The sequence below is a fragment of the Haladaptatus pallidirubidus genome (genome assembly GCF_020700235.1).
Lineage (GTDB): Archaea > Halobacteriota > Halobacteria > Halobacteriales > Haladaptataceae > Haladaptatus > Haladaptatus pallidirubidus.
On record NZ_CP085301.1, the window covers coordinates 3,123,895 to 3,180,760 of the forward strand.

General features: G+C 61.3%; 55 protein-coding genes (1 of these 55 cut by a window edge). 26 read left to right on the forward strand and 29 right to left on the reverse strand.

Annotated features, from left to right (window positions below):
- Positions 1–243: 243 nt before the first annotated feature.
- On the forward strand, positions 244–600 hold the full coding sequence (locus LIX15_RS16815; RefSeq protein ID WP_227774364.1) for a hypothetical protein: 357 nt from the start codon (positions 244–246) through the stop codon (positions 598–600).
- 149 nt (positions 601–749) lie between these two features.
- Here LIX15_RS16815 and ftsZ read toward each other — a convergent pair whose 3' ends face one another.
- From ftsZ to LIX15_RS16835, 4 genes are all read right to left on the reverse strand, one after another.
- Positions 750–1,907 carry a cell division protein FtsZ gene (gene ftsZ / locus LIX15_RS16820; RefSeq protein WP_227774365.1) on the reverse strand — a complete coding sequence of 386 codons (1,158 nt, stop codon included), beginning with the start codon at positions 1,905–1,907 and terminating at the stop codon, positions 750–752.
- 135 nt (positions 1,908–2,042) lie between these two features.
- A complete protein-coding gene (locus tag LIX15_RS16825; protein ID WP_227774367.1) occupies positions 2,043–3,371 on the reverse strand; it encodes a D-aminoacyl-tRNA deacylase in 1,329 nt (442 codons plus the stop codon).
- Between the two features lie 82 nt (positions 3,372–3,453).
- Positions 3,454–4,743 (reverse strand): calcium:cation antiporter family protein, encoded by a 1,290-nt coding sequence (locus LIX15_RS16830; protein WP_227774368.1) that lies wholly within the window; start codon positions 4,741–4,743, stop codon positions 3,454–3,456.
- 46 nt (positions 4,744–4,789) lie between these two features.
- Complete coding sequence (locus LIX15_RS16835) at positions 4,790–5,755, reverse strand: calcium/sodium antiporter (RefSeq protein WP_227774370.1); 966 nt, start codon at positions 5,753–5,755, stop codon at positions 4,790–4,792.
- Positions 5,756–5,834: 79 nt separating this feature from the next.
- On the opposite strand from LIX15_RS16835, the gene LIX15_RS16840 reads away from it, so the two are divergent.
- From LIX15_RS16840 to LIX15_RS16865, 6 genes are all read left to right on the forward strand, one after another.
- The gene (locus LIX15_RS16840; protein ID WP_227774371.1) at positions 5,835–6,653 is read left to right on the forward strand and encodes a shikimate dehydrogenase; all 819 of its coding nucleotides are present in this window, start codon (positions 5,835–5,837) and stop codon (positions 6,651–6,653) included.
- A gap of 26 nt (positions 6,654–6,679) precedes the next feature.
- Positions 6,680–7,357: a helix-hairpin-helix domain-containing protein gene (locus LIX15_RS16845; protein ID WP_227774373.1), complete on the forward strand. Its 678-nt coding sequence runs from the start codon at positions 6,680–6,682 to the stop codon at positions 7,355–7,357.
- Positions 7,341–8,852, forward strand: a complete 1,512-nt coding sequence (locus tag LIX15_RS16850) for an anthranilate synthase component I family protein (RefSeq protein WP_227774375.1) — start codon at positions 7,341–7,343, stop codon at positions 8,850–8,852. The genes LIX15_RS16845 and LIX15_RS16850 overlap by 17 nt, the downstream gene beginning before the upstream one ends.
- A 637-nt stretch (positions 8,853–9,489) precedes the next feature.
- On the forward strand, positions 9,490–10,119 hold the full coding sequence (locus LIX15_RS16855; protein WP_227774377.1) for an anthranilate synthase component II: 630 nt from the start codon (positions 9,490–9,492) through the stop codon (positions 10,117–10,119).
- Positions 10,120–10,126: 7 nt separating this feature from the next.
- Positions 10,127–10,975, forward strand: a complete 849-nt coding sequence (locus LIX15_RS16860) for an aminotransferase class IV (RefSeq protein WP_227774379.1) — start codon at positions 10,127–10,129, stop codon at positions 10,973–10,975.
- A gap of 36 nt (positions 10,976–11,011) precedes the next feature.
- Positions 11,012–11,422: a Rieske (2Fe-2S) protein gene (locus LIX15_RS16865; protein ID WP_227774380.1), complete on the forward strand. Its 411-nt coding sequence runs from the start codon at positions 11,012–11,014 to the stop codon at positions 11,420–11,422.
- A 347-nt stretch (positions 11,423–11,769) separates the two neighbouring features.
- On the opposite strand, the gene LIX15_RS16870 is transcribed toward LIX15_RS16865, so the two are convergent.
- The gene (locus tag LIX15_RS16870; protein ID WP_227774382.1) at positions 11,770–12,066 is read right to left on the reverse strand and encodes a transcriptional regulator; all 297 of its coding nucleotides are present in this window, start codon (positions 12,064–12,066) and stop codon (positions 11,770–11,772) included.
- Positions 12,067–12,191: 125 nt separating this feature from the next.
- On the opposite strand from LIX15_RS16870, the gene LIX15_RS16875 reads away from it, so the two are divergent.
- The 3 genes from LIX15_RS16875 (at position 12,192) to LIX15_RS16890 (ending at position 16,992) form a co-directional block, all read left to right on the forward strand.
- The gene (locus LIX15_RS16875) at positions 12,192–14,150 is read left to right on the forward strand and encodes a bacterio-opsin activator domain-containing protein (protein ID WP_227774384.1); all 1,959 of its coding nucleotides are present in this window, start codon (positions 12,192–12,194) and stop codon (positions 14,148–14,150) included.
- Between the two features lie 241 nt (positions 14,151–14,391).
- Positions 14,392–15,666: a bifunctional metallophosphatase/5'-nucleotidase gene (locus LIX15_RS16885; RefSeq protein WP_345411684.1), complete on the forward strand. Its 1,275-nt coding sequence runs from the start codon at positions 14,392–14,394 to the stop codon at positions 15,664–15,666.
- Between the two features lie 348 nt (positions 15,667–16,014).
- A complete protein-coding gene (locus LIX15_RS16890) occupies positions 16,015–16,992 on the forward strand; it encodes a nucleotidyltransferase family protein (RefSeq protein WP_227774391.1) in 978 nt (325 codons plus the stop codon).
- Between the two features lie 494 nt (positions 16,993–17,486).
- On the opposite strand, the gene LIX15_RS16895 is transcribed toward LIX15_RS16890, so the two are convergent.
- From LIX15_RS16895 to LIX15_RS16955, 13 genes are all read right to left on the reverse strand, one after another.
- The gene (locus LIX15_RS16895; protein WP_227774392.1) at positions 17,487–18,191 is read right to left on the reverse strand and encodes a diphthine--ammonia ligase; all 705 of its coding nucleotides are present in this window, start codon (positions 18,189–18,191) and stop codon (positions 17,487–17,489) included.
- Positions 18,192–18,228: 37 nt separating this feature from the next.
- A complete protein-coding gene (locus LIX15_RS16900; RefSeq protein ID WP_227774394.1) occupies positions 18,229–19,368 on the reverse strand; it encodes a DUF373 family protein in 1,140 nt (379 codons plus the stop codon).
- A 66-nt stretch (positions 19,369–19,434) separates the two neighbouring features.
- Positions 19,435–20,616 carry a DHH family phosphoesterase gene (locus LIX15_RS16905; RefSeq protein ID WP_227774396.1) on the reverse strand — a complete coding sequence of 394 codons (1,182 nt, stop codon included), beginning with the start codon at positions 20,614–20,616 and terminating at the stop codon, positions 19,435–19,437.
- Positions 20,617–20,669: 53 nt separating this feature from the next.
- Positions 20,670–21,524 (reverse strand): SDR family oxidoreductase, encoded by an 855-nt coding sequence (locus tag LIX15_RS16910; RefSeq protein ID WP_227774400.1) that lies wholly within the window; start codon positions 21,522–21,524, stop codon positions 20,670–20,672.
- 48 nt (positions 21,525–21,572) lie between these two features.
- Entirely contained in the window at positions 21,573–22,004 is a 432-nt protein-coding gene (locus tag LIX15_RS16915; protein WP_227774402.1) for a DUF5791 family protein, read from the reverse strand.
- Entirely contained in the window at positions 21,994–25,179 is a 3,186-nt protein-coding gene (locus LIX15_RS16920; RefSeq protein WP_227774404.1) for a DUF7286 family protein, read from the reverse strand. Before LIX15_RS16920 ends, LIX15_RS16915 begins: the two co-directional genes overlap by 11 nt.
- Complete coding sequence (locus LIX15_RS16925) at positions 25,167–26,033, reverse strand: DUF7284 family protein (protein WP_227774406.1); 867 nt, start codon at positions 26,031–26,033, stop codon at positions 25,167–25,169. The genes LIX15_RS16920 and LIX15_RS16925 overlap by 13 nt, the downstream gene beginning before the upstream one ends.
- The gene (locus tag LIX15_RS16930) at positions 26,033–26,437 is read right to left on the reverse strand and encodes a DUF7285 family protein (RefSeq protein ID WP_227774408.1); all 405 of its coding nucleotides are present in this window, start codon (positions 26,435–26,437) and stop codon (positions 26,033–26,035) included. The genes LIX15_RS16925 and LIX15_RS16930 overlap by 1 nt, the downstream gene beginning before the upstream one ends.
- Entirely contained in the window at positions 26,418–26,903 is a 486-nt protein-coding gene (locus tag LIX15_RS16935) for a DUF7283 family protein (protein ID WP_227774410.1), read from the reverse strand. Before LIX15_RS16935 ends, LIX15_RS16930 begins: the two co-directional genes overlap by 20 nt.
- Positions 26,904–26,941: 38 nt before the next feature.
- The gene (locus LIX15_RS16940; RefSeq protein ID WP_227774412.1) at positions 26,942–28,648 is read right to left on the reverse strand and encodes a type II secretion system protein; all 1,707 of its coding nucleotides are present in this window, start codon (positions 28,646–28,648) and stop codon (positions 26,942–26,944) included.
- Positions 28,645–30,633, reverse strand: a complete 1,989-nt coding sequence (locus tag LIX15_RS16945) for an ATPase, T2SS/T4P/T4SS family (RefSeq protein WP_227774414.1) — start codon at positions 30,631–30,633, stop codon at positions 28,645–28,647. The genes LIX15_RS16940 and LIX15_RS16945 overlap by 4 nt, the downstream gene beginning before the upstream one ends.
- Before the next feature lie 33 nt (positions 30,634–30,666).
- The gene (locus LIX15_RS16950; protein WP_227774416.1) at positions 30,667–31,203 is read right to left on the reverse strand and encodes a DUF7311 family protein; all 537 of its coding nucleotides are present in this window, start codon (positions 31,201–31,203) and stop codon (positions 30,667–30,669) included.
- A complete protein-coding gene (locus LIX15_RS16955; protein ID WP_227774418.1) occupies positions 31,200–31,688 on the reverse strand; it encodes a DUF7310 family coiled-coil domain-containing protein in 489 nt (162 codons plus the stop codon). The genes LIX15_RS16950 and LIX15_RS16955 overlap by 4 nt, the downstream gene beginning before the upstream one ends.
- A gap of 85 nt (positions 31,689–31,773) precedes the next feature.
- Here LIX15_RS16955 and LIX15_RS16960 point away from each other — a divergent pair, with 85 nt between their 5' ends.
- The gene (locus LIX15_RS16960) at positions 31,774–32,850 is read left to right on the forward strand and encodes a tubulin/FtsZ family protein (protein ID WP_227774420.1); all 1,077 of its coding nucleotides are present in this window, start codon (positions 31,774–31,776) and stop codon (positions 32,848–32,850) included.
- An 11-nt stretch (positions 32,851–32,861) separates the two neighbouring features.
- On the opposite strand, the gene LIX15_RS16965 is transcribed toward LIX15_RS16960, so the two are convergent.
- Positions 32,862–34,028, reverse strand: coding sequence for a pyridoxal phosphate-dependent aminotransferase (locus LIX15_RS16965; protein WP_227774422.1), 1,167 nt, complete (start codon positions 34,026–34,028; stop codon positions 32,862–32,864).
- A gap of 145 nt (positions 34,029–34,173) precedes the next feature.
- Between LIX15_RS16965 and LIX15_RS16970 the strand changes: the two genes are divergently transcribed.
- The 5 genes from LIX15_RS16970 to menE all read left to right on the forward strand — a co-directional run bounded on the left by LIX15_RS16970 (position 34,174) and on the right by menE (position 40,082).
- The gene (locus LIX15_RS16970) at positions 34,174–35,070 is read left to right on the forward strand and encodes a 1,4-dihydroxy-2-naphthoyl-CoA synthase (RefSeq protein ID WP_227774424.1); all 897 of its coding nucleotides are present in this window, start codon (positions 34,174–34,176) and stop codon (positions 35,068–35,070) included.
- A gap of 555 nt (positions 35,071–35,625) precedes the next feature.
- Entirely contained in the window at positions 35,626–36,384 is a 759-nt protein-coding gene (locus LIX15_RS16975; protein ID WP_227774426.1) for a DNA-directed RNA polymerase subunit epsilon, read from the forward strand.
- Positions 36,385–36,588: 204 nt separating this feature from the next.
- Positions 36,589–37,530 carry a 1,4-dihydroxy-2-naphthoate polyprenyltransferase gene (locus LIX15_RS16980; RefSeq protein ID WP_227774428.1) on the forward strand — a complete coding sequence of 314 codons (942 nt, stop codon included), beginning with the start codon at positions 36,589–36,591 and terminating at the stop codon, positions 37,528–37,530.
- The gene (locus LIX15_RS16985) at positions 37,531–38,574 is read left to right on the forward strand and encodes a mandelate racemase/muconate lactonizing enzyme family protein (RefSeq protein WP_227774430.1); all 1,044 of its coding nucleotides are present in this window, start codon (positions 37,531–37,533) and stop codon (positions 38,572–38,574) included.
- Complete coding sequence (gene menE, locus LIX15_RS16990) at positions 38,571–40,082, forward strand: o-succinylbenzoate--CoA ligase (RefSeq protein WP_227774432.1); 1,512 nt, start codon at positions 38,571–38,573, stop codon at positions 40,080–40,082. The genes LIX15_RS16985 and menE overlap by 4 nt, the downstream gene beginning before the upstream one ends.
- Here menE and LIX15_RS16995 read toward each other — a convergent pair.
- Positions 40,079–40,675: a CHRD domain-containing protein gene (locus LIX15_RS16995; RefSeq protein WP_227774434.1), complete on the reverse strand. Its 597-nt coding sequence runs from the start codon at positions 40,673–40,675 to the stop codon at positions 40,079–40,081. The genes menE and LIX15_RS16995 overlap by 4 nt on opposite strands.
- Positions 40,676–40,776: 101 nt before the next feature.
- On the opposite strand from LIX15_RS16995, the gene LIX15_RS17000 reads away from it, so the two are divergent.
- The 3 genes from LIX15_RS17000 to LIX15_RS17010 all read left to right on the forward strand — a co-directional run bounded on the left by LIX15_RS17000 (position 40,777) and on the right by LIX15_RS17010 (position 42,692).
- Positions 40,777–41,478, forward strand: coding sequence for an NRDE family protein (locus LIX15_RS17000; protein ID WP_227774436.1), 702 nt, complete (start codon positions 40,777–40,779; stop codon positions 41,476–41,478).
- Between the two features lie 25 nt (positions 41,479–41,503).
- Positions 41,504–41,854 carry a helix-turn-helix transcriptional regulator gene (locus LIX15_RS17005; RefSeq protein WP_227774438.1) on the forward strand — a complete coding sequence of 117 codons (351 nt, stop codon included), beginning with the start codon at positions 41,504–41,506 and terminating at the stop codon, positions 41,852–41,854.
- 217 nt (positions 41,855–42,071) lie between these two features.
- Positions 42,072–42,692, forward strand: a complete 621-nt coding sequence (locus tag LIX15_RS17010; protein ID WP_227774439.1) for an N-acetylmuramoyl-L-alanine amidase — start codon at positions 42,072–42,074, stop codon at positions 42,690–42,692.
- Between the two features lie 235 nt (positions 42,693–42,927).
- Here LIX15_RS17010 and gatA read toward each other — a convergent pair whose 3' ends face one another.
- The gene (gene gatA / locus LIX15_RS17015) at positions 42,928–44,202 is read right to left on the reverse strand and encodes an Asp-tRNA(Asn)/Glu-tRNA(Gln) amidotransferase subunit GatA (protein ID WP_227774441.1); all 1,275 of its coding nucleotides are present in this window, start codon (positions 44,200–44,202) and stop codon (positions 42,928–42,930) included.
- A complete protein-coding gene (gene gatC, locus LIX15_RS17020; protein WP_227774442.1) occupies positions 44,199–44,477 on the reverse strand; it encodes an Asp-tRNA(Asn)/Glu-tRNA(Gln) amidotransferase subunit GatC in 279 nt (92 codons plus the stop codon). Before gatC ends, gatA begins: the two co-directional genes overlap by 4 nt.
- A 276-nt stretch (positions 44,478–44,753) precedes the next feature.
- Between gatC and LIX15_RS17025 the strand changes: the two genes are divergently transcribed.
- From LIX15_RS17025 to LIX15_RS17040, 4 genes are all read left to right on the forward strand, one after another.
- Positions 44,754–45,773, forward strand: a complete 1,020-nt coding sequence (locus tag LIX15_RS17025; protein WP_227774444.1) for a transcription initiation factor IIB — start codon at positions 44,754–44,756, stop codon at positions 45,771–45,773.
- Positions 45,774–45,841: 68 nt separating this feature from the next.
- A complete protein-coding gene (locus LIX15_RS17030; protein WP_227774446.1) occupies positions 45,842–46,312 on the forward strand; it encodes an NUDIX hydrolase in 471 nt (156 codons plus the stop codon).
- A gap of 75 nt (positions 46,313–46,387) precedes the next feature.
- On the forward strand, positions 46,388–46,531 hold the full coding sequence (locus LIX15_RS17035; RefSeq protein ID WP_227774449.1) for a hypothetical protein: 144 nt from the start codon (positions 46,388–46,390) through the stop codon (positions 46,529–46,531).
- A gap of 144 nt (positions 46,532–46,675) precedes the next feature.
- A complete protein-coding gene (locus LIX15_RS17040) occupies positions 46,676–46,870 on the forward strand; it encodes a hypothetical protein (RefSeq protein WP_227774451.1) in 195 nt (64 codons plus the stop codon).
- Here LIX15_RS17040 and LIX15_RS17045 read toward each other — a convergent pair.
- The 3 genes from LIX15_RS17045 to LIX15_RS17055 form a co-directional block, all read right to left on the reverse strand.
- Positions 46,867–47,967: an asparagine synthase C-terminal domain-containing protein gene (locus LIX15_RS17045; RefSeq protein ID WP_227776920.1), complete on the reverse strand. Its 1,101-nt coding sequence runs from the start codon at positions 47,965–47,967 to the stop codon at positions 46,867–46,869. The genes LIX15_RS17040 and LIX15_RS17045 overlap by 4 nt on opposite strands.
- Positions 47,967–48,653, reverse strand: a complete 687-nt coding sequence (locus LIX15_RS17050; protein ID WP_227774452.1) for a PHP domain-containing protein — start codon at positions 48,651–48,653, stop codon at positions 47,967–47,969. Before LIX15_RS17050 ends, LIX15_RS17045 begins: the two co-directional genes overlap by 1 nt.
- 103 nt (positions 48,654–48,756) lie before the next feature.
- Complete coding sequence (locus tag LIX15_RS17055) at positions 48,757–48,918, reverse strand: hypothetical protein (RefSeq protein WP_227774454.1); 162 nt, start codon at positions 48,916–48,918, stop codon at positions 48,757–48,759.
- A 1,542-nt stretch (positions 48,919–50,460) separates the two neighbouring features.
- On the opposite strand from LIX15_RS17055, the gene purL reads away from it, so the two are divergent.
- Complete coding sequence (gene purL / locus LIX15_RS17060) at positions 50,461–52,614, forward strand: phosphoribosylformylglycinamidine synthase subunit PurL (protein ID WP_227774456.1); 2,154 nt, start codon at positions 50,461–50,463, stop codon at positions 52,612–52,614.
- Positions 52,615–52,657: 43 nt separating this feature from the next.
- Here purL and LIX15_RS17065 read toward each other — a convergent pair whose 3' ends face one another.
- Positions 52,658–52,810 (reverse strand): DUF7550 family protein, encoded by a 153-nt coding sequence (locus tag LIX15_RS17065; protein ID WP_227774458.1) that lies wholly within the window; start codon positions 52,808–52,810, stop codon positions 52,658–52,660.
- A gap of 193 nt (positions 52,811–53,003) precedes the next feature.
- Between LIX15_RS17065 and hisF the strand changes: the two genes are divergently transcribed.
- Complete coding sequence (gene hisF / locus LIX15_RS17070; protein WP_227776921.1) at positions 53,004–53,819, forward strand: imidazole glycerol phosphate synthase subunit HisF; 816 nt, start codon at positions 53,004–53,006, stop codon at positions 53,817–53,819.
- A gap of 99 nt (positions 53,820–53,918) precedes the next feature.
- Here hisF and LIX15_RS17075 read toward each other — a convergent pair whose 3' ends face one another.
- The 3 genes from LIX15_RS17075 to coxB all read right to left on the reverse strand — a co-directional run bounded on the left by LIX15_RS17075 (position 53,919) and on the right by coxB (position 56,376).
- Positions 53,919–54,203 carry a DNA-directed RNA polymerase subunit L gene (locus LIX15_RS17075; protein ID WP_227774459.1) on the reverse strand — a complete coding sequence of 95 codons (285 nt, stop codon included), beginning with the start codon at positions 54,201–54,203 and terminating at the stop codon, positions 53,919–53,921.
- Between the two features lie 389 nt (positions 54,204–54,592).
- Entirely contained in the window at positions 54,593–55,456 is an 864-nt protein-coding gene (locus LIX15_RS17080; RefSeq protein WP_227774461.1) for a cytochrome c oxidase subunit 3, read from the reverse strand.
- A 134-nt stretch (positions 55,457–55,590) separates the two neighbouring features.
- On the reverse strand, positions 55,591–56,376 hold the full coding sequence (coxB, locus tag LIX15_RS17085) for a cytochrome c oxidase subunit II (protein ID WP_227774463.1): 786 nt from the start codon (positions 56,374–56,376) through the stop codon (positions 55,591–55,593).
- A gap of 106 nt (positions 56,377–56,482) precedes the next feature.
- Here coxB and LIX15_RS17090 point away from each other — a divergent pair, with 106 nt between their 5' ends.
- Positions 56,483–56,866 carry the beginning of a heme o synthase gene (locus tag LIX15_RS17090; RefSeq protein WP_227776922.1) on the forward strand. The gene runs 996 nt beyond the window's last position, so 384 of the gene's 1,380 nt are visible here — the first part of the coding sequence; its start codon is at positions 56,483–56,485; its stop codon lies off the right edge, out of view.

A 56,866-nucleotide genomic window follows, 5' to 3' on the forward strand; every position in this document is an offset into this window, starting at 1 on the left:
TTTCCAAGGTCAGCCGAGAGTGTTGTTCCGAGGAGGGAGGACAAAATAGACAACGATCCGTCACAACCGCGCCGAATTATAGACTTCCGCTCGCCGCGGAGTCGGGCGGAAATTCGAGTCGGTCGGTGCTTCGAATTCTAATCTCGACCCAATAACGCTCCCCGAGCGATTTTCGCGTCGGGATTCGCTATCGAATCTTCACTTCGGAGATATTTTCACTCGTGATAGCTAACGTGACGGATAATGACCGAGGGTGACCGTTCGAACTTCGGCGGGCTGTGGAACGGTCTCTCGTATATCACTGTTGGACTGTTAGCAATGGCGATATTCGTATTCTCCGGGAGCTCGGTCGATACTGGTCGAGTTGTAGCGAGTATCGCATTAGTAGCGATTGGTGTTGCGGCCTTCCTCGCTCAGCGGATTTCGCCGTGGTTTGCAGACTTACACCGCTACTGGACGGGACTGTTCTGGGCGCTCTGTGGGCTTGGTATCCTCGGTATTGGCGTGGTGAGTTCGAGTACCGCCAACAGATGGATTGGCGGTGGTGTCATCGGTGGTGGACTTGTAATCTACGGTATTCTCGTCGCCTCGGGGGGTTAGGCCACGTTCCGTATCTAACGACTGCGGTCGGAGCCCGAATATCGCATCACTTCGCTTTCGTACTACCGCTGTCCGGTGTACGGGTAGAAAATAGCCGCGGAAATTACTACTAAGTTCGCCGGTTGTGCTTGTTTGAGCAGTCGTCGGAATTACTCGACGTAGTCGATCTCTTCGGTTCGACTTTTTGCCTGCGCCTGTTCTTCGTCACTGCGACCGTAGATTTGCGGCGACTGGACGCCGGTGACCACAATCATGGTGCGCATGGTACCCTCCAAACTCTCGTCGATGGAGGTTCCCCAGATGATGCGCGCGTCGGGGTCGATGCGGTCGTAAATCTGTTCGACAACGCCCTCCGCCTCCTCGATGGACATGTCGTTGCCACCGGTGACATTGACCAGCGCGGATTTCGCGCCGCTGATGTCCACGTCGAGGAGCGGCGAGCGCAGGGCGCTCTTAACCGAATCCTGTGCCTTGGAATCCGAATCGCTCTCGCCCAGTCCAATCATCGCCACGCCGCCTTTCTCCATGACGGTGCGAACGTCGGCGAAGTCCAGATTGACCAGTCCGGGTTTCGTGATGAGTTCCGTGATCCCTTTCACCGAGCGCATCAGAACCTCGTCGGCCACCTTGAACGCCTGCTTGACGGGCAGTTTGCCCACGGAGTCTAGCAGTCGGTCGTTCGGGACGACGATGACCGTGTCACTCACGTCGCGCAGGCGCTCCAGTCCGGCCTCGGCGTTCGTGCGTCGGACTTCGCCCTCCGCGGTGAACGGCGTCGTGACGATTGCGATGGTGAGCGCGCCCGCTTCGCGCGCGGCCTTGGCGACGACCGGGGCGCTTCCGGTTCCCGTCCCGCCGCCGAGTCCGGCGGTGACGAACACCATGTCCGACCCCTGAATCGCGTCGTAAATGTCTTCCTGACTTTCGAGCGCGGCTTCCTCGCCGACCTGCGGAAGCGACCCCGCGCCGCGTCCGCTGGTCTTTTGCTCGCCCATCAGGATTTTCGTGTCCGCTTCGATTTCCACGAGGTGCTGTACGTCGGTGTTCGCGGCGACCAGCGACGCGCCGTGGATTCCTTCTTCGGCCATTCGATTGACCGTGTTTCCTCCGCCACCGCCACAGCCGACGACGGTGATGTTCGTCTGGAGATCTTTCAGTACGTCTTCGAGTTGATCGTCGGTCATCGTGCCCGATGGGTTCGTACCCGACGGGGCCGTCTCGTTTCTGGCACCACCGATTTGCGTCTGGGAGGCGTTTTGTTGCTCCCCTTCCGCCTCCTCAATGGCGTCTTCAACAATGGAGTCCATCCTTGAGGTTTGGTTTACCAACGCAGATTAATTATCTTTCCCCTCTGGATGACGCACGTCTGACGCGTGTCCGCATAACGCACATGTAGTAATTCATATGAAATCTACCAATTCGTCACGTAAAACGTCCCAAAATCATACGGAGAAGCGATGTGTACGTTCGGTTCGCACGGCCTCCGGCGGAATCGTCTCGCCTGCGACCGTCACGGCGGTTCCCGCCGAGAGCTTCCCGAACTCCGGCCCCTCTGAGACGCCCAACTTGCGTGCTTTTTCGGGGTCGAAGGCGATTTCCCGCGCGACGACTTCGTCCGGTTTCCGTTCGACTTCGTCGTACTTCCGGTCGAGCAACGCCGCCAACGCGCCGATTATTGCGTCGTAATCCTCCGCTCCGCGAACGGCACACCGGCCCGCAACCCGCGTTCCGCCCTGTTCCGTCTCGAACGCGACGGTGTGTTCGGAAACCGCTTTTCGCGTCTCCTCGCGGTCGATTCCGGTCGCGCTGTCGAGCAAATTGCCGGGGAGCGGGACGATTTCGAACTCGCGCGCGTCGCCCGCGGCCGTTCCGAATCGCAGTCCGGATTCGACCGACGACAGTTCGGTTTCCAGTTCTGTCGCGAGCGAGAGTGGAACACCAGACACCTCCCGAACCCACGTCTCGCTCACGATTCGGTAGCCGAGGTCGGCGACGACCGACGCCAGTTCCGGGTAGTCGCCTTCGCACACCGCGTGCTCCGCGCCGCTTCGCTCGAACGCCCGCCGAATCGTTTCTCGCGCGCCCGGTTCTTCCGGCGAACCCAGCTCCTCCAGATTCCAGTCCGAGGCGATGTGGCCGACCGCCCAGTCCGTTTCGCGGACGATTCGCTCGAAGCGCGGAGCGTAGTGGCCGCCGCCGAACCCGACCAGTTGTCGCTCGCGGGTCGGTTCGACGCCGCGGAGGTCGAGGATAGCGCGCGCGACTGCGCGCGCCGCGTCGGAATCGCCCCACTGTTCGTCGCCACTTCCGAGTTCCGCGAACATCGAGGGGACGCCGACTTCGCTCGGCCCGTGGTGGGTACACTCCATGCCGACCTCGTAGGCGTCCGGCGCGTGTTCGTCGAACGCGGAGAGCAGTTCGGCCTGCGCGTTCGGACAGGTTTCCGCGAGTTTCCCGTCCGCACCGCCGTACTCCGCCGGGCCGAAGTTACCCGTGAAGTGCGCGGTCAGCAGCGGCCCGGTGTCGCCCGAGTGACGAGAGGCGAAGACGAGCATCTCGGGATTCGAGAACGCCTCCGCGACGTTCTCGATGTCGAGATGGAGGGATTCGAACTCGCGGAGTTCGAATCCCTCGCGTCGGTAGTATTTTCCGCCGCCGTCGGCGTCGGGGCGAGAATTGTCTTCTTTTTCCGTCCATTCCGCTTCCGAACGCAGATACTCGCCGATGTGTTCCGAGGCGTAATCGGCGCGGCTGACGACGACGGCAATCATGTACACGTCTCCGCGCTAAAATCGAAAAAGGGCGTCGAATGTCGGTGGACGCTCGTCGATGCTGTTGGAAGCGCCGAGGCGGTCAGACCTGCTCCGCCCGTGTCGGCTCGTTTCCGGAAATACGCCGGTAGACGCGACCGATGAGGAATTGAAGTGCCTCACGACGAGTCGCCAACAGCGCGAGTCCGAGGACGACGTAGACGGCGCTGAACGCGATGAGCGCGTCGTAGTGGTGGAAATCCGGATACAACTGCACGAGGAACAACACGAGCAGTGCGAGTGCTTCGCGGATGCTGATGGTGAAATTGACCAGAATCGCCAACGCGAAGAAGCTCTGTGCGGCGGTGAGCCAGATTTCACCGGCCTGCTTCTGGCCGAGCGGCAGGGTTTCGAGACTGCCGAGCGAGATGCTGTAGACGAGGACGAGCGTGCCGATGAGAAGCGTCCACTGATTGAGTTTCGAGGAGATGAGCGCGTTGAACGCCGCCGTCGAGCGCGCCTTGTTGACGAGGTAGGCGACGACGATGAGTTCCGGACTCTCGCTGGCGAGCGGCGCGACCCACTGAATCATCAGGAACGAGGGAACGCCGATTTGCTCTCCGTAATCTTCCAGGCCGTGCGCGAACGGTTCGACGGCGGTGAAGATGACGAGTCCCGAGAAGACGAACATCCCGAGGTAGATGGGAACGCGAATATTCGTCCTGAACGACTGGAAGTAGGCGGGGACTCCGACCTGTTCTTCGTCGGTGTGCGGCGCGTTCAGCGTGAAGAGGATGTACGTGAAGTACAATCCGACGAGGAACAGCATGTCGGGCCAGCCGATGCCCTCACCCAAGGGGACGAAGAAGGCGTAGATGGTTGCGATGAAGAGGAAGAGGATTTCCGTCGAGATGTCCGGATCGAGTCGCACTCGGTCGGCGAGGAATCCGCTCCGATTTTCGACCGCGGGATCGTTCGTCGATTTCGCTTTGTAGATGGCGAACACGGCGATAGCCGACCAGCCGAGTCCGATGAGGATGCGGTTCGCGCCGGTCATGTTGGCGACGGCGAGACTCGCGTTCTCCGCCCCGCGAGGGGTTCCGGCGAACGCGCCCGCGTTCCACGCGTACAGTGCGTCAACCGCGTATTCGGGCGCGACGGCGAGCACGGCGAGGATTGCGAGTGCGAATGCGCGCGGAACGTCTTCTTCTGCCGTTTCGGCACCCCATGCGAGCAAAAAGGACGCGCCGAGTACTGAAATTCCGGTGATAGCAATCGTTTGAAGTGTCGAAAGAGCGTGGGCGTTTCCCGTCGCCCACAGTCCCATCCACGGCGCCGTCAGAAGCACCGAGAGCAGGACTGCTGTAAGAGGATGGCGTAATCGTCCGGTCATCGAAAATCAGTTGCTGGCCCCCGAAGGTAATCCTTGCGTTCCGGAATCAGGGGAACAGGAGGAACACGAACGCGCCGTATCCCGCGACGAGCAGCAGGCCGTTGAACCGCGACACGCGATGGCGGTGTGCCATCAGCGCCATCGCCCCGACGGTGAACGCGACGAGGAACGGGAACTCGAACGTCTGCGTGGCTACCGGTACGTTCACGGGGACGACCAGCGCCAGCACGCCGATGACCGCGAGGATGTTGTAGATGTTGCTTCCGATGACGTTGCTGATGCTTAGGTCCGCTTCGTCGCGGGCGGAACTAACCATGGAGGTCGCGAGTTCGGGAAGCGAGGTACCGAACGCGACGACGGTGAGACCGATGAACAGGTCGGTGAAGCCGAACCCGCGGAGCAGTTCGACGCTCCCCGTGATGAGTAGGCGCGATCCCGCCAGCAGGACGCCCACAGAGAGGACGAACATGCCGACCGTGCGCGCGTTGGCGGTTCCGTCGTCGCCGACTTCGTCCGTGATGGCGCCCTCGTCGCCGCCGCGTCGCGTGTGCCGAAGGATGTAGACGGTGAAAATGCCGAGGACGGCGAGCAAAAGCGCGCCGTCGGTCGCGCCGAGCGTTCCGTCGCTTCCGAGAACGACGAGCATGACGACCGCGGCGAGCATGAACGACCCGTGTCGCCACAGCAGGTCGCGGTTGACGGCTAACGGTTGGACGAGCGCGGATGCGCCCAACACGAGGCCGATGTTGGCGATGTTCGACCCGACGATGTTGCCGAGACCGATGTCGCCGGAGACGGAGACGGCACCGATGAGGCTGACGAACAGTTCGGGCGCGGTCGTGGCGAAGGCGATGATGGTCACGCCGATGGTCACCGGGGCGATGCCGACCCCGAGCGCGAGCGAGGACGCGCTATCGACGAGCAGCTCTGCACCGAAATAGAGGAGGACGATACCACCAAGCAGTAACAGCAAGTCGGCGGACATTCCCTGCGTGAATTGCGGCGCGTACATAGTCTTCCTGGTTATTTCACTATCAATATATATTACTTCCGACGGATGGGCTTATTCGACAGCGGACCACAGAATGCGTATGGACGTTTACGGACTACTCGGCAATCCCGTCGGTCATTCGCTGTCGCCGCCGATGCACGAATCCGCATACGACGAACTCGGACTGGATGCGAAATACGTCACCTTCGAACCGGACGCGATTGGCCCGGCAATCGAGGGCGCGCGCGCGCTCGGCGTCCGCGGGTTGAACGTCACGATTCCGTTCAAAGAAGGCGCTCTCTCTCACGTCGAAGCCGATTCGCTCGCGAAGCGAATCGGCGCGGTAAACACCGTCGATTTTTCTGGTTCGGGAACCGCGACCGGCGACGACGCGACGCCGACCGGCCACAACACCGACGCGGAGGGCGCGCGTCGCGCGTTCTCCCGCCACGACGTGTCCCTCGACGGAAAATCGGCCGTCGTCGTCGGTGCGGGCGGCGCGGCGCGAGCGATCGCGTTCATGCTGTCCGAGGAGGGCGCGACGGTTCGGGTTGCCAACCGAACTGTCGCGCGCGCTGAATCGTTGGCCGAAGACGTTCCGAGCGCGAGCGCACACGGACTGGACGCGCTCTCCGACATCGTTTCGGAGGCGAACGTGCTGGTCAACGCGACGAGCGTCGGAATGGAGGAGGGCGTTTCCCCGGTTCCGCGCGAGGCCCTTCATTCGGACCTCGCGGTGATGGACGCGGTGTATCGCCCGCTCGAAACGAAACTCCTCCGCGAGGCGGGCGACGCCGGGGCGACGACCATCGACGGTGCGTGGATGCTTCTGTTTCAAGGAGTCGCGGCGTTTGAAATATGGACCGGAAAAAGCGCGCCGGTCGAACGGATGGACGCCGCCTTGCGAAGACGCCTTTAAGTGATGCGACTTTGTACTGTCCTGTAATGGGGCTTATCACACGGCTGAAATCGTTGCTCGGTCTTGGCGATGAGCGTTCGCAAACGCGCCAGCGCGACTCCGGCGTGACGATAGAACGCGAACCGACCGAGACGCGAGAGCAAGTGGACGCGACGAACGAGAAAGCGGTGAAAAAGACAGAGAGCGAGGAGTCCCCCGAATCGAAAACGAGCGTCTCGACCGAAGACCTCGTGGACGAGGGCGAACCGACCGACCACATCGAGGAGGCCGAAGCCGAAGCCGAAGCGGAATCCGAGTCGGGAGCGGACACCGCCGCGGAACCGGCCGAAGCGGTCGGCCCGTCCGCGGAAGCGGGACAACCCGTACAGACCGAGGGCACGGAACCCGAACCCGGCCCGGAAGAAATCGAGGAAGCCGAGATAACGGACGCGAAGTCGGCGGATTCCGAGTCGGCGGCGGACACCGAACCCGCAGACGAATCCGAAACGACGGAGGAGCCGGAAGCGACGGACGCCGATTCCGAAGCCGGTCGGCCGCTCGAAGACGTGAAAGGTATCGGCCCGGCGTACGCCGAGCGCCTTCGCAACGTGGGCGTGGACGACGCGGCGCAGTTGGCGGTCGCCGATTCGGAGGAGCTCGCGAACGAAACCGACCTCTCGACGAAGCGAATCGAAGGCTGGATAGAGCGTGCGAAATCGATGTGAGAAACCGACGGTCGTCACCTCGCGGTCCGCGTACCGCGAGGTAGCCCGCGACGCACCGTGCGGCGCGAGAATTCCCGTCGAAGTTCGCATCGAGGTTGACGACCCGTTTCTCGCCTATCGGCGCGCACGGGACGGTTCCGGCGGCTTTTATTTGGCGACGACGGGTGGACAGTCCGGATGGGGATATTTCGGTATCGAACCGTCGGAGCGACTGCAAGCGCGACGAGAGTCTGAATCGGTATCGGACAGCGGTTCCGGGCCGAGTCTCGGCGCGCTCTCCGGCGTGCTGGACGACGAGGAACTGATTCGCGGAGACTGCGACGTTCCGTATCCCTGCGGCCTGTTCGGGTGGCTCTCCTACGACCTCGTGCGCGAATTGGAGGCGCTTCCGGACCTGGCGACGGACGACCGAACCCTCCCGCGACTCCAGTTCGGACTGTACGACTGCGTCGCGGCGTGGGAAACGCGGAGCGGAACGATAGACGCGCCTAAAACGACCCTCCGGGTGACAGCTTGCCCGCGACTCGGTGACCCCGGTAACCCGGATGCGGACTACGAAAAAGCTCGGGAAATGGCGCGTATCCTCGCCCAATCCGCGACGGATGGCGACGAGGATGTCGGCGACCCGCCGACGGACGAGCAGGGGCCGTTCGTTAGCAGCTGCGGCGAGGGGGCCTTCGCGGAGCGCGTGCAGGCGGTCAAGCGGTACATCCGCGACGGCGAGACGTTTCAGGCGAACGTTTCCCAGCGACTGGAAGCGCCCGCGAGCGTGCATCCCGTCGAGGCCTTCGACGCGCTTCGGCGCGTGAATCCCGCGCCCTACTCCGCGCTGTTGGAATTTCCGGGCGTCGATTTGGTGAGCGCCAGTCCGGAACTCCTGCTCGATGTGAACGGGAAACGCATGCTCACGGAACCCATCGCGGGAACCCGTAAACGGGGGGAAACTGCGGAAGCGGACGCGGAACTCGAAGCCGACCTGCTCGAGGACGAAAAGGAGCGCGCAGAACACGCGATGCTCGTTGATTTGGAGCGAAACGACCTCGGGAAAATCGCCGAGTACGGGAGCGTCGAGGTGACCGATTACCGACGGGTGGACAGCTATTCGGAAGTGATGCACCTCGTCTCGGAAGTCGCCGGACGGCGGCGGCCGGGGGTGAACCTAACCGATGCAATCGCGGCGCTGTTCCCGGGCGGGACGATTACCGGCGCGCCGAAACCCCGGACGATGGAAATCATCGACGAACTGGAATCAACTCGTCGCGGACCCTACACCGGAAGCATCGGGATGCTCGGTTTTGACAACCGGGCGACCCTGAACATCGTCATCCGAACGCTGGTTCGCCATCGGAACGAGTACCATCTGCGCGTCGGGGCCGGAATCGTCCACGATTCGGTTCCGGAACTGGAGTACGAGGAGACGCTGGCGAAAGGGAAGGCGCTGGTCAGAGCGATTGATGAGGCTCTGGAGCGAGGGGACGGATTTTCCGTGGAGTGAGAGTTTCTAAAACGGTGAGTCGTATCTCGTCGTATCTGGACCTGTGTTTTCTCGGTATTGTTAGCTATTGTCGGCTCCAGGAGACCGCTACCACGACGAAATCTGGCGTGCGTTGACTAGTTCCGTGACGGGTTTTTCGACGACAATTCCCGCCTTCAAAATAACCGCCACCGCATCGCAACAGCCACATCCTCCCCAACCGATTCCCGCAACTCGCTATCGCTCGTTTTGATCATCCCTCGCGTGATAATCGGCAGACCCTCGAACGAGATGTCCTCGGGCTCTGCTGACGCACGCGCCTGGGTTTGGATAATTCATGGATCGAAACGAACTACACGGCGCGCGACGACTGCAGAGAATCGGTTAGGGAGGCGTGTGTGCGGTGGCGTGCGGGTATGTGTTGTCGTGACTTGTAATCGGCCTATTCGAAGCTATTCCTTCACTGACTGGTGATCTCATCGTGGTAGCGGTCTCGTTGGAGGCGGAAATTCCTCGCATCACTCTCACAAATCCTTCCGTTGTCTCTCACCACAGTACGTCTGTTCGCCCACTCCCGAAATCCAATCGAACCAACAACGTTTACCCGAAACCCGCGAAACCCACGGTCAAGAACGGAATCCAAACAACTCTCCCGAAAATGATTCTCGTCATCGACAACTACGATTCGTTCGTCTACAACCTCGTCCAGTACGTTGCCGAGGCAGTCGCCTCGGCAGGCTCTGGGACGTCGCCGCAGAACGACGGCGAATTCGCCGACGGGGTGGTCGTCCGGCGAAACGACGCCATCGACGTCGCGGGCATCCGCGAACTCGACCCGGACGGCATCGTCGTCTCGCCCGGCCCGGGAACGCCGGATGACGCGGGGGTTTCGGTTCCCGTCTTCGCGGAGACGACGTATCCCGCGCTCGGCGTCTGTCTGGGCCACCAAGCGCTCTGTTCCGCCAACGGCGCGCCGGTGGTTCACGCCCCCGAAGTCGTCCACGGCAAGCCCTCGACCGTGACCCACGACGGGGAGGGTATCTTCGCTGGACTCCCCGAAACGTTCGAAGTCGGGCGCTATCACTCGTTGGCGGTCGAACGCGGCGACCTACCGGACGCGCTGGTCGAAACCGCCCGGACGGTGGACGACCGCCGAACCGTGATGGGGGTTCGACACGCCGAACTGCCGCACGTCGGGGTACAGTTCCATCCGGAAAGCATCCTGACCGGCGACGGAAAACGGATGATTCGAAACTTCTGTGAGTTGTGCGACGGTATCGAAACCTAAATCGAATATGCAATACCACGTAAACGGAACCCTCGTCCCCGCCGAGGAAGCGTCGGTTAGCGTCCGCGATAGGGGTTTCATGTACGGCGATGCGGGGTTCGAAACCCTGCGCGCCTACGGCGGCACGATTTTCGAGTGGGACGCGCATGCGGATCGACTGCAAGCGACCTGCGAGGCGCTTTCCATCGACCACGGAATCGGCGACGACCTCAAACGCCGGATCGACGAGACGCTGGAAGCAAACGACCTACGGGACGCCTACGTCAAGTGCTCGATTACGCGGGGCGTGCAACCCGGAAAACTGACGCCCGGCCCCGCCGACAATCCGACGGTCGTCGTCGTCGCCTCCGAACTTCCGCGCGGTGGGGAAAATGGCGAATCCGTGTGGAACGCTCCGGCAAGCGCCGAACTTGTCGAAACCCGACGCGTACCTGATCACTCTCTCCCGGCGCACGCGAAGACGCACAACTACCTGAACGGGATTCTCGCCCGCCTCGAAACCGATGCTGACGAGGCGCTCATGCTCGATTCCGAAGGAAGTCTCGCGGAAGGCGCGACGAGCAACCTGTTTTTCGTCCGCGAGGGCGTGCTTCACACGCCCTCGCTTTCCGGCCCGATTCTGCCGGGAATAACCCGCGAGGTCGTCCTCGGGTTGGCGGAGGAAATGCAGATTCCGGTTCGAACCGGTCGCTATCGTCCGGCCGACCTCCGGCGCGCCGACGAGGCGTTCCTGACGAACACGACGTGGGAGGTTCGTCCGGTCGGTCGGCTGGACGATTCGGCGTTCGAAATCGGTACCGTCACCCGCGAACTCGCGGCAGCCTTCGCCGCGCTGGTCGAAGCGCGCCACTATTGAAAAGCCTCAAGCGTCTTCGCTGGCAACCCCCCGCCGATGGACGAGAACCGCCGCATCGCCATGCTGTCCGAAATCCCCGACGACAGCACCTTCCTGTTCACGATTCGGAACGGTTTCGACGAGGAGGAGGCCGTGTTAGTCACGCAGGGAGACGACGTGCTCGCGTGGAAAAACTACTGTCAACACTGGACCGACGTACGCATCGACAGGGGTGACGGGGCCACCATGCGCGACGGCGAACTCGTCTGCGGTAAGCACGGTGCGCTGTTCGAAGCCGATTCCGGCGTCTGTTCCTACGGCCCGTGTGAAGGCGCGGTGCTCGACCCCGTGGGCGTGACTGTCGAAGATGGGGCAGTGTATCTGACCGACCCGGATTACGAGTTCGTTCAGCAGGGCTCATCGATCGAGTACGATTTGTCCTCGAATCGTTCGCTGGGATTCGAGTAGCGAGTTGGGGTTCGGATGTGTGACGATGTGCTTTGAGCAGTTGCTACTTCGAAGCTAGCTACTCCCGGCACCGCTGAAACCGCAACCGACTGCGTTACTCGGTCGCTTTGCGTCTTGGGTGCCTCCTCCACCGGCAGAGCGTGCCTCTGCCGGGCTAGTCGCTCGCACGGGAACAGACACGGTCTCCCCTACTCTTGTTCGCGTCGCTCACGAGAACTCCGTCGTCGCTCACGAAGACTCCCACGCTGGCACAGACTTTCGGAGGTAACTCCTCAGCCCTGTGTCAGCGCGCGCTACCGTGGTTTGTATCGATTCTCACGATCCTATCGCGTACCGATTCTCGGTTTCTATTCCACACTGCGAATCGTAAACGTCGGTTCGTCGATGGCCTCACTCTTGCACTCTGGGCAGCGCGAGGGGCGGTTGGCCGGGTCGTCGAATCGGTCGAATCCACAGTCACGGCATTCGGGCGGCGCGACGAGCAGTCGTTCGTTGCCCGATTCGACCGACCGGGAGATGTGTTTGGCGTGTCGAAGCGCCGACCCGGGCGTGATGTCGAACTCCACCGCGAGGGTGCTCGGCGAGGCGGGAGTTTCCCTGAGAAAGTCTGCAATCTGCTCCCGCGTCGTTTCGTCCTCGGTCATATCTTGCGGGTGGCGTCGCTCGGTCAAATTTCTATCGCGACGAAGCTGACGGCGTAAAGTATTTTCCCACTGTCGCACATGGCTAACCTACGACGGGGGAGCGTACCGAGATATCCGACGAAACCATGTTACGTAACCAAACCGTCCTTTTCGTTGAACACGAGACGGATTTCGCGCAGGCGTTTGCCCGCGCGTGCGACGACCTGACCGTCTACGTCGAATCGTCGCCATCGGAGTGTCTCGCCCGCCTCGAAACCAGCGCGGTGGACTGCATTGTCAGTAACTACGACCTGCCGAAAGACGACGGTCTTTCCCTCCTCGAATCGGTGCGCGACGACTATCCGAACCTTCCGTTCGTCCTGTTCACGGGCGCAGGCAGCGAACACGTCGCCAGCGAGGCGATTTCGGCTGGCGTGAGCGACTACCTCCCCGAAACCGCCGTGGACGGAACGGACGACCTCAGGACGACCATCGAGAATGCTATTGACAACCATCTTGGCGGGCGTGGGGAAAGCCGAATCGAGGCGCTCACAACCGCGTTTCCGGACGTTGCGTTTCTCCTCAACGACAGAGGCCGGTACTGTGAACTGCTCGTTGGTCCGAACACGGAAAGTCTGGCCGCCAGTTCTCCGACGAATCTGGTCGGAAGACGACTTCACGACGTGTTCCCCGAGGAGAAGGCGGACAGATTTTTGGCGCAGATTCATCGGACGCTCGACTCCGGACGCATCGAAACCATGGAGTATCCGCTGACGGTCGAACGGGGAGAACGGTGGTTCGAAGCGCGAACGACGCCGCTCGGAGCGAACATCAACGGGCGGGAAGCCGTCGTCTGGGTCGCCCGCGACGTAACCGACCGTCGAGAGCGCGAACATAAACTGGCCCAACAGCACGAGGAGCTAGAGACGTTAAACCAGATTCACCGTGTGATTCAGGAGGTTATTCACGAACTCGTTCACGCCGCAACCCGGGACGACATCGAGCAGTTAGTCTGCGAGCGACTGGTCGATTCGGGACTGTACGAACTCGCGTGGACCGACGAAAGCGAAGTGAGTCGGAAAGGAGTCACACCCCGAACCCGCGCCGGAGGAATCGACGGTTATCTCGACACGCTCGTCGACTTCGGGACGGCAATCGGCGATGACCCGGCGGACATAGCCATGCGGACCGGCGAACTGCAGGTCATTCGAGATGTCAGTGAGACGGATAAACTTCCGCCTGCGGTCTGTCAAGAAGCACTCGACCGCGGCGTCGAATCCGGCATATCGATTCCGATTTCGTACGGGAATACGGTGTACGGCACGCTGTCTCTCGTTTCGACGCGGTCCGGCGTGCTGGGAAAGCGAGCGCAGGCCGCACTCGAGACCCTCGGCGACACCATTGGATTCGCAATCAACGCCGCGAAAAACAAGAAGATACTGCTGTCGGACAGCGCCGTCGAACTCGAATTTCAGGTGGCAGACCCGAGGGAGGTGTTTTTAATCGTCTCCCGCGAGTTGGACTGTCGCTGTTATCTTCACGGGTTGGTTCCGGCCTCGGACGGAAAACTGCTCCACTACGTTCGAATCGACGACGCTTCGCCGAAGCGCGTCGAGGAGATGATCTCCGACGCGGAGCAGGTCGAGGAGTGCCGACTCATCGACAGCGACGACGCCGGATTCGTCCTCGAAACCATCATGGCCGAATCGACGGTCAAGAAACTGGTCGAGGCCGGTGCCGCCGTCCAGTCCGCGATTGCGGATTCGGGCGAAGTGACCCTCGTTGCGGAAGTGCCACACGACACCGATGTTCGACAGGTCGTGGACACCTTCCAGTCGGCCTACCCGGACTCGCAGTTGGTCGGCAAGCGCACGGTGGGTCGGGGTACGCAAACCGCGCGTGAGTTCCGCCAGTCGTTGACCGAGCGACTCACCGACAGACAGGAGACGGCGCTCCGAACGGCGTACTTCGCGGGATACTACGATTGGCCGCGAGGAAGCACCGCCGAGGAAGTCGCCGGGTCACTCGATATTACGTCGCCGACGCTCCACTACCATCTCCGGAAGGCGCAGAACGAACTCCTCTCGGCGTTCATCGACGGATAGCTTCGTTCTGTCGCTGTTTTGCAGTTGGGGGCTCTGTTGAAAGCCTCAGCGTGTGATAGGAATGGCGTGCTGAAGACAGAGCACGGGTCTATCACCGTACTGAGCGACTCCGGACTGCGACGGATTTTTGATTGGTAATATCTGAATCCGTACGCGACCACTGCGGTCACTGATCGTCCCGGAATACGTGCTCGTCTGAACTCGAACGTTAAAGGCCCCGCGGCCACCACAAAGTGATAGTATGCCGACGCTCCTCCACTACTCTGACGTTGAGAACGCTTTCGACCGCCCTGAGCGGGCCGCAAGGCTCGCGGCCGCCCTCCAGACGCCTGCCGACGCCGTCGTCGTCGGGTCCGGTGATGTTCTCGCCCCCGGTGCCCTCGCGAACGAACACGAGGGGCGCCACGCACTCCCGTTTTTCGAAGCCGTCAGGCCAGCCGCAGAGACGTTCGGCAACCACGACTTTGACTTCGGTACTGACGGCCTCCAAACCATCGTTGAGGGATCGCCCCAGCCGTGGGTGTCAGCGAACGTCACGCTCCCCGACGTTGACGTCCCGCAGTCGGTCGTCGTCGAACGCAACGACGAGCGCATCGGCGTCACCGGTGTCACCGCACCGGACGCTGTCGGCGACTGGCTGGACGGCGTTAGATCCACCGACCCTGTTGACGCAGCACAACGGATGACCGACCGCCTCCAAAGGGACTGCGGCCTCGTGGTTCTCCTCGCGCACGTCGGCGACGAGACGGTAACCGCCCTCGCTCGGGAGACCGCGGCCAACGTAGTGTGTGCCGGCCACGTCCACTCCGAGCGCGTCGACCACGTGGACGACACCTGCATCGTCCGGCCAGGAGCCAACGGTCGGGTTGTCAACGCCGTCGATCTCGATACCATGGAGGTGGCCTCCCGCCACGTCCCTGACTGGGAACCCGACACGACGGTCGGCGACCAGATCCGCACCCTCCGGGAAGGCACCGGCCTCGACGATGTCGTCACCCACGTCGAAACGCCCATCCCACGGTGCAGGAAAACCCGCTACGACGGCACTTCGCGAGTCGCTGGGTTCGTCGCCGCCGCGACCCGGTGGGCGGTCGACGCTGACGTCGGCGTCGTCGATTCTGGCGGCGTCCGTGACGGCCCGCCGCTGACTGGCGATGTCACCGTCGGCGAAGTACGCGGCCTCTATCCCTTTGAGGCACCCGTCACAGTCCTCGAACTCGACGGCTCTCAGCTCTGGGCGTTAGCAGACTCCGCCATCCGCCCCGACGAATACCCCGACAACCCCGTTTGGGCTTATTTCGACGGCCTGACTGTGGACTGGTCCACGGACGGTCTCCAGGAAGTCACAACACAAGACGGCTCACTTGTTGCTGACAAGCAGTACACTGTCGCCACCTCGGCCTACGTCGCCGGCAGCGGGACATTCGAGGGAGTCGCCAATGCTTCGACCAACGACGACGGCCCTCTCCACCCGGACGCCCTCATCGCGTACGCTCGCGAGGAGGGCATCGAATGACGGTTCCACTAACGTGATCCATCAGATAGTTCCGCTGCCCTGATTGATGGCGGAGGACAGAGTAACCCTGAATGGTATGCACTGTTGGTCTACTCACTGACACACGCGTTCCCTATTCAGCATGGCCTCCTCAAATACTCACTTGTTGTCGATTTCAACAGGCCCGGTTGGGGGTGTTCGGCTTTCGCCATCTACGTTCGCTGATTCGAACCTGAATTCCACGGTCAAACTGAGCCAAATCAGTATCGAACCGACTGATTTTCACACCGAACCGATACGGAGGGAAATACATCACTCGTCGGCACTGCAATGAAAAAGGACTTAGGGTGCGGGAGTGACGCTCCACCCATGAAAGCCGTCGTCCTCGCGGGCGGATACGCGACGCGCCTGTGGCCCATCACGAAACATCGGCCGAAAATGTTTCTCCCCATTGGTGAGACAACGGTCATCGACCGCATTTTCGCTGACCTCGAAGCCGACGACCGTATCGACACGGTGTACGTCAGTACGAACGAGCGATTCGCGGACGAGTTCCGCGCGCACCTCGACGAAAGCGAATTCGAAAAGCCGAAACTGAGCGTCGAAGACACCTCCGAAGAAGACGAGAAGTTCGGTGTCGTCGGCGCACTGGCTCAACTGGTCGAACGCGAAGAGGTCGATGACGACATGGTCGTCATCGCCGGAGACAACCTCATCAGTTTCGACGTCGGCGAATTCGTCGATTTCTTCGAGGAGAAGGAATCGCCGATTCTGGCCGCCTACGACGTTGGGAGCAGGGAGCGCGCGAAATCCTACGGTCTCGTGGAACTGGACAATGACCGCGTCGTCGATTTCCAAGAGAAACCCGACGACCCCAACTCGACGTTGGTTTCCATCGCCTGCTACGCCTTCACGCAGGACAACCTTCCGCTCCTTCGGAAGTATCTCAAAGATGGCAACAATCCGGACGAACCCGGCTGGTTCGTCCAGTGGTTGCAGGCCCAAGAACCGGTGTACGCCTTCTCCTTCGAGGAGGCGTGGTTCGACATCGGCACGCCGGAAAGCTACCTCAACGCGGTGTCGTGGTATCTGGACGGGGATTCCTACGTCGCCGACAGCGCGACGCTCGAAAACGCCGAAGTCGGTGAAAACGTGCACGTGATGGACGGCGTGACGCTCGAAAACGCCAGTCTCGACAACGCCATCATCTTCTCGAACGCGACGGTTCGGGACTGCGACGTGCGCGATTCCATCATCGACGAGAAGACGCATATCGAGAACATGGATCTCGCAGGCGCACTCATCGGCGCGCACACCCAGATTACGAACGGGTCGCGCGACGAGTAACGCCGAATTCCGTTGTAGAACTCGCTGGTGAGTCGCATCGACGTTCGTCCAACTGCCCCACCGTCCATACGATTTATTGTCTGCACAGTCATGTGAACGGGAATCCTATCTGAAGCGCATGAGCCAAACCAAGGCTGTCGATCAGACGAGTCAGACGGAGACGGAAGACGATATCGGAACGAAACTCTTCGAACTCGTTGTTGGCCCTCATCGCCGCGGGAATCGAAGCGGTTCGTGAATACCGAACTGCGAAACGAACCGCCGAGTGAACTGACGGCATTGGTCGGTCGTTTCCGAGGTTACTGCTCCACGCTATCGAGCAGGTGGTGTTCGAGGAACGCACCTTCCCTTTCGGCGACCTCTTCGAAGAGGTCGCCGAAGAACGCCCCGAAGTGGTCGGTGTCGTGCTTCGCTCTCCCGAACTTTCGTTCACGCTGTTTACGAAGACATCAAAACCCCCGCTAACTCACGCTGTTCGTTCGCAGAAAGAACACTCACCCCAATTTGGCATCCGAAATACGAATTCGTCCTCGATTGTCGTTCCATTCGATGTCGTACTCCAACTCGATTGGTCGTTCCATGTGTGGAGCGTCGGTCACAAACGTCTCGAACTCGCCGCCCTCCCCCAAAATATGAACGCCGTACTCGTCGTTGAGCTCTTCAAGTTCGTCCAGTGCTTCCTTATCCAGCGTCCGACCGAGCCACGATTCGTCCAAGCCGTAGGCCGCGACTTGGATTATTTTGATTTCGAACCCGGCGTCGATCATCGCGTCGCCGAGTTCGCGGGGGTCTTCCTGCCAAAGGGGGGCGAACAGGTCGATGTCGAGGCGGTCGCAGAGGGCTTGAATCCGGTTAGTCTGGAACTCGCTTTCGACCGCGCCCGCGGTGACGCCCGCCAAATCGAGGTCGAGTTCGCGGAGCGCGATTTCCAGTGTCTCGGTTTCCTTGTCGCCCTGCTCTCCGGCGTCCTTCGCGGATTCGGCGTCGAAGTCGCCGTCGACGTTCACGAGCTGGATGCCGATGCTTTCGGCGACCAGCGTGGCCAATGTGGTCGCCGGAACGTGGTACATGTACGAGTCGCCCGCCGGATGGACGGTGAGCAGTCGCTCGACGTTCAGACCGTCTTCGAGCGCGCGGTAGAGCGCCCACGAGGAATCCTTCCCGCCGGAAAAGAGACTGACCCACGCCTGCTGGTTCATGGTCTGGGTTGCGAGCGCGGGAATAAATGGCCCACGGTTACTCGGCGATTTCTTCCCCGAACGTCGTCCCGCTCACGTAGGACGCCACGCGCACGCCCAGCAGACTGACGAAGACACCGAGGAAGACGTACACCGCCAGTCGCGTGCCGGGGTCGAGAGTGAACTGGGAAACCGTCGTCTGACCGACCGAAATCTCGGGGACGACGACCGGCCCGATTTTGCCGTCTCGCTGGAGGAAGTACGCGGAAAAACCGCGAACGACCAGTCCGACCGCCAGCACGCCGAACGGGAGGTTGAGGTAGGAGTTTCGAAGTCGGTCGTTGCGAATCGCCTCGTCCAGCAGTCGCCCCATGCTCGCGGTGAGGGCGGCGACTGCGAGCCACGGCACGCTCTCGAACGTGAACGCCATGGCGGTGATGAGGATGCTTTCGGTGGGTTCCAACGGCGCGGCGCGGAGCGCTCCGGCGAAGACGCCGATGAGCGACAGCCCCAACGCGACGACGTACGTAACGATAGAAACCCGACCGGAGTACAGCGCATCGCGGGCCTCGGCAGGCAAATCGCGGAAGTAGTCGCCGATGGCGAGGCCCTTGTAGAGGACGAACAGGCCGATAACCGCGGTGATGGTCGAGGTGGCCATGGCGAGTCCCAACCGCAGGAGGAGCACCGGGAACGCGATGAGCGCGATGCCGGTCGGGACGAGGACGGTTTGGCGTAGTTCCTCGTCCGCGAGGAACTGCTTCAACAGGTAGTAGGTGGATTCGATGTCGCGGGCCTGCCGGACGACGACGCGGTCGACCGCATCGACCCGGACGCGACTCTCTACGATGGGAACCAACCGCTCGTCCTCCGCGCTGTCGATGACGATGATGGCCGAGTCTGGGTCGTGTTTCGCCACGAGTTCGTCCATCTGCGCGGCGACGGCGCGGTCTGCGCCCACCCGCGTTTCGGCGGTGCCGGAGATGACCGCGACTATCGTCTCCTCGTTGCCGTCGCGGAGGTCGCGGGCCACGCGGAGGGTTTCGAGTAGACAGTTGACACTCGAATCCTCCGGGTCGGCGAGTCCGACATCGGTGACGAGCGAGCGAACCGCCTCCCACCCGGCGACTGGCATCTCCAGTCCGGTCTTGCGCCCGATGTCGTTGTTTCTATCGACGCACACCACCAGCGTACTCATTCGGTATCTCATCCCAGACGGGCAAGGGATAAAAAGGTCTTCTTTATGCCAACTGGTTGTCGTTCGTCAGACGTTTCCGTTGAGCGCGTCGAAAATCCCGTCCGTAAACTCCCGATTCGTCCACAGACCGACTTCCATCCCGCCAGCGACGGCCGCCGATTCGACGGGTATCTGCCCGCCACCCATGCGTGCGTGCCCGCCGGCGTCCGCTCCTGGAATCTCCGACACGGCGGACTGCAGGGATTTCCCCATGTGGACGCGGTCGTCGTGCGAACGTCCCGAAACGTGGATCGTGTCTTCTTTCTGACCGTAGATGACGACCGCCGTCACCCCTTCGAGATGCATCAGTTCGTCCGCGGCCTGCGGAATGGCGTCCACGTTCGACAGTTTTCCGACGTTACAGACCGCGAACGAGCCGCGAACTTCGCGCTCCGTGATGGCCCGCGATTTAATTTCGAGGACTTCGGCGCTTACCTGTGGATTTGCGATTCTGTCGAGGCGGTGTTCATCCACACCCGGATACAGATACGCGCAGGCGGAAAATTCCGCCTCGGAGCAGCCGTTCGTGAGGTGTTTAGTGTCGGACTGAATTCCGTACAGCAGCCCGGTTGCGACGTCGGTCGGCAGGACGAACCCGTCTTCGGGCGGAATTTCGTCCGGCCCGACGGGGGTCGCGCCGAGTTCGTCGAAATACTCCGCCACGATGGTCGAACACGCGCCGTAGTTCGTCCGCTTGTCGGTGAACACCTCGCCCGTCCCGTTGCCGGGATGGTGGTCGATGACGGCGTACGGTTCGATTCGTTCGGCCCCGTCGAATCCGCGAGGGGTGTTGTGGTCGACGAGGACGATGGTCGAAGAAGCGAGGTCGGTTACGTGTTTGACGCGAGTGAGTTCGAGGTCGAGAATCGTTCGAAACGCACGATTTTCCTGATGTCGTATCTGGCCGGAGTACTGCAATGTCACGTCCGTTTCGACCGTTTCGGCGAGATACGCGACGGCGATTGCACAGGCCATCGCGTCCGGGTCGGGGTTCGGGTGCATCAGGACGACGATTTCGTCCCGTTTCGCCAGCGCCCGCTTGAGTCTGGCCCCCATCGGCCGCCGAATCCAGCGAACGACCAGCCAAAGCGACAGCGCAAGCACGCCTGCCCCCAGCGCCGCACCGACGACGAGCATCGTATTCTCGGAGCTATAGACCTGCGCCGTCCGAAATAGCCCCTGAGCCGACTGGTCGGCCGGAAACTCCATACTCCGAATTGTCGATATGTGGCGACAAGAACTTTTCCCAACGGTAACAGATGTCAGACGTTTCCGGGCTGTCGATATTCAGAAATCGCGTCCCGATACCCTTTTCGATACGTCGGATATCGAAACTCGTAGCCGAACTCTTTCAATTTCTCGTTCGAACACCGTTTGCTCGACCGCGCGCGTTCGGAGGAAGCCTCCCCGTGCTCCGGTGGTTCGACGTCGCACTGCTCCGAGAGCCACTCCGCGAGCGTCGGTTTCCAAATCGGTTCGTCGTCGCACGCCAACACGGTTTCGTTCCGCGCCACATCCGCTTCTAATAGGAACCGAATCGCCCCCGCCGCGTCATCGCGGTGAATCAGATTCAGGTACCGTTCTGACACCGGTCCATCCAGATACCGTTCCAGCCGGTATCGTTTCGGACCGTACAGTCCCGCGAATCGGGCAACCGTCCAATCCATGTCGCTTTCCTCCCGGGCAATTCGCTCGGCCTCAACCAAAATCTCCTCTCGCTCTGTGTTCGGCACCAACGGCGTCGATTCGTCAACCCACGCCCCGTCCCGGTTTCCGTACACGCCGGTACTGGAGGTGTAGACGACTCGCTCCGGTGGAGCATCGCGTTCCGAAAAATGCGACAGTGTCGTTCGAAGTCCGTCCAGGTAGGCGTCCCGCGCCGACTCCGAATCGCGCCCGCCCGCGCTAACCGCGTAGATAAGACTGTCTACATCGGGGATCGCGGAGAGAGAGTCCTCGTCGGTCACGTCCGCTCGCACCCCGTCGAATCCCGCGTCTCCGATGGCCTGCACGCCGTCGGCAGACCGCCGGACGCCGACCACGTCGTGTCCGTTCCCGTCCAACTGCCGACCCAGTTCGAGGCCGACGTAGCCACAGCCAAGGATTGCGACGTTCATACACCTTTTTCGGACGCAACGCGGAAAACCCCGCCGCTTCACCGTCTTTCAGTCGCGGTCGTTTCGGGTTGCGATGAAGTGGTGGACGAGGGCGTACTCTTCCAGCGTCATCGATGCTCGTCCTTCGATTTTCTGCTGAAGTGCGCGCGCGCCGAGGTCGCTGTCGATGCTGGACGCCAGCGTGTCGATATCGAGAACCCCGGTTGTCATCCCCATCAGCAGGTGGTCGCGCACTTCGAGCAGGATGGTGTCCTTCGGCGGCGCATCACCGGTCGCAAGAATGCCGGCGGCATCCTCCAGCGTGAGTTCTGGTTGCCCACCATCCGCGACGGATGTAACCGTTTCCCGGTCGAGTTCCGTCGCCGCAACCACATCCTCGATGCCGACCGACTCGATTGTCGCCGCGAGTTCGGCGACGTACTGCGCGTGAACCTCCTCCGGCGTCGATTCGCCGGGCTTTTCTATCTCATCATAGAGCATGCTCGCCACGAAGGGCGCGCGAGTCAAATGGGTTGTCACTCCGATTCGACCACCCCGGCGACCGTTCGTCCGCATCGCCGTTCACGTCGCCGACGCCCCGTTTCCCCGGCGGAACCGCGATGATGACTGTCGTCCACGTGTCGAACGAAACGGGCGTCGTTCGGCCGAGCAACTCCTCGTTTCCATCGCCGTCGAAATCCAGCCGAACCGCTTGCGATTGCCGAATGTACGCGATCGACGCGCCCGGCGAGACGGGCGACCCTTGCCGCGCCCGAACCGTAAACCGGGCGTAGGTTCCCGACACATCGACCTGCCAGACGTTGACCGTCGCGTACCAATATCCCGGAACGGGCGCGACCGGCAATCCCGCCGCGAGACTCGACATCGTCTCGTTGACCCACTTTTTCTGCGCACCCTCGACACCTCTCTCTATCGATTTCTTCGTTAGTCGCTTCGTTTCGTCCTCGATAATTTTTCGAACCGTTTTGCTCGCCGGTTCGACCGTCGATTCCTTTACACCCTTCGTCTCGGAGCGCGCCGTTTCGAGCCCCATCTGGACCCGGAGCGCAAGCCGGTCGCGTTGCATCTGTGTCCACTGTGCAGTCTCCTCCGATTGGTCGGACTGACCCAACTGTCCCGCGTTCTGCAATCGCTGTTTTTCGATTTCCGACGCGATAGGTTCCGCGGCGGAACCGTTCGACAGCGCGAGCGCGCGGTCTGCCGTCGTCTCCCATTGGGCGAGTCCGCGGCGGATGGTGACCCAACGTTCTCCCCAACTCAAATCGATCGCTTCGAGGGAATTAACGAGCTTTTCTCTGACGTTCGTGTTCACCCGGCGAAGCGACCGATGGAGGTCGTTTCGCTGTCGCCGAAGGCTTTCGTTCTCGCTCGCTGAAAGCGTTCTGTTCGCGGCTTTCAAGGTGAGCCCCCCGTTTCGGAGGTTCATCCGTTTTTCGTCGCGCGCACCCGGTAGTAACGAGACGATTCCGTCCGTCGCGTCGTCGGTGGGAACCGCGAACAGGTTGACGTTTCGTGCGGACATCGGATGGGCTCGTTCACCCCGCGGAACCGCCGAAACGTGGTCGTGCTCGACGGCGGAAAGGGTAAGATACGCCGGTGAACCATCGACGGAAAGGTTCGTCGGCGTGCCGGGACCACTCGTGGGAAGCGGATTCCGAGTCGGTGATTCGACCCGTTTTCGGGAGTCAAGTATCTCCTGCACCTGGTCGAGCGGGACGCCGGTCGCGTCCCGAATCGCCGAATTGAATCCTTTTTGCGTGCGTTCGGTACGTTTCGCCCTGTCATCGAGGCGGGACGAAACCGCGTCGATGTACGCCGCGCGAACTGCGTATCGAGCTCGCTCCGCCGTACTGTTGTACGTCTCCGGTGCATCCACCAACGTATCCCTGTGCGTTCGAAGTTCCTCCGCCAACGTCGCCGTCGGATTCGTTTCTCCGCCAGCAACCGCGCCTCGGGAAACCGTCACCGAGCGGTTTTCGATTCGATTTCGGAGTTCACGAACGTCCCGATACACCCACCGTCGCAGTTCGGTCGGAAGACGACCCTGCACCGTTTTCGGACGCGTATCGAGCGTCCCATCGACCGCCTGTTTCGCAAGGCTGTCCGGGCCGCCGCGGGCGGAAACGAGTGTATCGACCGCTTTTCGTTCGACATCCGCGAGATTCGGCCCGGAAAACGGCCCGTGAGATTCGTGCGCCGTCGGCAGTGGTCGTTCGGGAGCGAACTCGGTTGCCGTGTGGTCGCCTGCAACTCCGAGCGAAACGACGAACTCGTCCGTCCATCGCCGCATCATCGTCCGATTCGTCCCATCTTCTTTCTCCCAACGGTCGATTGCCACGTGCGTCTGGGCGACGCGTCGCCCATCATTCCACAGAAGATGCCAACCGGAAGGAGTTCCGGGTCGTTCGTCGTCCCCTCGCTTCTGGTCTACACTTTCGACGGTCATCCGCGTTTCCGATTCCTGCTCTACGAGTGTCCAGTTTTCGCCCGGCGACTGCGGTTCGGGTCGAGATTCGTCACGAACCGTTCGGACGGTCGCGACCGTCCGAACGGAAGCGCCGTAGGCGGATTCGAGAGCGGTGTCGAACCGGCTTTCCGTCGTCTCCTGTGTTTCGTTCTCCCCGATGAGGTCGAGCAGTGCCCTGTCCGCCGACTCGTTTACGCCGACGACCATCCCGTCCTCCGGCGAATACGTCGTATTCGTCGCCCCCGAGATGGTCCGAGGTTCGTCGTCGAGCGAGTCAGTCGTTTCCAGCACGATATCCGTCCAGAACGCTCCGCGTTCCGTGGTCGGAACCAATACGTCGGACAGTCCGACGCGGGCGGTCGCCCGCCGAAGCCCGTTTCGTCCGGCGCGGTCGCTTCGACCGAAGGCATTTCGTTGCTCTTCCAACATCGCCCCGTTCGCCATCAGTTCGACGTGGCGATTCGCCAGCACGTTCCCGATCGGCGCGCCGCCGTACTGGGCGTATCCGCGCGCCCACGTCGTCGCGTAGAGCCGCGCGGTCAATCGTCGTCCGAGACCGGGCTTGAACGGGTCGCGGCTCAGTCGCCGTTCGAAGTTCTGAACACGTTCGTGAAGCGCGAGAACCGGGGTCTCGACGACAACGGTGATGTTTCGGGAGGTTTCCGCGACGACCGATTCGTCACGATACGCGCGCAGCGAGACGTTCTCGATTCGAACCCTGAGTCCCGCATCCGTGGCGTTTCCGACCGGTTCGATGCGGACTCGCTCTTTCGCTCGCTGGAGCGACCCGACGCTCGGCGTCGGTGACAGTGACGGACTCGCACGAACGTCGCCGACGCGGACGGTCGTGGATTCGAACCGCTCTCGCGCGGTGAGGTAGATTCGGAGTCGGAGATAATCCCGAAACGCCGCCGAGTCGTCGATCAATTCCCCCGCAGTCGTATTTGCTGGTTCGATAAGCGGTTGTGCAGATGCGTCCGTTCCCGCCCGCTGAACCGCGCCCCGAAGGGCCGTCTGCGTGCTCGCCGTCGCGTGTTCCATCGTTCGTTCGACGCTCCGGTCTACCGTCGGCGATTTTCGGGTAGCGAGCGTCCCCGCGAAGGTCGCACTGCCGACCAGCAAAAGGACGCCGACGAGGGCGAACGGAACTCGTGCTCGGATATCTTCTCCCAATCTCACATCGACCACGTCCTGACGACGAGTTCCGCTCGCCCGACGGAGACGGATCGGGCCGCCTCTTCCGGGGATTCGAACGTTTCCCGAAGTTCGAATTCGACGGCCGTCGTCATCGTCCGAACGAGCATCTGTCTGGTTCCTGTACCATCTCCATCGTTCCCATCGTCCAACGAATCAGCATCGTACCGTCCCCTCAGTCGCCGAAACCGACCGGCGACTGAATCGGCTACCGGCGTTCGGTCGCGGAGGGCGATACTCGTCGAATGCTTCGGAAACAATCCCGAAACGATTCCGGTCGCAACGACGCGTGCAACGCCACGATACCCGTTTCTTCGTGCCGCATCGACGGCGTCGTCTCGAACCACCGGCAGTCCGCTCGGAACGGACAGGGAGGCCGCGTGAACGGTCGCATCATGCGGCGGCGAGTTTCCGATGCTGGTAACTCCCCGAATGTGGGCGTTTCGGTACGGTCGCCAGCGAACAACGATATGTGCGCTCGTCCGATTCCCGGCGGCGGTTCGCTCCCGTATTGTGTTTTCCACCGCCGTTTCGAAAACCCCGCTCGTCCGCGTCAGTTCGCTTCCGTAAACCGTCGTATTGGCAACTGCGGCCTCGGTGAGCAGTCCGGCAAACGTGCCGTAATTTCTCCGAGAAAGCGATTCTCGTTCGGTCCGAATCGTGTAGTTCACCTCCGCGGTGCTGGTGACGAGGACGTTCGCCGTCGATTCAGCGGTCGATCGCTTGTTGTTTGAAATCTGTTCCGCCGACTGCGCACCGACGATGACGAAGGCGCTGGCGCTCACCAACAGCAGACAGAGCGTCACGTCGAAAACGGTGCTAATCGCCCGCCCCCCGGTTTCGCGCATTACCACACCTCCACTCGGAGGCGGGCCGGACGGATGTTTCCGGGTGAAACTCGAACACTCACGATGGTTTCCGCGGCGTCCGCAGTCTTCGGGGTCGGCGGGCCTTCGTTCCACAATCGGGTGCGGTTTTCGTCCCCCGGGTTCGTCGCGAGCGTGACGTTGAGATGACGACCCTCCGGTTTCATTCGAAGCGCGCCAACGAGTCGGGTTGGAGTCACGACGCCGTTCGAACTGGCGGCCCGCTCGACTCCCGACAGCGTCGCTGGCGCGGGATTTCGATTCGGTTCCGGCATCGCGTCGCCCAACACGCCAGTATAGGTCACGAGTCCGACACTGATAGCGAACACCGCGATGAGTGCGGGGAGCGGTTCGGCTTGTGCCCGTTCACGAGACCAACGTCGCATCGACTCCCCCCCACGAAACACAGCGAATTCGGAGTGTGCTGTCCGCGCCCATCCACTCTGCTCTGTGATTTTGCTCGTCGCGTATCGCCGAATCGAAATCGGTCGGAGAGTCGAAAACGACATCCGGAGGTGTTCCGTTCAGCACCCGCCGGAGCCGGGTGTCTCGTTTCGACCCATCCACGCTCCCGACCGGAACGACCGAATCCGAGACGAACGCGGCGTGCGCGGTTCCGCCTTTTCCGCGCAGTCCGAGACCGCGGGAATCGAGTTTAATTTCCCGCGCCGAAAGCGGCTGTTCCGCGGTCGCAGTGTACTCACACCCCGCAACCGAATCGACCGTGTTGACCGCGCGGGTGGCGTCCGGCGGGGGTGTCGTCGGCAGCTCGGCGGCGACTCCGAAAACGACCAGACTCGCTATCGCCACGCCGAGCCAGACGTACCACGCATCGACAGGTGCATCGAACATGGGCCGGAATGGTTTCGTTTTCCGACTTAAATCTACGCTCAGGCCACAGTTCCGGCGAGCGCGAACGCGGCGAGGTAGATCGCAGTGGCGGAGAGCAGTGCGTTGCCGACTCGATAGCGAACCAGCGTTCCGTCGAGTCCGTGTTCCAATCCGACCGTCAGCGTCGTGAGTATTGCCGAAAGCAGGAGGACGTAGACGCCGACCGTGAGTCCGAGAACGTCTGCCGGAAACGCACCGGCGAGGGAAGAGGTCGCTCCCCCAGTTCCGACGTCTCCTATCCCGCCAGCGAGGGCGACCGTCGCACCCGAAACGAGTGGGCCGAACAGCGCCGCCGTATGGCGAAGTGTTCCCGTCACTTGGGCGAGTTCACGCCGGGCCTCGCGTTCGACCTGCTGAAGGTCGTCGAGATGGCTCGCCATCGACAGCACTGCACCACCGGCGGGCCGTCCTTCCCGCGCCGAGAGCGCGAGGAGTGCCGCGGCACTCCTCGCACGAGGGCTTGGAACGTCCGAGAGTGCGCCGTGGTCGCCGAGAAACGATTCTCGAACACCGAGTCGAAGCCGTCGCTGGATACGATCTCCACGCGTGAACAGTTCGCCGGTCTCTCCGGGGATTTCGTCGCTGACGACCGAAATCGAGCGTTCGACGGCGATTCCTTCGTTCACCCGACGGCCGACGAGGTACAACGCGTCGGTTAGATTCTCCTCGACGGCGCGAACCCGGTTTCTGACCCGAACTGTCGGCTGTTCGAGTCCGACGAGCGAACATCCCAGCGTGCATCCGGCACCGGCAACCCAGCGCGTCCAGTCGGGAAGCAGGACTCCTGCGCCGAAAAACGCAACCGCACCAGCGATGCAACTCAGGGTTAACACGTCCCACCGGCGACTCGGAACGTCCGAGTGCGCGCGTGTCACGTCCGGCGGCGGAAACGCGACTGGACGACGGATGAGAAGCCACACACCACAAACGACGAGCCCGATCGGAAGCACGATGTCGTAGACGACGACCAGTACGGTCGGCGACAGTGGCACGCCTGCGGCTCGCGCGGACGGAAGCACCGCGACGAGCGCCAGCGGGAGCAAAACCCCGAAAGCGTACATCGCCGTTGCCGGTTCCCGTATCTCCGAAACGAATCTCGCCATCTCTTCCCGCGTTCCGTCGAGTATCGCGGACAGCGCGCGGTCAAGGGTTCGCTCCCGTTCGTCTGGCGGGGCTTCGCTGGCGGCGGAAACTAACAACACCGCCCGATTGAGCGCCGGGTTCCACGATTTCCACTCCTCGGCGAACGTGGAAAAACCGGAATCAGGCGAACCGATTGCGCGCCGAACGTGGTCGTCGAGACTGTCCGAAAGGGGACCGTCGCCGGTTCGTGCCGAGAATTCGGCGGCGGTTTCGGCGGTCGGTTCGATTCGCATCCGAAGCACGGCCCTGGCGACGAGGTCGGGCGCGTCACCGAGCGCCTGCGTGCGTTGTGCCGTAGCGAGCAGGACGGGAGCGCGGCGAACTGCTATCGAAACGAGGAGTGCGAAGGCGAACAGACATCCGGCGGTCGGAATCTGAACCCCTGCGGGCACCACTGCCGTCACGACGAGCGCGACGAAACAGCCGAGAATCCCCGCGCCGTTTCCAGCGCGAATGACCCGCGTGCTGTCCGTCTCGGCGCCCAGGAATCCGAGCGCGCGTTCGATATCGGAATCGGGTGAAACTGCCCACGGATACAGGGAGGCGAGTCGTGTGAGTATCACGCCAACCCGCCGTCCATTTCCGATTCGGTTTCGGTTCCCGATTCGCCGTCCGTCCTCACCTCGTTTTTCGTTCTCGGCTCCCGAACCATCCTCTCCGTCGTCGCCTCGAATGACGGATTCGATCGGCCGACCCGTTCTTCAATATCGCTCGTTCGGGCGGCGATCGCCGCCCGAACGTCGGCATACGTTTCCGTCGAACCTGCGAGGTCGGCGACGAGCGCGCTGTTGCCGCGGTCGATTCGCCCGGTCGAAACCAGTTCGCCGTCGTCGAGCTCGTACAGCGATTCGAACCGAATCGAGTCGCCGTCTCCGACGACTTCCTCGATTCGTTTGACGCGCTTGCCGCTGGTTTCGGCCGTTTCGTACGGTTCGAGGGTGATGACGAACTGCGTCGTAGCGAACGACGACGGTGCCACGCCGAGGTCGGTGACGACCCGTTCGTACACCGCCTCGCCGCAATCGCCGTGAATGGTTCCGAGAACCGCACTTCCGCTGGCACCGACTCGCATGGCTTCGTACAAAACGGTCGCTTCCTCTCCGCGAACTTCGCCGACGACGAGCGCACCCTCTCCCAGTCGAAGCGCGGTTCTGAGGGCTTCGACCGGTCGTACTCCGGACTCGTCTTCGTTTGCCGTCGTCAGCAGCGATTGAACGTCCCGTCCGTCGCGCTGAAGCGATTCGACGGGCAGTTCCCGCGTGTCTTCGATGACGACGGTTCGCGTCTCTTTCGGCAGTTCCCAGAGCAGTGCACCGAGGCAGGTCGTCTTTCCCGCCCCGCGAGCGCCCGCGACGAGACCGGCGGCGGCCCGTTCGACGGCGAACGAGAGCAGGCCAGCGGCGTCCGCCGAAATCGTTTCGTTCTCGACCAGCGTCGTAAGCGTCCACCTTTCCTCAGACTGGACGCGAAACGCGAATCCGACCCCGTCGCTGATCGGGTTCGTCACTCCGGCGACGCGGACGGACGTACCGCGTACCTCGGCAACCGCGTCGAGGGTCGGACTCGCGCGCGAGAAGGCACGGCCGCTCGTCCGGCGAAATCCGGACGCGAGCGACTCCGCACCAACGGTCGTGAGGCGAACGTTAGTTCGCATCAGCTCTCCGTCAATTCGAACGCGGAGGGGATTGGCATCGACAGGGGCTGTTGCGAACACGTCGGAGACGGCGGAGTCGGCGAACACATCGGAAAGGATTCCGTACCCCTGCGTGTATTTTTCGAGAACCGCAGTGAGGTCATCCACCGGGTCATCCACAGTTGCGACCGCTCTCACGGCCCGTCCGGGCGCTCGGGTTCCGCTTCCTTTGACGCCACCGCTCGCGAGCCGTTCGACAGCGCGATGGAGTGTTTCGAACGCGGACACGTCGAACGAGTTCTCCAGCGGTTCGATGTGGTAGGTTCGAAGCGTATCATCGGTTTCTACGGCGGTGCCGTACCACCGAACCGTCGCCCCGGTTTCGAGCGTGTACCGGTCTTCGAGTCGAGCGCGGGGTGGCGGTTGAACCACCACCCGCGAGCGCGCGATGGCCGGTCCGACGAACGGTCGAAAGTCGTCGTAGCCGTCGATTCGGTGAACGCCCTCCGCGAGTCCGGTTTCGGCGGCGATTTTCGACACCGTTCCTGCGCGACCGATTGCGTCGATTCCAGCCCGAATCGGGTCACGTCGCGCGCGTTCTGCGAGGGTTTCGTCGTAAAACGAGGCGCGCTCCGCAAAGCGTCCTGCCGACGCGAGGAGAGCGGCGTCGTCGCCCTCGTAGGCGCGTTCGACGCCGTTCCGTCGAATCACTACTCGGTTCGCTTCGCGGTGTGCGAGCGCGTCGATAACCGTCGCTCGACAGTCGGGATTTTCTGCGAGGAGGCCGCCACCCGAACAGTCGTCCACATCGACGACGAGTTGGTCGCCGTCGAACGAGGTGTTACAGTCGCAGTTGCGCACTTTCTTGCTTCCTCCGCGTTTCAAAAACGGGTTTTTCGCCAATCGATCCCACATGGTTCGGCGTGGTTCCGTCTTCCGGTTTAAAGTTCAGGCGGCGGAAGAGGGTAGTTCGTCAGTTCGGGAAACGAGGACGAGGCGCTTTCCGCGCCGTTCGACCAGCGATAGCACGATTTCCGTTTCTCCCGTACTTCGAACGACGAGCGGAATTCGGTCGGATTCGAGAATCCTGCCGTGGCCGTCTTTCTGCTCACTTCTTCGGGCGACGCGGAGGTCGAACGGGACGTGCCGAACGTGGATTTCGCCACCGACGCGATAGGCGAGTACGTCGCCGCTGGCGTCGGTTCCGTGTTCCGAACCCGGAAGGCCGCCGATAGCGATGAACGCTATTCCGACACCGCTCGCGGATTCGGCAGGAAGCGAGAGCGTAATCGCTCTTCGGGCACCGGGGTGGGCCATCGAAACCGCGTTTTCCTCCGAGAGGTCGATAAGGGCGTTTTCGACGGTTGCCAGTTCACCGTCGGCGTGGTGTTCCGCGCGGGTCGTTCGAGCGTCCTCGATGGCGGGATAGGAGAGGCTACAGAGGGCGACGGCGAGAATCACGGCGAGAACGACGCGAACGCTCACAGCATCCCGCGGAGTCGTGCGAAGATGGAGCCAGACTCCGATTCCGCCTCGAATTTTCCTGCCGAAAGCTGACTTTTCGTCGGGAGTTCAGGGGAGCGTTTGGAAGGGGGATCGTTCCGAGATTTCGTCGTTTCTCGGTGCGTTGGTCGATGATCGGACGGTTTACACCGATTGGACTTCGCTTCGGTCTTCGCGAGCGCAGCGTCCGCCCGTCGTTCGACATCCGCGTTGACGGCGCGGATGTTGCCGACGTAACCGCGAAGTGCTTGGACGGCGGCGTCGAGTTCGTCTAGTCGCGGTTCGACGTCGTCCGCTCTCGATTCGAGTTCATCGACGCGCGCGGTTAGTTCGGGTGCTGTCATCGAAGTTACTACTGGACAATCGTCCGCCTCCGAATCCTCGTGCGTGACGGGATTTCCGTTCCTATCGATTAACGCGCGTTCGACGGTGCGAAGGCGGTTGTCGAGTGTTTCGAAATCCGACATGGTCGCAGTTGGTTTCGCTTATCTACTTAAAATTGATGTGATCGATGACAGAAAATTCATTACGGGTGAACGGGTGGGCTTTGGCATGAAAGTCGTCCTGATTGGTATCGGTCAAGCCGGGGGGAAACTGACACAGAAACTCGTCGAGTTCGACGCGAACATGAATTTCAATGCGATAAAGGGTGCGTTGGCGGTCAACTCCGCGAGAACGGATTTACAGTCCCTCGACCTCGATACGGTTCTCGTTGGTCAGGAACGGGTGAAAGGCCACGGCGTCGGCGGGGACAACGAACTCGGAGCGGAAGTGATGCAGAGCGATGCAGGCGAGGTCATGAGTGCACTCGACGGACGCATTACAGCGGAAGGCGAAGCCATCTTCGTCGTCGCGGGACTCGGCGGCGGAACCGGTAGCGGCGGCGCGCCGGTGCTGGTCCACGAACTCCAACGAATCTACGAAATGCCCGTCTACGCGCTCGGCGTCCTCCCCGGTCGCGGCGAAGGGTCGATGTATCAGGCGAACGCGGGGCGGTCGCTGAAAACCGTCGTGCGAGAGGCGGACGCGACGCTCCTCATCGATAACGACGCGTGGCACGAAACCGGCCAGAGCGTCGGTGAAGCGTTCGACGCCATTAACCAGCAAATCGCCCAACGCGTAGGTATTCTGCTGGCCTCGGGCGAAGCGATCGAAGGTGTCGGCGAGAGCGTGGTCGATTCGAGCGAAGTCATCAACACGCTCCGCGCGGGCGACATCGCGGCCCTCGGTTACGCCAGCGCGGGAGCGAGCGAGGAGAGCGGCGAGAATATCAACACCGTGACGAGTAACACGCGGCAGGCGATTTTGAGTAACCTGAGCGTCCCAAAAGCGACAGACGCGGATTCCGCGCTTCTCGTCGTTGCGGGGGACGCAGACCGGATTCCGCGGAAAGGCGTCGAAAAGGCACGCAAATGGCTCGAGGGAGAAACGGGTAGCCTGCAAGTTCGCGGCGGCGACTTCCCGCTGGACAGCGACCGACTGGCCTCACTCATCCTCCTCGGTGGCGTCGAGCGCTCGCCGCGCATGAAGGAGTTTATGGAGCGAGCGAAGGAGGCGAATCAGCAGGAAGAACGGAACGAAGACCCCGCGGAGATGTTCCAGAACGACGAACTGGACAATCTGTTCTGAGCGGATTTGAATTAGTTTCGTTCGTCTTCGACCATCCTCGCGAGTCGATCGAGTCCGAGTTCGATTCGTTCCATACTGTTCGCAAAACTCAGTCGAAGGTAGCCCTCGCCAGCGTCGCCGAACGCGGAACCGGGCGCCGTGACGACGCCGTACTCTGAAAGCAGTCGCGCTGCCACGTCGGCGCTTTCCCCGTCGAGTTCGCTCACGTCCAAAAATGCGTAAAACGCGCCCTCCGGGCGAGGGCAGGAGATGTGCGGAATCCCTTCGACGCGATTTACCAGATAGTCGCGTCGGTCGCGGAACGCGGTTCGCATCTCGCGAACGGGATCTTGTGTCCCGGTCAAGGCGGCGAGTGCGGCGTGTTGAGCGATGCTCGACGGGCAGGCGGTCGTGCTTTCGCCGAGGCTCGTCGCGGCTTCGATCACGTCCTCGGGGCCGACGAGCCAGCCGAGTCGCCAGCCGGTCATGGCGTAGGTTTTCGAACAGGAATCGACGGTTAGCAGTCCCTCGGGGTAGTCAACGTAGGAGGTCACGCGCCGGTGGTCGTCGCCGTAGGTCAGGCGGGCGTACACCTCGTCCGCGATGACGAACGTACCGTGCTCCCGTGCGGCCTCGACCACCGCTTTGACGGCGTCCTCGTCGTACACCTGCCCGGTCGGGTTCGATGGAGTCGTCAGGATGACCGCGGCGGTGTCCGGACTCAATCGGTCGATAATTCGCTTCGGGTCGAGGTCGAATCCCTCGTCCGGAGGGAGTGGAATCGGAACTGGCGTGGCTCCGGCGAGTCGAGCCTGATTCCGGTAGTTCGGCCACGCTGGTGTCGGAATTAGCACGTCGTCGCCCGGTTCCGCGATTGCGGAGAGCGCCAAGGACAGAGCTTCCATCGCGCCATTTGTGACGGAAACGTGACGCTCGGGGTCGAACGAAACGCCGGTTTCGTCCGCCATTCGCTCGGCGATTGCGGTTCGCAGTTTGGGAATTCCGGCCCCCGAGGTGTAATGCGTTTCCCCGTTTCGCGCCGCTCGTTCGGCCGCGTCGATGACGGGCTTCGGCGTGTCGAAATCCGGTTCGCCGACCTCCAATCGGACGAGGTCGCCTCCCTGTTCTTCGGCAAGTTCGAACATCACGCGAATCCCCGACCGCTCGAACTCGGTTGCCCGTGACACGATTCTGGTCATGGTTTCGACCGTTGCTTTCCCGGCGCAAGTAGTTTTGCAGACCCATCGCGGTTTGCCGGATTGTGCCGAGATTTCGAACTCAGCTCGGAACCGAAATCGGCCACGGACGGGAACCTATTAGGTCGCTCCGAATTCAGTTTCCGACATGGTATCCGAACTCTTTGATGGGGAACGCTGGGAGGAAATCACGGACTTCGATTTCCGCGACATCACCTACCACAAGACGAAAGACGGGAAAACGGTTCGAATCGCCTTCGACCGCCCCGACGTGCGAAACGCCTTCCGACCCGGCACGGTGGACGAACTGTATCGCGCGCTCGACCACGCGAAACGCCAGACTGACGTCGGCTGTGTCCTCCTGACTGGCAACGGGCCGTCCTCGAAAGACGGCGGGTGGGCGTTCTGTTCCGGCGGCGACCAGCGCGTTCGCGGCGGCGCAGGCTACGAGTATCAGGGTGAAGATGAGGAGAGCGAGGCCGCATCCGAGGCTGGCCGACTCCACATCCTCGAAGTACAGCGCCTCATTCGCCACATCCCGAAGCCGGTCATCTGCGTGGTTCCGGGATGGGCCGTCGGCGGCGGCCACAGCCTCCACGTCGTCTGCGATATGACGCTCGCCTCCGAGGAACACGCGAAGTTCCTCCAGACCGACCCCGACGTGGCGAGTTTCGACGGTGGGTTCGGGTCGGCCTACCTCGCCAAGCAGGTCGGCCAGAAGAAAGCCCGCGAAATCTTCTTCCTCGGGAAGACCTACTCCGCCGAGGAAGCGGCAGAGATGGGCATGGTGAACGAATCGGTTCCCCACGAGGAACTGGAGGACGTGGCCTTGGAGTGGGCCGAAGCAATCAACTCGAAGAGTCCGACCGCGATGCGGATGTTAAAGTACGCATTCAACATGACCGACGACGGCATGGTCGGTCAGCAGGTGTTCGCGGGTGAAGCTACTCGACTCGGGTACATGACCGACGAAGCCCAAGAAGGGCGGGACGCGTTTGTGGAAAAGCGCGACCCGGACTTCTCGGACTATCCGTGGCATTACTAAGCACCTTTTTCTGCGGTCGCGCGGCTTCGTCGCGCTCTCTGGAAAAATCTGGACCAAAAGCACTCCTCTTTCCCTGCGGTCAGTCGTCGGCCCGCTCGTTCGTCGCGGTGCTCCTCGCTCGCGGAGAGAATCTGGCCGCTAGCGGTTGTGTGGCTCGGCTATGAGGCAGCGGTTGGTTTCTGTGCGATGTACACCCGACTCACGGTTTACTGAACAGGATATTGCCGACAATAGTGAGAAAATAGTCTGTCGAGAACTGCTTCGCTTTAAGTAATTCTCGCGATAAGGTTGAGATACGAACGGAAGACGGGTCGTATTCTGACCCGACGCATTGACTTCTCGGAGCGACTGCGCTGACTCCCTTGGAACACGGTCAGTCACGCAAGCCAACCGGTCAGTGTTTAAGTGCTTCTCGTGATAAGATGAAGATACGGACGGAAAGCGGCGGCGAATTCTACCAAAAATAACACAGCCACCAGCGATAGCTGTCGTCGCACTGGTAGTATCCTTCCACAAACCAACCTTTGAACTATCTCGCCCGAGTAGACGGGTGTGATGCACCGAGGCGACGGCGATGCGCATTCGGCCCGCTGGCAGTGGGAATCGGAAGCGGACGCCGAGCAAACCGACCGAGAAGCGCTCGAATTGAGTCAACTGCCGGGGGATGGTGCGGTTCGGCGGGCAGACCTCCAGCGCGACCAGTCGGTTCGGAAGTGGGGGCCAGTCACGCCCAGCGCGACGGTTATCGGGCGCGCGAAATCGCCGGAGGACGATTTGAGCGACAGCATCCGCCGACTGCACGAGGAACGCCATTCCGCGATGGCTGGCCACAGCAGTCGGATGCACCACCTCGACAAACTGCGGGTGAGTCACGCCCTTTGCAACGACCTTTCTTTGACGCCGTGGCAACGCGACTGCGTCCTCGGCGTCATGTCGGAACTCGACCTGACCGCCTTCGGAAGCCAACGGGCAATCCCGAAGGTCGCGCTGGTCGTCATCCGCCACATCGTTGACCGGGAGCGCGAACTCCACCTCGGTCTGGACGACACGGAGTGGATTCGCGGACTGCCGCCGGAGCGAATGACAGACTTGTACGACCAGTTCGAGTCGCTCACGGACGAAGAGCGGTTTACGAACCTCGCCGAAAAACACGGACTCGACGTCACGAGTCTGAACCGCCTCCGGCGCGTGCTTCGGGAGCAGTTGGACCAACACGGATTGGAGTACGCGGTTCACGGGCGGAATCCGCACCGCGACCCGAATCTACCCAGTCTCACGAGTCGGTGGAAAAGCAGCGCGGAGGCGGGGGACTAAGCAGAGCCGAAGCAGCAAAAGCAGGCGCTATGGAGCGTAATTCACCGCGTAGAATCCGAACCAATCCGCCTCGTATCTACTCCGTATCGCGAGAACTACGTAAATGGACTGCGGGTCGGTTGGGTCGGTACCGTGACAAAATAATTCACCCGGTTTCGTGAAAACCGTAGACGCTATACTCCACTCGCTAGAACAGTCGTAGCAATGAACGATACGGCGACCGAGGTCTCTCGCACGAAGGCGTGGCTCATGGCGGCCAGACCGCACACCCTCCCCGCCGCCGCCGCGCCGATTTTCGTCGGCGTTGGACTCGCCGTCCACGAGGGACTGTTCGCCCCGCTTCCCGCGCTCGCCGCCTTCGTCGGCGCGGCGCTCATCCAAATCGGCACCAACTTCGCGAACGACTACTACGACGCGATAAAGGGCGTCGATACCGACGAACGAAAGGGATTCACGCGGGTCACCCAATCTGGCCTCATCGCACCCGACGAAGTCAAGCGCGCGATGTACGGCACGTTCCTGCTCGCCATCCTCGTCGGCGCGTATCTGGTGTACATCGGCGGGCTTCCGATACTCATCGTCGGACTCGCCAGCGTCGTCAGCGGAATCGCCTACGCGGGCGGGCCGTTCCCGCTCGGTTCGAACGGCCTAGGCGACCTGTTCGTCTTCGTCTTCTTCGGCGTCGTCGCCGTGATGGGGACGTTTTACGTGCAAGCCGCCGCAGTACTCGCCCCACCCTTCGCGCTGGGGATTCCCGAGGGAACCGTCACGTGGCAGGCGTTTTTGGCGAGCCTCCCGGTCGCGGCCATCTCCACGAACATCCTCGTCGTGAACAACGTCCGCGACTTGGAAACCGACAAAAAAGCGGGCAAGAAGACGCTCGCGGTGCTCATCGGCTACTCCGCTAGCCGCGCCGAGTTCGTCGGCATGCTTGCGCTCTCGTATCTCGTCCCCGTCTACTTCTGGACGAGTAGCGAGTTCGGCCTTGCCGTGCTTTTGCCCCTGCTGACCGGTCCCTACGCCGTGATGGTCGCCCGAACCCTCCTGACGGAAACGTCGGGCGAGGCGCTCAATCCCGCGCTCGAACAGACGGGAAAACTGCTGGCCGTCCACTCGGCCCTGTTCGCCCTCGGAATGGTGCTCTAAATGAGGATCGAAACGCGAGAATTTTCGCTTCCGCTGGAATCGCCCCTTGAAACGGCGCACGGCACAATCGAGCATCGGAAGGGTATCCTCGTTCGAATCGAGGACGGCGACTTCGTCGGGATCGGTGAGGCGGCGCCGCTTCCGGGATGGACCGAATCGCTCCCGGCTTGCCGTGCCGCACTTGCCGACATTGAGTCTCCTGAAAATTCACTTTCCGACCTCGAAGACGCACTGACCACGCTCAAATCGACGCCTGCGGCTCGACACGGGCTCTCACTCGCTCTCGCGGACATTCGAGCGAAGCGCGACGGCGTACCGCTCTACCGACACCTCGGCGGCCCGGAATACGTTGAGGTGATTCCGGCCAATGCAACCGTCGGCGACTGCTCGCCCGCCGAAACCGTCGATGCCGTCGCGGATGCGGTTTCCGCCGGGTTCGAGTGCGTGAAAGTGAAAATCGGGGCGCGTTCGGTCACCGACGACGTGGCGCGACTCAGAGCCGTCCGCGATGCCGTCGGTTCCGACGTCGAACTCAGAGTCGACGTCAACGGCGGATGGTCACGCGCACAGGCACGCGAAGCGTTCCACAAACTCGACCCGCTCCGAATCGCCTACGTCGAACAACCGGTACCGGGAGACGACATCGACGGCCTCGCCGACCTCCGCTGTCGGTCGATTCGCGTCGCGGCGGACGAGTCGATAGCCGAAGCGTCGGTCGATGCAGTACTCGACGCCGGGGCCGTCGACGTTCTCATCTGCAAACCGATGGTGCTGGGTGGCCCGGACAAGGCCGTCGAAGTCGCCGAGCGCGCCCGCGATGTTGGCGTCTCGCCGGTCGTGACGACCACCATCGACGGCGTGGTGGCCCGAACCGCCGCGATTCACGCTGCAGCGGCGATTCCTGACCGATCCGCAAGCGGACTCGCAACCGGGGCGATGCTCGCCCGTGACCTCGGTCCCGACCGCACTCGACTTGTGGACGGGTCGGTCAGCGTTCCGCAGAACGCGGGAAACGGCGTTGCGGACACGTGGGGGCACCGATGAACCTCCAAAATACGATGGATTGGCTCGCACACCGCGCCGCGGTATCGCCGGAGGCGACCGCACTTATCGAAGCCGAAGACGGCGAAAAATGGACGTACGCCGACCTCGATTCGGCGGTGGAAGAAACCGCCGGACGACTCGCCGGACTCGGCCTCCGCGCGGGCGACCATCTCGGCGTCCTGATGGAAACGCGGATGGCGTCGGTTCGGCTCGTTCACGCCGCGATGCGACTCGGCTGCGTGCTGGTTCCGCTGAACGTTCGCCTCGCGAAACCCGAGCTTCGCCGACAGGCCAGTCACACGGACCTGTCGGCACTCGTCTGCGAGGCCGAAACGGAATCGATGGCCCGCGAAATTCCCGGAGACGTTCCGGTTGCTTCGGTCGATCCCTCCCCGAAAACGACGCTCATCGAGTGCGAACGAGTCGAATTCGTTCCCAAACAGTGGTCACACGACGACCCGCAGGTGATGCTGTTTACGTCGGGAACGACCGGCAATCCGAAGGCGGTCGTCCTCACGATGGGAAACCTGTTCGCCAGCGCGACCGCTTCCGCGTTTCGGCTGGGCGTCCTTCCCGGCGACCGGTGGCACCTTTGCCTTTCGACGTACCACATGGGCGGACTCGCGCCGCTCCTGCGCTCCGCACTGTACGGAGCCGCCGTGGTGGTTCAGACGGGTACCGGATTCGACCCCGAGGAGACGCTGGAAAACGTTCGAAAACACGACGCAACCGGAATATCGCTCGTTCCGACGATGCTCCGTCGGATGTTCGATTCGGAGGCCCCCGAACATTCCGCCGGTTCGTCCCGGCTAGATACCCTCCGGTTCGTTCTGCTCGGTGGTGCGCCCGCTCGCGACGAACTGATTCGCGAGTGTGAAGCACGGAACGTTCCGGTCTGCCCGACCTACGGAATGACCGAAACCGCGTCGCAAATCGCCACCGCTCGACCCGCGGAGGCGTTCGCCCATCTCGGAACGGTCGGGCGACCCCTCATGTTCGCCGAAATTACGGTTCTCGATGAGAACGGGGCACCGGTTTCTCGCGGCACGGCGGGCGAACTCGTCGTTTCCGGGCCGACCGTGATGGCGGGCTACTACGGCAATCCTGACGCGACGAAAGAGGCTTTCGGTGAACACGGCCTGCACACCGGCGACGTGGGCTACCGCGACGAAGGTGGTCGAATTTGGGTACTGAACCGACGCTCCGACCGAATCGTCACCGGCGGGGAGAACGTTCATCCCGGTGAGGTCGTAGCCGTACTCCGCGACCATCCCGCGGTTCGGGAGGTCGCAGTAGTCGGCGTCGAAGACGCCGAGTGGGGTGAACGAGTCGGTGCGCTGGTCGTTCCTGTCGGTGGAGAAACGGTATCTTTCGAATCCGTTCGGGAGTTCTGCGACGGTCGCCTCGCCGGGTACAAACACCCTAAACTGCTCGAAACGACCGACGAACTGCCGCGAACCGCCTCTGGAACGATCGACCGCGACGCAGTTCGCAAGCGGCTCCGTTAGGACTCCCGAACCTGTAAATTGACCGACCGACTGACGTCGAGACTGTTGCTCGCGTTTATCTCGACGTTCTGTCGAAATCGAACGCGTGCATCCGAGGTGGGCGAAAGCTGTCCTCGAATTTCGCCGTCGGGATTCGCCTCGGTGTGGACGTTGACGTAGGCGTTCCCGTCCTCGATGGCCGTCACGAGCGCGTCGAGCGGTTCCCCTTCGAGCGGCCCGACGAAATCCGCCGCCGAGAACTGTCCCGATGAGAGAACGCCATCGAACCGACCGGCGACCAACTGCGGATTCGTTCGCTTTGGGCCGGGGTACAGCCACACGACGACCGGTCCGTCCTCCCCGACCGCGCCGCGATGAATGTGCGCCTGCGTAACGTTCTCTATTTCGGTCACGAGGACGACGAATCGCATCATTTCCCCCTCTTGGACGACCATTGCGGTTCCTTGGGCGTCCGTTTGCACCGATTGTGACTGCTGTTGACCGCTCATTCGACCGGCACTAAACGCCACACCGTCTGCTGATTGGCCGCTGACGATACCGCTCCCGACTCCCACTGCGACGCCCGTTTTGAGCATATCGCGTCTGTTGAACATCTCCGTTCCCCCGTTCACCGTCAACCGGTCGTCGTATAAATGACCGGGCCGTCTCCGCTGGGTACAACGAACTTTTATCCCGCCAAAACCTATGCTCTGGTGTGTGTACACTCATTGTCGCGTGGCGGGTGTTCGACGGGACGCCGATCGTCGCCGCCGCGAACCGCGACGAAGCGCTGGGTCGTCCGTCGCGGTCCCCCTCGGTGCTCGACCGTGACCCACTCGTCGTCGCCCCGCAGGACGAGGAGGCCGGGGGGACGTGGATAGGTTACAACGAGCATGGACTGTTCGTCGGCGTGACGAACAGATCGGCCGAAATCGACGGCGACCGCTCCCGCGGACTGTTGGTTCGGGACGCGCTGTCTCACGAATCGTCGGCCGACGCGCTGGGATTCGTTCGCGACGAACTCGCGAAGCGGCAGTACGCCGGATTCAACCTCTTTCTAGCAGATAGCGACGAAGCGACCATTTTACAGTGGGACGGCGTGCTCGAAACCACGCCTCTCGACCCGGGGTACCACGTCGTCGTCAACGAGGGGATGGACTACGACGCACCGAAATCGAAGCGGATTCTGCACGCCGTCCTCCCGGACCTCGGCGAGAACGGTTCGGTCGGAGAGTGGCGCGCCCGCGTGAAAACCGTGCTTCGCGACCACGACATCGGAGCGTGCGTCCACGGCGACGGCTACGGAACCCGCTCGTCGTCTATCGTCGCCATCGACAGCGCGGGCGTCGGAACCTACGAGTTCGCCGACGGGCCGCCCTGCGAAACGGCGTACCGAAGCGTGGAAGGTCACATTTAAACGCCCGCCCGTCCCTGTATGGAACATGAGCACAGCCACGTCCGAGGACGACCTCACCGAGGACGAGTTCGCGGGACTCGAACTCGTCCGCGAAACGGGCGGCATTCACCAGAGCGACTTCTGGAAACAGCTCGACGTTTCGTCTCGAAAGGGCAGTCGAATCGTCGAATCGCTGGTCGCGAAGGGACTCGTCCAGCGCGAAAGAACCGTCTACGACGGACACAACACCTACTTCGTCACCCCCGCCGCGAAAGACCTCAACTTTGCACTTCTGATGGCGGGCGACATGCTCTCGCCGTTCATCGGCGAAGAGGAAATCGATCCCGAGAGCGACGCCTTCTCGCAGTGGATTATGAACCTCGCCTACGAGGAGTAATTCAGACAACTACTGTTCATCCTTTTCCGGCAGTATCTCGCGGTGACAGACCAATATCATCGAAGGGTATCTGACCTACCCCATCTTTTTGCCAGTTCTACTTTCGGTAGTTGAATATCTATCCCGACCAATCGCGGATGGCTGGTAATCGGTTGTCCTCAGACCAAGCATGCTAGATATTAAATTAATATATACTCTCTCTAATATCATAATCGCTATGGAGAAAAGCAAAGGAGGCAATGCAACGCGACGTGACGTTCTGAAACGTATCGGTGCGGCTGGCGTAACCGGTCTCGGCGGAGCCGCAGTGGCGAGCGGTACTGCGGCCGCGAAGCCGACAGTTGACTGGGAAACCGCCCATTCCAGCAACTATACGAGCGCAAACCGCGGCGCGGGCTATATCGACTGGATCGTCATCCACACAGTTCAAGGGTCGGCCAGCAGTGCGGTCAACTGGTTCCAGAACCCCGACGCGAACGTCAGCGCGCACTACACCGTCGCCGAAGACGGCTATAAGTACCAGAGCGTCAGCGACATTAACATCGCGTGGCACGCGGGCGGGTCGAACTACAACACCTACTCCGTCGGCATCGAACACGGCGGCTACGTCAGCGGGACCTACGAGGACGCGCAGTATCGGGAGTCTGCCAAACTCGCTAGCTGGCTCTGCGACCAGTACGGCGTCCCGAAACAGCATCCATCGACCGTCCCGTACGACGCGGCGAATCCGGCGAACGGTGGCATCATCGCCCACTCCCAAGTGCCCGAGAGCACGCACACTGATCCCGGCTCCAACTGGGACTGGGGCTACTACATCGACCTCGTCAATTCGTACTGAGCGGGTGAGTCGCTCTCTGCTGTGAATTAGCCGATTTGTTCACGGCAGAAACCACGGACTTTTCCCTCGAATTTCCGCACCTCGTATTGGGCTTTCTAGCTCTTCGAAAGAGGATAAAATTTGCATACATATTCGAGGAGATATATTCTCGCATTCACATATCGAGACCGAAATTCGCGCACCTGTTGTACAGAGACTTTAGGGTGTCAATGAACACAGCACCTTCGTTCGGTGATTACTCCAGCGCGCTTCCGGTGCGAATCACGCGCTTTTCGCCGAACTTCGGCCCGATGAACTGCACGCCGACGGGGAGGCCGTCGGTTTCGCCCGCGGGAACCGAAATCGCGGGGAGGTTGGCGAGGTTCACGGGAACCGTGTTCGCGTCCGCGAGGTACATCTGGAGCGGGTCGTTCAGACTCTCGCCGAGTTCGAACGGCGGCGTCGGCATGGTCGGACTGGCCAGCACGTCCACGTCTTCGAAGGCGGAATCGAAGTCCTGTTTGACCCACGCGCGAGCGTCTTGGGCTTTCTTGTAGTACTTGTCGTGGTAGCCCGCGGAAAGGGCGTAGGTGCCGAGCAGGATTCTGCGTTTCACTTCGTCGCCGAACGCTTCCTCCCGGGCCTCCGAGAACACTTCGTTCCAGTTGCCGTCGTAGCCGCCGGAGTGGCCGTACCGGACGCCGTCGTAGCGCGCGAGATTCGAGGAGGCTTCCGACATGGCGATGACGTAGTAGGCCTCAACTGCGTGTTCAACCGAGGGAAGCGACACCTCGTGGACGGTTGCGCCCTTCGATTCCAGGTCGTCCATGGCGTCCCAGAACCGTTCGACGACGCCCTCGTCCGCGCCTTCGACGAGTTCCGTCGGGACGCCGATGTCGAGTCCGTCAACGTCGCCGTCGGCGGTGCTGGCGTAGTCCGCGTCCGCACCGTCGTCTCTGGTCGTGGCGTCGTGTTCGTCCGGCCCCGCAATCACGTCGAGGAGTCCGGCGGCTTCCTCTACGGTGTGGGCAATCGGGCCGATTTGTTCGAGACTGTTGGCGTAGGCGACGAGTCCGTAGCGCGAGACGAGCCCGTAGGTCGGTTTGATGCCGACGACGCCGCAGAACGCGGCGGGACAGCGAATCGAGCCGCCGGTGTCGGTTCCGAGCGCGAGATCCGCCTCGCCCGCCGCGACCGCTGCGGCACTACCACCGGACGAACCGCCCGGAACGCGCCCTTCCGCGACCGGGTTTTCCGTCGCGCCGAACGCGGAGGTTTCGGTGGTCGTTCCCATGCCGAACTCGTCCATGTTGGCCTTGCCGACGATGGTCGCACCCGCGCCCTTCAGTCTCGTGATGACGGTTGCGTCGTATGGCGGGACGTACTCTTCGAGCATCGCCGACCCGCAGGTGGTTCGGACGCCTTCGGTGCTGATGTTGTCCTTGACGGCGACGGATCTTCCGGAGAGCGGGCCGTCCGATTCGCCCTCGATGGTTTTCTCGGTGATGAAGATGGTATCGTTTCCGCTCATGAGACGTTCGGCCCCTTGAAGTAACCCTCCTCTGACTCCGGCGCATTCGACAGCGCGGCCTCCTGTTCCAAACCGTCTCGAATTTCGTCCTCGCGCATGACGTTTACGAGATCGGCGTCGCGTTCGACTTCCGGAACCTCGTCCAGCGTTTCGAAGTATCCCAGAATATCCGCGAACTGTCCGGCGAACTGCTCGGCTTCCTCCTCGGAAATGGCCACACGGGCCAACCGTGCGACGTGCCGAACCTCGTCAGGTCCGGGAGACGTATCGCTCATGTATTGACGAACCCGCGGACAAGCGGTAAGGGTTTCGATACTCTACCCCGTTCGGTGTCGATTCGAGCGCGTACGTCCGGAACAACACGTCGCGAAAAACAGCGGAACGACGGTGTTCGAGAATCTTTCCGAATGTGGAGGGGTGCGAGAATATTTCACAATTCAGATATAGGAACCAAAGGTTCAAAATCCACACTAGACTTAAGTTGGTGCACGTCTTACGCAATACGTCTATCGCTTCTCCAACCCTCTACCTTTCTTCGACAGTACGCGCCCATGACTGATACACGCACTCGACCAAACGAACGAACGGAGACCAGTGGCGAGCGAACGAAATCCGAATCCGACGAAGAACAAGCAACCGAACGGCAGTCCGAGGAGCGGGTTGTTGACGAACGAGAACGCTGTCCCGAGTGCGGCGGCCCGTTGGTGACCGACGAGGAGCGTGGCGAGCGCGTCTGTGACGATTGCGGCCTCGTGGTCGAAGAGGATGCGGTTGACCGCGGTCCGGAGTGGCGCGCGTTCGACGCGAACGAACGCGAACAGAAGTCCCGCGTCGGTGCCCCGACGACGACGATGATGCACGACAAGGGACTCTCGACCAACATCGACTGGCGGGACAGGGACGCCTACGGCAACTCGCTCGGGTCGCGCCAGCGCGAGAAGATGCAGCGATTGCGCAAGTGGAACGAGCGATTCCGCACGCGCGACAGTAAGGAGCGCAACCTCAAGCAGGCGCTCGGCGAAATCGACCGCATGGCCAGCGCCCTCGGCCTACCGGACTCGGTTCGGGAAATGGCCAGCGTCATCTACCGCCGAGCATTGGACGAAAATCTGCTCCCCGGTCGCTCCATCGAGGGCGTCGCAACCGGGTCGCTCTACGCTGCTGCGCGACAGGCCAGAACGCCGCGCAGCTTGGACGAACTGACCGCGGTTTCGCGCGTCGAAAAGGACGAAATCGCCCGTACCTACCGCTACGTCGCCCGCGAACTCGGCCTCGAAATCGAACCAGCCGACCCGAAAAGCTACGTTCCCCGGTTCGCGTCGGAACTCGATCTGTCGGACGAAACGGAGCGCAGGGCGCGGTCGCTGCTCGATACGGCGACGGAGCAGGGAATCCACAGCGGCAAGAGTCCCGTGGGACTCGCCGCCGCGGCGGTGTACGCCGCCGCCCTGTTGACCAACGAGAAGGTCACCCAAAGCGAGGTGAGCGAAGTGGCGAACATCAGTGAAGTTACGATTCGGAACCGATACCACGAACTGCTCGACGCCGAAGAAGAGACGATTACGCCCTGACCGCGGACGGACAGGAAACGACGACGCGGATCGAAACCGTGAACCGAAACCGCGAATCTCCTTTCTGCATGGAGACGACGCGACATTTCACCGCGACGACCTACGTCGTCCACGACGGCGAGTGCTTGCTTCACGAACACGACCGACTGGGGATGTGGCTTCCGCCGGGCGGGCACATGGACAGAGACGAACTCCCGCGAGAGGCCGCCCTGCGGGAAGTTCGCGAGGAAACCGGATTGAATGTGGCCCTCCTCGAACCGAAAACGACCGTCACCGCCGATTTCGGACAGGAACTGTCACCAGCGGAACACACCATGCTCTACGACATCGACAGTTTCGACGGGGAAATCGCCCACCAGCACATCGATTTCGTCTACTACGCCGAATCGGCGAACCGCAACCTCTCGCCGGACGACGGGGAAGTCGAGGGCGATGGCTGGAAGTGGTTCTGTCCGAAGGAATTACGCGAACACGACGAATTGACGGGGGAAGTCGTTACGCTCGGAATCGAGGCGATCGAACGTGTCGACTCGCAGTAGAAAACCGACGATTGGCACGTCAGCGGCCGGATTAGGCGGTGTATAATAAGGTCTTTCCAGTGGATTCTCGGGGGCATGAGCATCATCGACCGACTGTTCGGAAGCGACGAAGACCCCCGACCCACCTACGTCTGTACCGGATGTGGAAAAGCGTTCGACGGCGATCAAAAACTCTGTCCCGACTGCGGAAGCGAACAAATCGTCACACCAAGACAGTGACAGTATCAATTCATATCGAATCTATGTAGTATATGAAATTCCCGGATCTGTATCTTCGAAATATCGAATATTGATAAGACGCCGTTTTGTAGCTGTTTATCCGGCGCATAATAATATTCATACCGAAAGTTAGACAAATAAGAGATGGGATTTGTCAGCAAAATCAGTTTGGAACTTACCCGTGCGGGCGCGGCACGGTTCGAATGTAAAGCGTGTGGGACACGATACGAACTCGACAGGCAGGCGTGTGCCGAATGCGGCGGCCACTGCATCGGCTACCACGATTCGTGGGTACAGAGACGGCTGACGGAAGGAACGCCGGGACAGCAGAGTTCCTAACTCGATTCTAGTCGTGAGCGGACGTACTTCGTCACGTGGTCGTCAATCCGCCGTTTGTAGCCCGCCCGTCGCGCGAGTCGGTCGAGTTCGCGCGCGACGAGGCTGCCGTACTGCACCGCTTTCTTGTCCCTGTTCGCTACCGAATCGGGGACGAATGTTCGGGCTGACTCCCTGAACGCCCACTTTCGAACACCATCCTCCGAAACCAACATTTCACCGGATAGTCGAAGTGCAGTTCGAACGACGCGGTCGGAAAGCAGCGGCGCGACGGGCGCAACGCCCGCGGATCGAAGGGACAGTACGTCCCGCGTCAACTGCTGGGGAAGCGTCGAAATCGTCTCGCGGGCCGCACCGCGAACGGTTTCGGCCTCGACGCGGTGATCCGCGCGCGCGACTTTTTCGTAGCCGCCGAACAACTCGTCCGCACCCTGTCCGACCGCGAGCCGATTGTAACCGTCCTCTCGTGCTCGTTCGGCGGTCAGGTACAGCGGAAGCGCGATTTGCACGTCCATCGCGTTCGTTCGGTCGATTGCACGGGCCACCTCGGGAATCGCACGTTCGATGTCCTCGTGCGTGAGTTCGACCACCTGCACCTGCCGGTTCATCTCCGCTGCCGCGGTTTGTGCAGCATCCACGTCGTGACTATCGGGAAATCCGGCGACGTACAGCGGACAGTCGAAGGCGCTGGCGACGACGGCCGAATCGACGCCGCCCGAAAACGCAACCGCGAGGTCGTTAGACGAAATCGATCCGAGACTGACTTCGACGGACTCGCGAACCGCTCTGATTGCCTCGTCTTCGTCCTCGAAAACTGGCGATTCGGGCAGTTCCCACAGTCGCTCATCGCCGTCTTCGGTGCGGGCAAAACCCGCGGGAACCGGAGTTGGGTCGGCTAAATCGCGGGGGTCGTAACTCCACGTCGTCGGATCGTCGGTCTCGGTGAAAATCGGATAACGTCCCAAAACGTCTCGAACGAGTCTTCGCGGTTCGTCTCCGTCCTCGCTCGCGTCCAGTTCCCCCGCAAACCCTCGCGTTCCCGGAAGCGGGTCGTTCGTCTCGATTGCACGCCGAACGAGGGCTTCATCTGCACCCTGCATCATTCGAAATACTGCCCGACGCGGCTGATGACGCGACGTTTTGCGCCGCCCGCGGCCTGCCGAAAGCTGATTCGCCACGGCGTTCGCTTGCCCTGCACCTCGGTTCGGCCATCGACGATTGCACCCAAAATCGCCCTGCTGTCGCGGGTGGTCACGTCGATGTTCGTCACGGCCTGGCCGACCATCTCGCTGATGTGGGCGTCGCTGCCCGCCGTCATCGGAACGTCGTGTTCCCGAGCAAACTCCTTCGCGCGGCGGTTGCCGCGCCCCGTCAAGAGGCGAGAGTTGTACACCTCGATGGCGTCCGCCTGCGCGAGCTGTTTTCGGGTGACGTTCACAGCGACGCCGCTTCGGGATTTCTGGAACGGATGCGGAACGATTGCGACACCGCCTTGTTCTCGGATTTGGTCGAGCGTTTCGACGAACGGCAACCCCGGCGGAACCCGTTCTTCGATACCTAACCCGAGGACGTGCCCGGCACGCGAGGTGATTTCCATGCCGGGAATCCCCACCAACCCATACTCGGGGGCGAGGTTCGCGGCTTCGAGACTGGCGTCGATTTCGTCGTGGTCGGTGACGACGAGGGCGTCGAGTCCGACGGCCTTCGCTTGCTCTAAGAGCAACTCCACCGGGTCACGACCGTCGTGAGAGAGCGCGGAATGACAATGCAACTCGACCGAAAGCACGGCCGGAGGTTGGGAGGGGGATGGCAAAAGCAACTCGGTCCGCGTTCGTGTAACTATCTATCGTTGGTCGGGTTGAAAGCGTCGCTCGGAATCTTCTGCGAAATTACAGTGGTTCGCGCCATTCACTCGTGAACCAACTGTAGGCGTCTCGCGGACGACCTTTGGCGAGCAGGGCCAGTCCGACGAACGCGACGACGAACGGCGTGAGGGTGTACGTAACTGTCTTCAGGACGATCTGTTCGAGGGGATGGTGATGGAGGCTCATGGTTTCAGCGTGGGAGTTGTTGTCTGTGGGGCGTCCGTCAGCTATGTTGGTAGCTGGTGTGCGGTAAATGCTTTCTGGAACTGTCCTTGATTGTGTTTGTTCTCGGAGCCGGACAAATGTGATGGTCGGCACGCACGTGTTATGCTACAGAAAATAGATATAGTCTCTAACTATATAAAAAATTTATGATAGATAAAACGAAACAACTGTAGGAGAAATAATAATAATTACAATCATATGGCCGTAATATTTACTGGCGTTCACATACAACACAATTCTGTCGAAGGACACAGACTTTGCGGTCGTCACCTTCGATGTCATCCGTCGGTAACTCATAGACGTGGATAGCGCTCACGACGGCGGCACCAACCTGACTCTCCACGTCTTTTCAAGAAGCTAATTGTTTAGCCGCTTAACCCATGCTGTCGAATGACATAGCTATTTTTGTCGGGGTGCAACCGACGCATTGGACAAACAAAACCCGACAAACGCAGGAAACGCGTGCCATATTCGATTTTTCCCTACCCTGCGTTTTTGACCGACGTCTATTCGCAGAATTTCAGTATACAAGTACGTGGCGTGTTACGTCGATTTAGTCATTCGGTGATCGACGGAGCGGGTTATCTGTCCGGCTGTCCGCAGGCTTATCCAATTTCTGGGGTCGGAAACACGTGGGTTTTCTTCTCCATTTTCGACTTGGATTGCGCCGTGTCGGTACAGCAGTGCCTGATCTATTCTGGTTACTGTGGGAACGAACGTGTATAGTAGCGGCAATAATTACGAAAAATTAGCCACAATATTTACTATGGTGCAAGGACGATAGAATATGTCGAAGGTAAGGTTGTTCACCTTCGTCATCCAGCCGAAGTGCACAGACGTGAAGACTCATCGTGACGCCAATCTAACTCACCCACGTCTGTTTTATAGAGTAGATACAGTCCAACTCAGTAGCTGCGTCACTGTCGTTTACGAGGTCGAGAAGGAGTATAGATAGAAGAAATTGTAGGGTTGCAAAAACCTAGCAGAACTAAGTTATGGCGGCTTCAAACAGCGATTGAAGAACCAGTTTCAGCTCGGTCTCCGCTTATCAAATTAGTTCGAGAGCATGTTAGTCTTCAACTTGCAGTACTTGGCATTTTGTCGGGTATTCTGACAGCCACATTCACTTCCGGAGCGACTGTCGCGCATGCATATGATATTTCTCGCCTTCGTAAGTACTAATTCAGTTATAAGAACAGGACTACTATCAAATTGCAGCCACTGGTTGGTTATTCAGATACACGGGTATCGAAATCCGATATAGTCCGGATGATTGATGTCAGAAAGGTCTAAAATTACCCGTAAAACTATCATTTATCTACCCGTTGGTTACTCTGACCTCATGACGGTGGCGAGAGGCAGTCGGTTTCCGACTTTGTTTGGAATGAAGTCGGTATCCTCTCGGAATACTGTCAGATGGGCGACTTATGTCGGTTGCACGAATCCCTACACATTCGTGCATATGGAAAGGCATTAATCTGCCCTGTCTGTACAGAACAGTGAATGAGTCTCTCCGAGTCCGACCGCGAACTGGTCGTCGCTGAACTGGGCCGCGACCCGACTCCAGCCGAGGAAACGCTGTTCGAGAACCTCTGGAGCGAACACTGCGCTTATCGTTCGTCGCGCCCGCTGTTGTCGGCGTTCGATTCCGAAAGCGAAGCTGTCGTCATCGGCCCCGGTGACGACGCGGCGGTCGTCGCGCTTCCGTCGGTCAACTCCGACTCCACTCGCGACGATGGCCGCGTGGATGAGGACACGTACATCACGATGGGTATCGAGAGCCACAACCACCCGTCCTACGTCGACCCCTACGACGGCGCGGCGACGGGCGTCGGCGGCATCGTCCGCGATACGCTGTCGATGGGTGCCTACCCCATCGCGCTCGCGGACAGCCTCTACTTCGGTGGATTCGATCGCGAACATTCCCGGTACCTTCTGGAAGGTGTCGTGGAGGGTATCGCGGACTACGGCAACTCCATCGGCGTTCCGACCGTCACCGGAAGCACGCAGTTCCACCCCGATTACGAGGGCAATCCGTTGGTCAACGTGGCCTGCGTCGGCCTGCTTTCTGCCGACCGACTCGTCACGGCGAACGCGCAGAAACCGGGGAACAAACTCGTTCTCGTCGGCAACGCGACGGGGCGCGACGGACTCGGCGGCGCGAGCTTCGCCAGCGAAGATCTCTCGGAGGACGCCGAAACCGAAGACCGTCCGGCCGTGCAGGTCGGCGATCCCTACACCGAGAAACTGCTCATCGAGGCCAACGAGGAACTCGTGGACGGCGACCTCGTGGAGTCGGCCCGCGACCTCGGCGCGGCTGGACTCGGCGGCGCGTCCAGCGAACTTGTGGCCAAAGGCGGTCTCGGCGCGGACATCGAACTCGATCGCGTCCACCAGCGCGAACCGAACATGAACGCGCTCGAAATCCTCCTCGCGGAGTCCCAAGAGCGCATGTGTTACGAAGTTCGACCCGAAAACGTCGATGCAGTTGCGGATATCGCCGAAAAGTACGACCTCGGTTGTTCGGTCATCGGCGACGTGACCAACGGCAACTACGTTTGCACGTTCGAGGGCGAGACGGTCGTGGACGTGTCCGCCGAGTTCATCGGCGACGGCGCGCCGATGAACGACCTCCCCGCTGAAGAACCGACGCAACCCGACCGCGACCTGCCCGATTTCGACCTCGTCGAGGCGTTCGAGGCGGTCGTCGGGTCGCCGAACTGCGCGAGCAAACGCTGGGTGTACCGCCAGTACGACCACGAGGTACAAACCCGAACCGCGACCGCCCCGGGCGACGATTCGGCGGTGATGGCGATTCGGCGGGCCGGACTCGGCCTCGCCTTCTCGTCCGGCGCGAACCCCCACTGGACGACCACCGCGCCCTACGACGGCGCTCGCGCGGTCGCTCTGGAAAACGCGACGAACCTGGCCGCGAAGGGTGCGACGCCGCTCGCGGCGGTGGACTGCCTTAATGGCGGCAATCCCGAAAACCCCGACGTGTACGGCGGCTTTACGGCAATCGTAGACGGTCTCGCGGATATGTGCAGCGAACTCGACGTTCCGGTCGTCGGCGGGAATGTCTCGCTTTACAACGACTCCGCGAGCGGCCCGATTCCGCCGACGCCGACGCTGGCGATGACGGGAACGACTGCCGACTATGACGCCCCTCCGGCTGAGATTTCGGGTGAAGGAACGCTACTGCTGGTCGGCGAACCGAAGGGCGCACTCGGCGGGTCGGAATATTTGGCGCAGGTCGGCGGAACCGACCGATTCCCCGAACTACCGGAGAACGCGTCCGAAATCGTTTCTGCACTCTCCGAGGTCGCCACGCAGGACGGAACGCTCGCGGTACACGACGTGAGCGACGGCGGCCTCGCGGTGACGCTGGCCGAGATGGTTTCCGAAAGCGCGGGCGCGTCGGTTTCGCTTTCCGACTCCGCGGAATCGCTGTTCAGCGAACTGCCGGGTCGCGCAGTGGTCGAGACGACGAGTCCGGAAGCCGTAACCCGCGCGTTCTCCGGTGTCACCCCCGTCACCGAACTCGGGACCGCGGACGATTCGGGGGCGCTGAAAATCGAGACGGACGACGAAACGCTTCGCCGGTCGGCGGCGGAGATTGGGGAACTGCGAAACGTGCTCGTCCGAGAACTGGACTGAGCGGTCGCTCCTATCCCTTTTGAAGGACAAAAAACGCGCGTTTCTACGGGCTGAACAGCAGGAGTGGAATTCCGAAAACGACTGCGAGTCCGACGACGGTGACGAGCAGGCCGGTCGTCACTTGGCTCATCGTGAACTTCTGCATCGGGGACGTTACTCGTTCTACCTCTCCGGGTTCGTATTCGTGACCGCTCATGTTTTTGCGTCCGTCTGCCCGGTACTTCGGTGTATCGGTGTTCGGGGACGGATGTGGGAGTCGGGAACTGCAACCAATGTATTCGAAGGTAGGTTACTCACCGAGACCGGTGACCGATTCGTTCGAAGCGAGTCCAATTCTTGCCCGTAATCCGGTTCCTTTTGACGCCCGACACCCTACTCCCGCCCATCGAATGACCCTCACGAAGCGAATCATCCCGTGTATCGACGTGGATTTGGACGACGACGGGAACCCCGCGGTGTACACCGGCGTCAACTTCGAGAACTTGCAGTATACCGGCGACCCGGTAGAGATGGCCCGGCAGTACAACGAGGCGGGCGCGGACGAGTTCGTCTTCCTCGACATCACTGCCAGCGCGGACGGTCGAGAGACGATGCTCGACGTGGTTTCCGCCGTGGCCGACGAGGTATTTATTCCCCTCACCGTCGGCGGCGGCATCCGAACGCGCGAGGACATCAAGGAAACCCTTCGCGCGGGCGCTGACAAAGTCTCTATCAACACCGCCGCGCTGGAGCGCCCGGAACTCGTGACGGAAGGCGCGACGGCGTTCGGCAGCCAGTGCATCGTCATCAGCGTGGACGCGCGCAGGCGATTCGACGAGGAAGGCGAGCATTACGAGCAGGTCGATGGCGAATCCTGCTGGTTCGAGTGCACGGTCAAAGGCGGCCGGGAAGGAACCGGCATCGACGTTGTCGAGTGGGCGAAGGAAGCCCAATCCCGCGGCGCGGGCGAACTGTTCGTCAACTCCATCGACGCCGACGGGACGAAAGACGGCTACGACGTGCCGCTGACGAGGGCGGTTTGCGATTCGGTTTCGACGCCGGTTATCGCCTCGTCGGGTTGTGGCGGCCCGGAAGACGCCTACGAGGTGTTCACGGATGCGAACGCGGACGCGGCGCTTGCCGCCTCCATCTTCCACTTCGGCGAATATTCGATTCGAGAAGTCAAGGAGTACCTCGCGGAGCGTGACGTCCCGGTTCGGTTGTAAATTGGTGCCAGCGATGTCTATTCGATTGTAATTCGAATCCGAATTTGACGGCCGCTCGACTGTCGAATCGAAAGCGAAGAAAAACGGATGCGCTACCGATTACGCCGCGGCGGTGAACGCGTCGCGGAAGGCGTTCGCCTTGTCTTTGATGTTCTGTGCGCCGGATTCCAGCGCGTCCAGTGGGTCGGTGCCATCTTCAGTTTTCAGTGAGAGAATCGGGTCGGTCTGGCCACCGGACTGTTCGGGATTCAGGTCGTAGGTAGCCGCCGCGACGCCCTCGGTTTCGAGGAGCGCACCTTTGAGCACGTTCATGAACGTGTGGTCTTCGCCCCCGATTTCTAGCTGGAGTTCGGTGTCGCTCTTCTCGATAACCCGCAGTTCCATGCGTGTTGGTTCTTCGTTGTCGCGTTTCAATCTTGCGAAGCACGGGTTACAGTTGGGATATTATTTACCATGCTCTGGAGTCCGTCAGCCTTCAGACGGAACCACTGCGTTCGCTCTCTTGACTACAAATCACGACAACAAATAACCGCCACCGCATGCGGGCGAGTGCGCCGACCGCTGGGCGTACTCGCCCTTTTCGTCCCCTGACCTCCCCGGGCGCTCGGACACCTGCGCCGACCGCTGGCGCAGGTGTCCTCGCCGCGCGTCCAGAAGGCTTGACCATTTGCTGTTTTCAAGGCTACTCTGTCGCGCGCGAACTGCTGTTCGAGGATTCGAGAACGCAGAAACTCGTCGTTCACCAATCGAGGCAAAAACGGGAAAATCGCGGTTTAGAACTGGACTTCCGCGCCGACGTACAGCACGACGACGAGGAAAATCCAGACGACGTCCACGAAGTGCCAGTACATCGAAACCGTGCTCACCGACAGGTGGCGCTCCGCGGAGTACTGTCCGTAGAGCGCGCGCACGAACACGATGCCGATGAGAACCGCACCCATCGTCACGTGAATGCCGTGCAGGCCGGTCAGGCCGTAGAACGCGCTGTTGAACACGCCGCCCGTGAAGGTGAAGTGTTCGTGGACGATGAACTCGTAGTACTCGTACACCTGTCCGCCGATGAAGATGGCTCCGAGCAGGAGCGTCGCGGCGAGTCCAGCGAGGAAGCGACTCCGGTTGTTCCTTCGTAGTTCGACGTGCGCCCAGTGGAGCGTGATACTACTCAAGACCAGCAGCGCCGTGTTGATTACCACCAGCGACCCGAGGAGAGGCGGTAGCTCAGCACCGGATGGAGGCCACGCCCCCGCGCGAATGAAGAAGAAATACACGAAGCCCGCGCTGAACGTCGCGATTTCCGAGCCGAGGAACGCAATCATCCCCCAGCGAAGTGCGTTAACGCCCGCTTCCCGCGAATCCCTGCTCCAGAAGTGTTTGACGAACGCGTGATACACCCAGCCGTACAGGCCAGCGAGGAAAACAGCGGTGCTGGCGATGAACACCGCCGGACCGATGGTCGGCCCGACGAGGTTGGTTCCGCCGTGTCCGAGGACGAACAGCGCGGCACCGATGTAGAACCCTGCTCCACCGACGGCGGTGATGAAGGGCCACCACGACGCCTCGCCAAAGCCTTTCGGCCAGTCCTCGACGGCCGGGAGGTGATGGCCGTGCTCCTCTGTCGAATCGTCCGTTACCGTCATACTGAGAGGGTTACGGGCCGACTACTAAAAATGCACCCAAAACCCTTCGGCGGACCCGGAACGTTTCGGATGCCAAATAGCAACGCAATCGCTGGAAACGAGGGATCGAAAGGACGAACGGATAAAAAAGCGAGTTACGCCGACGCAGTGGTTGTCGTCGCGTTGCCGCCAGAACTGCTGTTGCCGCCGGAACCGTTGCCGCCCTCACCGCTTCCGCGCTGCTCTTGGAGCCACTGCTGGTACTCGCTCTGGGAGACGACTTGTACTTCGCCGAGCATCTCTGAGTGGCCGACGCCGCAGTACTCAGCACAGTAGAGTTGATAGGTGCCCGTTTCGGTCGCCTCCGTCTTGATGACGTTGTGCTGGTTCGGGATGGCGTCCTGTTTCAGGCCGAGTTCCGGAACGTGGAGTGAATGTAGCCAATCCGTCGATGTTACGTTGAGATACACCGGTCGGTCTTCCGGAATCACCATCGTTCCGCTGGTGGAAACGTTCTCACCTTCGTAGTTAAAGGTCCAGACGTACTTCTCCGCGACGACTTCCACCTCAACCGCGTTTCCTTCCATCTCCTGTGCGTCCTCCGGAGTGGTGGTGACGTACTCGTTCGCCATCACGCCGTAGGAGGCGTAGCCGACGAACAGCAGGACGATTGCGGTCGCGACGGTCCACGTGATTTCGAGGCGACGATTCTCCTTCGTCGGGAGCGGGTTGTCGTTGTTGCGGAACTTCCACACGGTGTAGATGAGGATACCCTCGACGAGCAACGTGATCGGAATCGCCGCGTACAGCAACTGGGTGTTCAGCGTCTGGATGAGTTCCTCGGTCGTCGAACTGTAACCCTGTGCCAGCACGGGGTCAACAGCGACCGAAAGAAGCGCCGCGCCGAGCACCGAGACGAACGCTATCCGCTTGGAATCCATATGCGCTAGACTTAGGAAACGGCCCATAAATATGTGCTGTCTTTGTCGCCGCGGGAAGTCGGATGGTCTAAGTACGCGCGAACACAACCGTCGCACAACGGTGGCATTGCAGGGTCTCTCTTCCGATCGGTTCGAACGTGCGCTGACAGCAACCGCAGTCGGCGTCTATCTGCTCGTCGTCGTCGGTGCAACGACGTCGCTCACCGACGCCGCAACCGCCTGTTCGACGTGGCCCGCCTGCAACGGCCAATGGGTCGTCCCCTTGGACGACCCGAAACTCGCAATCGCGTGGGGACACCGCGTCGTCGCGCTCGTCGTTGGCATCCTGCTCCTCGCCACGACATTGTTGGCGTGGCTTCGCGACTCGCGCAAGCGCGTACAATTTTCACTCGCCGTCGCCGCGGTGCTGTACCCCGTTCAAATAGGACTGGGCGCGCTGGCCGCGACGACGACGGCGACGAGCGTCCTCACGGCAACCCACCTCCTCATC

Coding starts and splice junctions, on each gene's coding strand:
- menE (WP_227774432.1), top strand. CDS start 38,571: ATGAACCTCCAAAATACGATGGATTGGCTCGCACACCGCGCCGCGGTA.
- LIX15_RS16935 (WP_227774410.1), bottom strand. CDS start 26,903: ATGTTCGATGCACCTGTCGATGCGTGGTACGTCTGGCTCGGCGTGGCG.
- gatA (WP_227774441.1), bottom strand. CDS start 44,202: ATGAGCGGAAACGATACCATCTTCATCACCGAGAAAACCATCGAGGGC.
- LIX15_RS16960 (WP_227774420.1), top strand. CDS start 31,774: ATGAAAGTCGTCCTGATTGGTATCGGTCAAGCCGGGGGGAAACTGACA.
- coxB (WP_227774463.1), bottom strand. CDS start 56,376: ATGGATTCCAAGCGGATAGCGTTCGTCTCGGTGCTCGGCGCGGCGCTT.
- LIX15_RS16975 (WP_227774426.1), top strand. CDS start 35,626: ATGCACCGAGGCGACGGCGATGCGCATTCGGCCCGCTGGCAGTGGGAA.
- LIX15_RS16955 (WP_227774418.1), bottom strand. CDS start 31,688: ATGTCGGATTTCGAAACACTCGACAACCGCCTTCGCACCGTCGAACGC.
- LIX15_RS17035 (WP_227774449.1), top strand. CDS start 46,388: ATGAGCATCATCGACCGACTGTTCGGAAGCGACGAAGACCCCCGACCC.
- gatC (WP_227774442.1), bottom strand. CDS start 44,477: ATGAGCGATACGTCTCCCGGACCTGACGAGGTTCGGCACGTCGCACGG.
- LIX15_RS17075 (WP_227774459.1), bottom strand. CDS start 54,203: ATGGAACTGCGGGTTATCGAGAAGAGCGACACCGAACTCCAGCTAGAA.
- LIX15_RS16815 (WP_227774364.1), top strand. CDS start 244: ATGACCGAGGGTGACCGTTCGAACTTCGGCGGGCTGTGGAACGGTCTC.
- hisF (WP_227776921.1), top strand. CDS start 53,004: ATGACCCTCACGAAGCGAATCATCCCGTGTATCGACGTGGATTTGGAC.
- LIX15_RS16930 (WP_227774408.1), bottom strand. CDS start 26,437: ATGCGACGTTGGTCTCGTGAACGGGCACAAGCCGAACCGCTCCCCGCA.
- LIX15_RS16865 (WP_227774380.1), top strand. CDS start 11,012: ATGGACGAGAACCGCCGCATCGCCATGCTGTCCGAAATCCCCGACGAC.
- LIX15_RS16895 (WP_227774392.1), bottom strand. CDS start 18,191: ATGAACCAGCAGGCGTGGGTCAGTCTCTTTTCCGGCGGGAAGGATTCC.
- LIX15_RS16860 (WP_227774379.1), top strand. CDS start 10,127: ATGCAATACCACGTAAACGGAACCCTCGTCCCCGCCGAGGAAGCGTCG.
- LIX15_RS17010 (WP_227774439.1), top strand. CDS start 42,072: ATGGAGAAAAGCAAAGGAGGCAATGCAACGCGACGTGACGTTCTGAAA.
- purL (WP_227774456.1), top strand. CDS start 50,461: ATGAGTCTCTCCGAGTCCGACCGCGAACTGGTCGTCGCTGAACTGGGC.
- LIX15_RS16985 (WP_227774430.1), top strand. CDS start 37,531: ATGAGGATCGAAACGCGAGAATTTTCGCTTCCGCTGGAATCGCCCCTT.
- ftsZ (WP_227774365.1), bottom strand. CDS start 1,907: ATGGACTCCATTGTTGAAGACGCCATTGAGGAGGCGGAAGGGGAGCAA.
- LIX15_RS16830 (WP_227774368.1), bottom strand. CDS start 4,743: ATGACCGGACGATTACGCCATCCTCTTACAGCAGTCCTGCTCTCGGTG.
- LIX15_RS16890 (WP_227774391.1), top strand. CDS start 16,015: ATGAAAGCCGTCGTCCTCGCGGGCGGATACGCGACGCGCCTGTGGCCC.
- LIX15_RS17040 (WP_227774451.1), top strand. CDS start 46,676: ATGGGATTTGTCAGCAAAATCAGTTTGGAACTTACCCGTGCGGGCGCG.
- LIX15_RS17080 (WP_227774461.1), bottom strand. CDS start 55,456: ATGACGGTAACGGACGATTCGACAGAGGAGCACGGCCATCACCTCCCG.
- LIX15_RS16925 (WP_227774406.1), bottom strand. CDS start 26,033: ATGCGCGAAACCGGGGGGCGGGCGATTAGCACCGTTTTCGACGTGACG.
- LIX15_RS16995 (WP_227774434.1), bottom strand. CDS start 40,675: ATGTTCAACAGACGCGATATGCTCAAAACGGGCGTCGCAGTGGGAGTC.
- LIX15_RS17030 (WP_227774446.1), top strand. CDS start 45,842: ATGGAGACGACGCGACATTTCACCGCGACGACCTACGTCGTCCACGAC.
- LIX15_RS16840 (WP_227774371.1), top strand. CDS start 5,835: ATGGACGTTTACGGACTACTCGGCAATCCCGTCGGTCATTCGCTGTCG.
- LIX15_RS16915 (WP_227774402.1), bottom strand. CDS start 22,004: ATGCTCTATGATGAGATAGAAAAGCCCGGCGAATCGACGCCGGAGGAG.
- LIX15_RS16910 (WP_227774400.1), bottom strand. CDS start 21,524: ATGAACGTCGCAATCCTTGGCTGTGGCTACGTCGGCCTCGAACTGGGT.
- LIX15_RS17065 (WP_227774458.1), bottom strand. CDS start 52,810: ATGAGCGGTCACGAATACGAACCCGGAGAGGTAGAACGAGTAACGTCC.
- LIX15_RS17055 (WP_227774454.1), bottom strand. CDS start 48,918: ATGAGCCTCCATCACCATCCCCTCGAACAGATCGTCCTGAAGACAGTT.
- LIX15_RS16825 (WP_227774367.1), bottom strand. CDS start 3,371: ATGATTGCCGTCGTCGTCAGCCGCGCCGATTACGCCTCGGAACACATC.
- LIX15_RS16870 (WP_227774382.1), bottom strand. CDS start 12,066: ATGACCGAGGACGAAACGACGCGGGAGCAGATTGCAGACTTTCTCAGG.
- LIX15_RS16965 (WP_227774422.1), bottom strand. CDS start 34,028: ATGACCAGAATCGTGTCACGGGCAACCGAGTTCGAGCGGTCGGGGATT.
- LIX15_RS16845 (WP_227774373.1), top strand. CDS start 6,680: ATGGGGCTTATCACACGGCTGAAATCGTTGCTCGGTCTTGGCGATGAG.
- LIX15_RS16905 (WP_227774396.1), bottom strand. CDS start 20,616: ATGGAGTTTCCGGCCGACCAGTCGGCTCAGGGGCTATTTCGGACGGCG.
- LIX15_RS16980 (WP_227774428.1), top strand. CDS start 36,589: ATGAACGATACGGCGACCGAGGTCTCTCGCACGAAGGCGTGGCTCATG.
- LIX15_RS16885 (WP_345411684.1), top strand. CDS start 14,392: ATGCCGACGCTCCTCCACTACTCTGACGTTGAGAACGCTTTCGACCGC.
- LIX15_RS16900 (WP_227774394.1), bottom strand. CDS start 19,368: ATGAGTACGCTGGTGGTGTGCGTCGATAGAAACAACGACATCGGGCGC.
- LIX15_RS16945 (WP_227774414.1), bottom strand. CDS start 30,633: ATGTGGGATCGATTGGCGAAAAACCCGTTTTTGAAACGCGGAGGAAGC.
- LIX15_RS16835 (WP_227774370.1), bottom strand. CDS start 5,755: ATGTACGCGCCGCAATTCACGCAGGGAATGTCCGCCGACTTGCTGTTA.
- LIX15_RS17005 (WP_227774438.1), top strand. CDS start 41,504: ATGAGCACAGCCACGTCCGAGGACGACCTCACCGAGGACGAGTTCGCG.
- LIX15_RS16875 (WP_227774384.1), top strand. CDS start 12,192: ATGTTACGTAACCAAACCGTCCTTTTCGTTGAACACGAGACGGATTTC.
- LIX15_RS16970 (WP_227774424.1), top strand. CDS start 34,174: ATGGTATCCGAACTCTTTGATGGGGAACGCTGGGAGGAAATCACGGAC.
- LIX15_RS17045 (WP_227776920.1), bottom strand. CDS start 47,967: ATGCAGGGTGCAGATGAAGCCCTCGTTCGGCGTGCAATCGAGACGAAC.
- LIX15_RS17025 (WP_227774444.1), top strand. CDS start 44,754: ATGACTGATACACGCACTCGACCAAACGAACGAACGGAGACCAGTGGC.
- LIX15_RS16855 (WP_227774377.1), top strand. CDS start 9,490: ATGATTCTCGTCATCGACAACTACGATTCGTTCGTCTACAACCTCGTC.